This is a genomic window from Streptomyces sp. NPDC007901 (assembly GCF_042959465.1).
Lineage (GTDB): Bacteria > Actinomycetota > Actinomycetes > Streptomycetales > Streptomycetaceae > Streptomyces.
Genome location: NZ_JBIBKW010000002.1, coordinates 495,737 through 550,928, shown reverse-complemented (window position 1 = coordinate 550,928; position 55,192 = coordinate 495,737). Strand labels below are relative to the sequence as shown.

At 70.6% G+C, this 55,192-nt stretch carries 52 protein-coding genes, 1 pseudogene and 1 riboswitch (1 of these 54 only partly in view); of the genes and pseudogenes, 17 read left to right on the top strand and 36 right to left on the bottom strand.

From position 1 onward, the window contains the following. Together pknB and ACFZDK_RS08250 are read left to right on the top strand one after the other, a co-directional pair. On the top strand, positions 1-1,765 hold the 3' portion of the coding sequence (pknB, locus tag ACFZDK_RS08255; RefSeq protein ID WP_390970956.1) for a Stk1 family PASTA domain-containing Ser/Thr kinase. It extends 191 nt beyond the left edge of the window; the window shows 1,765 of its 1,956 coding nt (coding positions 192-1,956); its start codon lies beyond the left edge, outside the window; its stop codon occupies positions 1,763-1,765. 34 nt (positions 1,766-1,799) lie between these two features. Continuing rightward, positions 1,800-2,678 carry a deoxyribonuclease IV gene (locus ACFZDK_RS08250; RefSeq protein ID WP_390970954.1) on the top strand — a complete coding sequence of 293 codons (879 nt, stop codon included), beginning with the start codon at positions 1,800-1,802 and terminating at the stop codon, positions 2,676-2,678. Here ACFZDK_RS08250 and ACFZDK_RS08245 read toward each other — a convergent pair whose 3' ends face one another. From ACFZDK_RS08245 to ACFZDK_RS08225, 5 genes are all read right to left on the bottom strand, one after another. Further along, positions 2,679-3,170: a Pycsar system effector family protein gene (locus tag ACFZDK_RS08245; protein ID WP_390970952.1), complete on the bottom strand. Its 492-nt coding sequence runs from the start codon at positions 3,168-3,170 to the stop codon at positions 2,679-2,681. It lies immediately after the preceding gene. Beyond that, positions 3,167-4,246: a hypothetical protein gene (locus ACFZDK_RS08240; RefSeq protein WP_390970950.1), complete on the bottom strand. Its 1,080-nt coding sequence runs from the start codon at positions 4,244-4,246 to the stop codon at positions 3,167-3,169. Before ACFZDK_RS08240 ends, ACFZDK_RS08245 begins: the two co-directional genes overlap by 4 nt. Further along, the gene (locus ACFZDK_RS08235; RefSeq protein ID WP_390970949.1) at positions 4,243-6,450 is read right to left on the bottom strand and encodes a hypothetical protein; all 2,208 of its coding nucleotides are present in this window, start codon (positions 6,448-6,450) and stop codon (positions 4,243-4,245) included. Before ACFZDK_RS08235 ends, ACFZDK_RS08240 begins: the two co-directional genes overlap by 4 nt. Then, positions 6,447-7,223, bottom strand: a complete 777-nt coding sequence (locus ACFZDK_RS08230; RefSeq protein ID WP_390970947.1) for a hypothetical protein — start codon at positions 7,221-7,223, stop codon at positions 6,447-6,449. Before ACFZDK_RS08230 ends, ACFZDK_RS08235 begins: the two co-directional genes overlap by 4 nt. A 110-nt stretch (positions 7,224-7,333) precedes the next feature. Next, on the bottom strand, positions 7,334-7,996 hold the full coding sequence (locus tag ACFZDK_RS08225) for a cyclic nucleotide-binding domain-containing protein (protein ID WP_390970945.1): 663 nt from the start codon (positions 7,994-7,996) through the stop codon (positions 7,334-7,336). A gap of 264 nt (positions 7,997-8,260) precedes the next feature. On the opposite strand from ACFZDK_RS08225, the gene ACFZDK_RS08220 reads away from it, so the two are divergent. Continuing rightward, positions 8,261-8,815: a DUF4396 domain-containing protein gene (locus tag ACFZDK_RS08220; RefSeq protein ID WP_390970942.1), complete on the top strand. Its 555-nt coding sequence runs from the start codon at positions 8,261-8,263 to the stop codon at positions 8,813-8,815. 12 nt (positions 8,816-8,827) lie between these two features. Here the strand turns inward: ACFZDK_RS08220 and ACFZDK_RS08215 are convergent, their stop codons facing one another. Beyond that, complete coding sequence (locus ACFZDK_RS08215) at positions 8,828-9,460, bottom strand: sulfite oxidase-like oxidoreductase (protein WP_355707836.1); 633 nt, start codon at positions 9,458-9,460, stop codon at positions 8,828-8,830. Positions 9,461-9,642: 182 nt separating this feature from the next. Here ACFZDK_RS08215 and bfr point away from each other — a divergent pair, with 182 nt between their 5' ends. Continuing rightward, a complete protein-coding gene (gene bfr / locus ACFZDK_RS08210; protein ID WP_390970940.1) occupies positions 9,643-10,122 on the top strand; it encodes a bacterioferritin in 480 nt (159 codons plus the stop codon). A gap of 15 nt (positions 10,123-10,137) precedes the next feature. Here bfr and ACFZDK_RS08205 read toward each other — a convergent pair whose 3' ends face one another. Both ACFZDK_RS08205 and ACFZDK_RS08200 read right to left on the bottom strand, forming a co-directional pair. Further along, the gene (locus ACFZDK_RS08205; protein ID WP_359209546.1) at positions 10,138-10,383 is read right to left on the bottom strand and encodes a (2Fe-2S)-binding protein; all 246 of its coding nucleotides are present in this window, start codon (positions 10,381-10,383) and stop codon (positions 10,138-10,140) included. Between the two features lie 122 nt (positions 10,384-10,505). Continuing rightward, entirely contained in the window at positions 10,506-11,858 is a 1,353-nt protein-coding gene (locus tag ACFZDK_RS08200; protein WP_390970938.1) for a class II 3-deoxy-7-phosphoheptulonate synthase, read from the bottom strand. A gap of 114 nt (positions 11,859-11,972) precedes the next feature. On the opposite strand from ACFZDK_RS08200, the gene ACFZDK_RS08195 reads away from it, so the two are divergent. Then, positions 11,973-12,029 (top strand): trp operon leader peptide, encoded by a 57-nt coding sequence (locus ACFZDK_RS08195; RefSeq protein ID WP_071659820.1) that lies wholly within the window; start codon positions 11,973-11,975, stop codon positions 12,027-12,029. A 101-nt stretch (positions 12,030-12,130) separates the two neighbouring features. Next, positions 12,131-13,996 (top strand): chorismate-binding protein, encoded by a 1,866-nt coding sequence (locus ACFZDK_RS08190; RefSeq protein ID WP_390970936.1) that lies wholly within the window; start codon positions 12,131-12,133, stop codon positions 13,994-13,996. A gap of 100 nt (positions 13,997-14,096) precedes the next feature. On the opposite strand, the gene ACFZDK_RS08185 is transcribed toward ACFZDK_RS08190, so the two are convergent. The 4 genes from ACFZDK_RS08185 to ACFZDK_RS08170 all read right to left on the bottom strand — a co-directional run bounded on the left by ACFZDK_RS08185 (position 14,097) and on the right by ACFZDK_RS08170 (position 17,951). Continuing rightward, positions 14,097-15,125: an ATP-dependent 6-phosphofructokinase gene (locus tag ACFZDK_RS08185; protein ID WP_390970935.1), complete on the bottom strand. Its 1,029-nt coding sequence runs from the start codon at positions 15,123-15,125 to the stop codon at positions 14,097-14,099. Positions 15,126-15,273: 148 nt separating this feature from the next. Continuing rightward, positions 15,274-15,936, bottom strand: a complete 663-nt coding sequence (locus ACFZDK_RS08180; RefSeq protein ID WP_355723312.1) for a response regulator transcription factor — start codon at positions 15,934-15,936, stop codon at positions 15,274-15,276. Next, the gene (macS, locus tag ACFZDK_RS08175) at positions 15,933-17,147 is read right to left on the bottom strand and encodes a MacS family sensor histidine kinase (RefSeq protein WP_390970933.1); all 1,215 of its coding nucleotides are present in this window, start codon (positions 17,145-17,147) and stop codon (positions 15,933-15,935) included. Before macS ends, ACFZDK_RS08180 begins: the two co-directional genes overlap by 4 nt. 66 nt (positions 17,148-17,213) lie before the next feature. Continuing rightward, positions 17,214-17,951: a 1-acyl-sn-glycerol-3-phosphate acyltransferase gene (locus ACFZDK_RS08170; protein ID WP_390970932.1), complete on the bottom strand. Its 738-nt coding sequence runs from the start codon at positions 17,949-17,951 to the stop codon at positions 17,214-17,216. 163 nt (positions 17,952-18,114) lie between these two features. Between ACFZDK_RS08170 and ACFZDK_RS08165 the strand changes: the two genes are divergently transcribed. The 4 genes and pseudogenes from ACFZDK_RS08165 to ACFZDK_RS08150 all read left to right on the top strand — a co-directional run bounded on the left by ACFZDK_RS08165 (position 18,115) and on the right by ACFZDK_RS08150 (position 21,186). Beyond that, positions 18,115-18,894 (top strand): alpha/beta fold hydrolase, encoded by a 780-nt coding sequence (locus tag ACFZDK_RS08165; RefSeq protein ID WP_359209530.1) that lies wholly within the window; start codon positions 18,115-18,117, stop codon positions 18,892-18,894. Continuing rightward, positions 18,887-19,456 (top strand): hypothetical protein, encoded by a 570-nt coding sequence (locus tag ACFZDK_RS08160; protein ID WP_390970930.1) that lies wholly within the window; start codon positions 18,887-18,889, stop codon positions 19,454-19,456. Before ACFZDK_RS08165 ends, ACFZDK_RS08160 begins: the two co-directional genes overlap by 8 nt. Before the next feature lie 169 nt (positions 19,457-19,625). Then, a pseudogene (locus ACFZDK_RS08155) lies at positions 19,626-20,204 on the top strand (RNA polymerase sigma factor). Next, a complete protein-coding gene (locus ACFZDK_RS08150) occupies positions 20,197-21,186 on the top strand; it encodes a CU044_5270 family protein (protein WP_390970928.1) in 990 nt (329 codons plus the stop codon). The pseudogene ACFZDK_RS08155 and the gene ACFZDK_RS08150 overlap by 8 nt, the downstream one beginning before the upstream one ends. A 4-nt stretch (positions 21,187-21,190) precedes the next feature. On the opposite strand, the gene ACFZDK_RS08145 is transcribed toward ACFZDK_RS08150, so the two are convergent. The 6 genes from ACFZDK_RS08145 to ACFZDK_RS08120 all read right to left on the bottom strand — a co-directional run bounded on the left by ACFZDK_RS08145 (position 21,191) and on the right by ACFZDK_RS08120 (position 26,191). Then, a complete protein-coding gene (locus ACFZDK_RS08145) occupies positions 21,191-21,940 on the bottom strand; it encodes an endonuclease/exonuclease/phosphatase family protein (RefSeq protein WP_390970926.1) in 750 nt (249 codons plus the stop codon). Positions 21,941-22,070: 130 nt separating this feature from the next. Then, a complete protein-coding gene (locus tag ACFZDK_RS08140) occupies positions 22,071-23,024 on the bottom strand; it encodes an ROK family glucokinase (protein WP_132886312.1) in 954 nt (317 codons plus the stop codon). Between the two features lie 55 nt (positions 23,025-23,079). Continuing rightward, complete coding sequence (locus tag ACFZDK_RS08135; RefSeq protein WP_390970924.1) at positions 23,080-23,541, bottom strand: DUF5304 family protein; 462 nt, start codon at positions 23,539-23,541, stop codon at positions 23,080-23,082. Between the two features lie 63 nt (positions 23,542-23,604). After that, the gene (locus ACFZDK_RS08130; protein WP_390970922.1) at positions 23,605-24,768 is read right to left on the bottom strand and encodes an ArsA-related P-loop ATPase; all 1,164 of its coding nucleotides are present in this window, start codon (positions 24,766-24,768) and stop codon (positions 23,605-23,607) included. Between the two features lie 56 nt (positions 24,769-24,824). Then, a complete protein-coding gene (locus ACFZDK_RS08125; RefSeq protein WP_390970920.1) occupies positions 24,825-25,265 on the bottom strand; it encodes an SRPBCC family protein in 441 nt (146 codons plus the stop codon). Between the two features lie 128 nt (positions 25,266-25,393). Next, a complete protein-coding gene (locus ACFZDK_RS08120) occupies positions 25,394-26,191 on the bottom strand; it encodes a metallophosphoesterase (protein WP_390970918.1) in 798 nt (265 codons plus the stop codon). 316 nt (positions 26,192-26,507) lie between these two features. On the opposite strand from ACFZDK_RS08120, the gene ACFZDK_RS08115 reads away from it, so the two are divergent. Beyond that, positions 26,508-28,304 carry an AMP-binding protein gene (locus ACFZDK_RS08115; protein WP_390970916.1) on the top strand — a complete coding sequence of 599 codons (1,797 nt, stop codon included), beginning with the start codon at positions 26,508-26,510 and terminating at the stop codon, positions 28,302-28,304. 28 nt (positions 28,305-28,332) lie between these two features. On the opposite strand, the gene ACFZDK_RS08110 is transcribed toward ACFZDK_RS08115, so the two are convergent. Both ACFZDK_RS08110 and ACFZDK_RS08105 read right to left on the bottom strand, forming a co-directional pair. After that, positions 28,333-29,916, bottom strand: a complete 1,584-nt coding sequence (locus ACFZDK_RS08110; RefSeq protein ID WP_390971590.1) for a GMC oxidoreductase — start codon at positions 29,914-29,916, stop codon at positions 28,333-28,335. Between the two features lie 183 nt (positions 29,917-30,099). Beyond that, the gene (locus ACFZDK_RS08105) at positions 30,100-31,242 is read right to left on the bottom strand and encodes a glycosyltransferase (RefSeq protein ID WP_390970914.1); all 1,143 of its coding nucleotides are present in this window, start codon (positions 31,240-31,242) and stop codon (positions 30,100-30,102) included. Between the two features lie 110 nt (positions 31,243-31,352). On the opposite strand from ACFZDK_RS08105, the gene ACFZDK_RS08100 reads away from it, so the two are divergent. After that, complete coding sequence (locus ACFZDK_RS08100; RefSeq protein ID WP_390970912.1) at positions 31,353-32,588, top strand: glycosyltransferase 87 family protein; 1,236 nt, start codon at positions 31,353-31,355, stop codon at positions 32,586-32,588. A 21-nt stretch (positions 32,589-32,609) separates the two neighbouring features. Here ACFZDK_RS08100 and ACFZDK_RS08095 read toward each other — a convergent pair whose 3' ends face one another. The 5 genes from ACFZDK_RS08095 to ACFZDK_RS08075 form a co-directional block, all read right to left on the bottom strand. Next, complete coding sequence (locus tag ACFZDK_RS08095) at positions 32,610-33,806, bottom strand: hypothetical protein (RefSeq protein ID WP_390970910.1); 1,197 nt, start codon at positions 33,804-33,806, stop codon at positions 32,610-32,612. 30 nt (positions 33,807-33,836) lie between these two features. Further along, positions 33,837-34,853 carry an NlpC/P60 family protein gene (locus tag ACFZDK_RS08090; RefSeq protein ID WP_390970908.1) on the bottom strand — a complete coding sequence of 339 codons (1,017 nt, stop codon included), beginning with the start codon at positions 34,851-34,853 and terminating at the stop codon, positions 33,837-33,839. Positions 34,854-35,285: 432 nt separating this feature from the next. After that, positions 35,286-36,320: an NlpC/P60 family protein gene (locus ACFZDK_RS08085; RefSeq protein WP_390970906.1), complete on the bottom strand. Its 1,035-nt coding sequence runs from the start codon at positions 36,318-36,320 to the stop codon at positions 35,286-35,288. A gap of 211 nt (positions 36,321-36,531) precedes the next feature. Next, positions 36,532-37,875: an NYN domain-containing protein gene (locus tag ACFZDK_RS08080; protein WP_390970904.1), complete on the bottom strand. Its 1,344-nt coding sequence runs from the start codon at positions 37,873-37,875 to the stop codon at positions 36,532-36,534. A gap of 39 nt (positions 37,876-37,914) precedes the next feature. Then, the gene (locus tag ACFZDK_RS08075) at positions 37,915-38,154 is read right to left on the bottom strand and encodes a hypothetical protein (protein WP_207821641.1); all 240 of its coding nucleotides are present in this window, start codon (positions 38,152-38,154) and stop codon (positions 37,915-37,917) included. A gap of 153 nt (positions 38,155-38,307) precedes the next feature. On the opposite strand from ACFZDK_RS08075, the gene ACFZDK_RS08070 reads away from it, so the two are divergent. Beyond that, entirely contained in the window at positions 38,308-39,051 is a 744-nt protein-coding gene (locus ACFZDK_RS08070; protein ID WP_390970902.1) for a rhomboid family intramembrane serine protease, read from the top strand. Beyond that, positions 39,048-39,329, top strand: a complete 282-nt coding sequence (locus ACFZDK_RS08065) for an Lrp/AsnC ligand binding domain-containing protein (RefSeq protein WP_390970900.1) — start codon at positions 39,048-39,050, stop codon at positions 39,327-39,329. Before ACFZDK_RS08070 ends, ACFZDK_RS08065 begins: the two co-directional genes overlap by 4 nt. A gap of 164 nt (positions 39,330-39,493) precedes the next feature. Here ACFZDK_RS08065 and ACFZDK_RS08060 read toward each other — a convergent pair whose 3' ends face one another. The 6 genes from ACFZDK_RS08060 to ACFZDK_RS08035 form a co-directional block, all read right to left on the bottom strand. Further along, positions 39,494-40,870, bottom strand: coding sequence for an aminotransferase class V-fold PLP-dependent enzyme (locus ACFZDK_RS08060; protein WP_390970898.1), 1,377 nt, complete (start codon positions 40,868-40,870; stop codon positions 39,494-39,496). Positions 40,871-41,034: 164 nt separating this feature from the next. After that, a riboswitch (SAM riboswitch) is annotated at positions 41,035-41,151 on the bottom strand. Positions 41,152-41,256: 105 nt separating this feature from the next. Beyond that, positions 41,257-42,321, bottom strand: a complete 1,065-nt coding sequence (gene trpD, locus ACFZDK_RS08055) for an anthranilate phosphoribosyltransferase (RefSeq protein WP_390970896.1) — start codon at positions 42,319-42,321, stop codon at positions 41,257-41,259. 133 nt (positions 42,322-42,454) lie between these two features. Then, positions 42,455-44,092: a cytochrome b N-terminal domain-containing protein gene (locus ACFZDK_RS08050; protein ID WP_390970894.1), complete on the bottom strand. Its 1,638-nt coding sequence runs from the start codon at positions 44,090-44,092 to the stop codon at positions 42,455-42,457. Continuing rightward, positions 44,089-45,147: a Rieske 2Fe-2S domain-containing protein gene (locus ACFZDK_RS08045; RefSeq protein WP_355723377.1), complete on the bottom strand. Its 1,059-nt coding sequence runs from the start codon at positions 45,145-45,147 to the stop codon at positions 44,089-44,091. Before ACFZDK_RS08045 ends, ACFZDK_RS08050 begins: the two co-directional genes overlap by 4 nt. After that, positions 45,144-45,956, bottom strand: coding sequence for a c-type cytochrome (locus ACFZDK_RS08040; RefSeq protein WP_390970892.1), 813 nt, complete (start codon positions 45,954-45,956; stop codon positions 45,144-45,146). Before ACFZDK_RS08040 ends, ACFZDK_RS08045 begins: the two co-directional genes overlap by 4 nt. A 76-nt stretch (positions 45,957-46,032) precedes the next feature. Continuing rightward, entirely contained in the window at positions 46,033-46,653 is a 621-nt protein-coding gene (locus ACFZDK_RS08035) for a heme-copper oxidase subunit III (RefSeq protein WP_355723383.1), read from the bottom strand. A 178-nt stretch (positions 46,654-46,831) separates the two neighbouring features. On the opposite strand from ACFZDK_RS08035, the gene ACFZDK_RS08030 reads away from it, so the two are divergent. After that, on the top strand, positions 46,832-47,233 hold the full coding sequence (locus ACFZDK_RS08030; protein ID WP_390970888.1) for a hypothetical protein: 402 nt from the start codon (positions 46,832-46,834) through the stop codon (positions 47,231-47,233). A gap of 101 nt (positions 47,234-47,334) precedes the next feature. Here the strand turns inward: ACFZDK_RS08030 and ACFZDK_RS08025 are convergent, their stop codons facing one another. The 4 genes from ACFZDK_RS08025 to coxB all read right to left on the bottom strand — a co-directional run bounded on the left by ACFZDK_RS08025 (position 47,335) and on the right by coxB (position 51,839). Continuing rightward, entirely contained in the window at positions 47,335-48,597 is a 1,263-nt protein-coding gene (locus ACFZDK_RS08025) for an Ig-like domain-containing protein (RefSeq protein ID WP_390970887.1), read from the bottom strand. A gap of 154 nt (positions 48,598-48,751) precedes the next feature. Then, positions 48,752-49,150: a cytochrome c oxidase subunit 4 gene (locus tag ACFZDK_RS08020; RefSeq protein WP_355723390.1), complete on the bottom strand. Its 399-nt coding sequence runs from the start codon at positions 49,148-49,150 to the stop codon at positions 48,752-48,754. Then, on the bottom strand, positions 49,147-50,880 hold the full coding sequence (gene ctaD, locus ACFZDK_RS08015; protein ID WP_390970885.1) for a cytochrome c oxidase subunit I: 1,734 nt from the start codon (positions 50,878-50,880) through the stop codon (positions 49,147-49,149). Before ctaD ends, ACFZDK_RS08020 begins: the two co-directional genes overlap by 4 nt. Beyond that, positions 50,877-51,839: a cytochrome c oxidase subunit II gene (coxB, locus tag ACFZDK_RS08010; RefSeq protein WP_355723396.1), complete on the bottom strand. Its 963-nt coding sequence runs from the start codon at positions 51,837-51,839 to the stop codon at positions 50,877-50,879. Before coxB ends, ctaD begins: the two co-directional genes overlap by 4 nt. Positions 51,840-52,163: 324 nt before the next feature. Between coxB and ACFZDK_RS08005 the strand changes: the two genes are divergently transcribed. After that, a complete protein-coding gene (locus ACFZDK_RS08005) occupies positions 52,164-53,543 on the top strand; it encodes an aminotransferase class V-fold PLP-dependent enzyme (RefSeq protein ID WP_390970882.1) in 1,380 nt (459 codons plus the stop codon). Positions 53,544-53,649: 106 nt separating this feature from the next. Here the strand turns inward: ACFZDK_RS08005 and ACFZDK_RS08000 are convergent, their stop codons facing one another. After that, on the bottom strand, positions 53,650-54,624 hold the full coding sequence (locus tag ACFZDK_RS08000) for a PfkB family carbohydrate kinase (protein ID WP_390970880.1): 975 nt from the start codon (positions 54,622-54,624) through the stop codon (positions 53,650-53,652). A gap of 133 nt (positions 54,625-54,757) precedes the next feature. Between ACFZDK_RS08000 and ACFZDK_RS07995 the strand changes: the two genes are divergently transcribed. Next, entirely contained in the window at positions 54,758-54,967 is a 210-nt protein-coding gene (locus ACFZDK_RS07995) for a hypothetical protein (protein WP_093503947.1), read from the top strand. The last annotated feature ends 225 nt before the right edge of the window (positions 54,968-55,192 follow it).

Here is a 55,192-nt window from a genome sequence, read left to right as displayed (position 1 = left end):
CCGGGAGGCCAAGTCCGTCGCCCGGCTGGCCCACCCGAACGTCGTCCAGGTCTTCGACCAGGGGACCGACGGGACGTACGTGTATCTCGCGATGGAGTACATCGCCGGGTGCACCCTGCGTGACGTGGTGCGCGAGCGCGGGGCGCTGCAGCCGCGGGCCGCGCTGGACATCCTGGAGCCGGTGCTCGCCGCGCTGGGCGCCGCGCACCGCGCCGGCTTCGTGCACCGGGACATGAAGCCCGAGAACGTGCTGATAGGGGACGACGGGCGGGTCAAGGTCGCCGACTTCGGTCTGGTGCGGTCCGTGGACAGCGTCACCAGCACGACGGGGGCCGTCCTCGGGACCGTGTCCTATCTCGCGCCCGAGCAGGTCGAGAACGGGGCCGCCGATCCGCGCGTCGACGTGTACGCGTGCGGTGTCGTGCTCTACGAGATGCTCACCGGGCAGAAGCCGCACGACAGCGACTCGCCCGCGGTGATCCTCTACAAGCACCTCCACGAGGACGTGCCGCCGCCGTCCGCCGTCGTGCCGGGGCTGGCCTACGAGCTGGACGAGCTGGTCGCCCTCGGCACCGCCCGCAACCCCGAGGTCCGGCCCTACGACGCCGTCGCGCTGCTGGCCCGGGTGCGGGAGGCCCGGGCCGCGCTCCGCGACGAGCAGCTGGACGCCGTACCGCCGCAGGCGCTGGCGGCGGGGCACGACATGGCCGAGGACCGGACGAGCGTGATCCCGCGGTCCCTGACCTCCCCCATGCTCGGCCACGCTCGCGCGGGGGGGCGCCCATCCCGGCCGCTGCCCGTCAACGAGGCGGACGAGGGCGTCCTGCGGACCAGCCGGTTCGAGGCGCCCCCGGTCCCGGAGCGGCGGCGCCGGTCCGGCTCCCGGCGGGGGCTCATCACCCTGCTGGCGGCGCTGCTCGTGGTCCTCGGCGTCGGCACCGGGGTCTGGTACATCAACTCCGGGCAGTTCACCAAGGTCCCGCCGCTGCTGGCGAAGACCGAGGGCCAGGCCACCGCACGGCTGAAGGAGGCCGGGCTCGACGTCAAGACGGTCGAGCACGCCTACAGCGACACGGTGAAACGGGGCACGGTGATCAGCACCGACCCGGCGGCCGGACAGCGCATCCGCAGCAACGACTCGGTGACGCTCACGATCTCGGACGGCCCCGAGACCGTGAACGTGCCCGATGTGCAGGGGCGGACGCTGGCCAGGGCCAGGGCGCTGCTCAAGGCCGACGGGCTCGCGCCGGGCATGGTGACCCGGGAGTTCAGCGACAGCGTGCCCAAGGGGTCGGTCATCAGCACCGACCCGGGCACCGGGACGAAGCGGCACACGGGCAGCGCGATCGCGCTCGTCGTCAGCAAGGGCTCGCCGGTCGACGTCCCGGACGTCACCGGTGAGGACCTGGACGACGCCCGGCAGGAGCTCCAGGAGGCCGGGCTGAAGGTGACGGTCTCGGCCACCGAGGTCAACTCCGAGTACGACCAGGGGCAGGTCGCCCAGCAGACCCCGGCGGGCGACGCCCGGGCCGCCGAGGGCGACACGGTGACGCTGACGCTGTCCAAGGGACCCGAGATGGTCGAGGTGCCGGACGTGGTCGGGGCCACGGTCGACGACGCGACCAAGCTGCTGGAGCAGTCGGGCTTCCAGGTCAAGGAGGACCGCGGGCTGCTCGGGCTGTTCGGCAACACGGTGAAGCAGCAGTCGGTGGACGCCGGGGAGCAGGCGCCCAAGGGGTCGACGATCACGATCACCATCCGGTGACCGGGGCCCGGCCCCGGCGTGACACCCTTGACGGGTGAAGAGTCAGCACTCCGGCCCCCTCCGCAACCCCGTCGGCGGGCATGTCCCCGTGGCCGGCGGCCTGCACTCCGTGGGGCTCTCTTACGCGCGTGAGCTGAAGGCCGAGACCGTGCAGGTCTTCGTCGCCAACCCGCGCGGCTGGGCCACCCCGGCGGGCAGCCCCCAGCAGGACGAGGACTTCCGCGCGGCCTGCGCGGAGGGATCGATCCCGGCGTATGTGCACGCCCCCTACCTGATCAACTTCGGCTCGCACACCGAGGCGACCGTGGAGAAGTCGGTGGAGTCGCTGCGGCACTCGCTGCGGCGCGGGCGGGAGATCGGGGCGCTGGGTGTGGTCGTGCACACCGGGAGCGCGACCGGCGGCCGGGCCCGGGAGGTCGCCCTCAAGCAGGTGCGGGCGCACCTGCTGCCGCTGCTGGACGAGCTGACCCATGACGACGACCCGTTCCTGCTCCTCGAGTCCACCGCCGGTCAGGGTTTCTCGCTCTGCTCCCGGACCTGGGACTTCGGGCCGTACTTCGAGGCGCTGGACGCGCATCCGAAGCTGGGCGTCTGCCTGGACACCTGCCACATCTTCGCCGCCGGGCACGACCTGACCGGGCCGAGCGGGATGCACCAGACGCTGGACCTGCTGGTGGACACCGTCGGCGAGGGGCGGCTGAAGCTGATCCACGCCAACGACTCCAAGGACGTCGTCGGCGCGCACAAGGACCGGCACGAGAACATCGGCGCCGGGCACATCGGCGAGGATCCGTTCCGCGCGCTGATGACCCACCCGGCGACCGCGGGCGTACCGCTGATCATCGAGACGCCCGGCGGCAAGGAAGGGCACGCGGCCGACGTCGAGCGTCTCAAGCAGCTCCGGGAAAGCTGATCAGCCGGCCGCCAGCGGCACCGCCGCCAGCAGCAGCCCCGCCCCCAGCAGCGCCATCGACCGGCGCAGCCAGCGGTACTTGGCCGACAGGATCACGCTGACGTCCTGGAACTGGGTCAGCAGCCAGCCCACCGGATCCGCCCCGGCCTCCGCGGCGGCGCGGCGCAGCGTCTCCGGGTCGCCGGCGGTGAGGGCGTCGGCGTAGAAGGTCGGGCCGGGTGCCGAGCGGACCGTGCGGGTGCGGGGCACGATCACCGCGAGCAGCAGCAGCGTGCCGGCCGCCCACAGCACCCCGCCGACCACGAGGAAGGCCAGGGCGACGCCGGAGGCGCCGGACGGCGCCCCTCTGCCGAGCGCCAGCGCCGGCACCGCGACCGCCCCCGAGAGCAGGACGGACGCCTTGACGTCCGCCCTGCCCAGGTCCTCCCGCACGGTCAGCAGCAGCCGTTCGGCCACGTAGTGCGCGGCGGCGTCCGGGTCGCCTGCGGTCATCGGCGTGCCTCGGGGCTGGAGTCGTCCTCCACCCCCGTCCCCTCTCCGGGGATGGCGTCCGTCGGCGGGGCCGGCGGAACCGGCGGGGGCGCGTCGGCCGGGAGCAGCGGGGGCGCGGGCGGCATCGGCGGTATCGGCAGCGAGGTCGGGGCCTGCGGCAGGCCGTTGGGAAAGACCCCGGTGGAGACCGTACGGCTGAAGTCGATGAGGGCCTGGACCTGGTCGTCGATCTGGTGGCGCTGCACCACGCCCTGGTTGATCAGGTTGGTCAGGTAGTCCAGGGCGCCCTGGCGCTGTTCGCGGGCCTGCTGCTGGAGCACACCGAGGATCTCGTGGGCGCGGCTCGGGTCGGCGGCCAGCATGTGGGCGTACTGGGCGGTCTCGCCCGCGCCGATCAGCTTCTGCGCGTCGTCGATGTTGGCGGCGATCCGCGCCTTGTTGGCGGTGTCGATGGCCTCCTGGACCATGCTGCCCTTCTCCACCGCGACCATCTGGGCCTGGTGGTCGGCGGCCGCCTGGCCGAGGTCGATACGGACGAACACCTGGGTGGCGAGGCCCAGTTCGGCGCCGAAGTCGCCCCACCGGCCGCTGGCCAGCTCGTCCTGGATGGCCTCGTCGACCTGCTGGGCCGAGTCCAGGCTGTAGCGGCGGCTGAGCCCGCGCAGCCGGGCCTCCAGCGAGGGCCGGAGCATCCGCTCCACGTCGACCACGCGCTTCTCGGCGGCCTGGTAGAAGTCCTGCACCTCCCAGTTGACGTCGGCACCGGCCCGGAACTGGGCCCGGTCGCCATGGGTGGGCAGCTCCAGCTGGAAGGAGACCTGGTGCTGGCCGCGGGCGATCCAGCACACCGAGGTGGGCTTGCCCATCAGCGGCTTGTTGACGTGCTCGGCACCGCGCACGGTGATGATGCTGTGCCCGCCGTTCTTGTAGTAGAGCACCGAGGCCACCTGGCTGTTGCGGTGCCGGTACGCCGCCTGCGGGGCGAACTCGCGGACGAAGGGGCCTCTGAGGTCGTGCGGAAGGACGAACTCCTGGTCCTGGGGCGGCCACGGCTGCCCCCACTGGTTGTTGCTCATGGTGTACTCGCTCCCTGGACCGCGCCCCACAGGCGGCGGACCTGCTGTTCGTTCAGTGGTTGGTCGGGGTCTTCGGTCAGTTCCTTGATCAGGCCCAGCAGTCGGTTGCGGTCGTCGTGGCTGTGGACGAGGAACGGCAGGAACCGCTCCAGCGCGCCGGCCCAGGGCTGGTCGGCCGAGCCGCGCAGCCAGTCGGTCAGGGTCTCGATCGCCGCCTCGTACGATCGCGGGGTCTGCAGCGCCGTCCACAGGAGACCGGCCAGTTCCGGGGCGAGGGCCGGCCGGACGGCGGCCAGGGCCAGCATCAGCGGCCAGTCGCCGTAGCCCTCCAGGTCCTCGTGCTGGTTCCAGAGGTCGGTGACGGGGACGGCGGCGAGATAGACGGTGCTCTGCAGGCCGAGGTCCTGCTGGGGCCGGCGTTCGTCGGAGAGCCAGGCACGGATCCGGCGCAGGGTCTGGGCCTCGGGGTGGGCGCCGGCGAAGTGGGCGACCTGGACGGACGCGTCGGCCCGCAGCCTGCCCTCGTCCCAGACGCCGATCCCGCCGAGCAGGTCGAGGGACTCGCGGACGGTGTCGGTGGCCCGGCCCCGGCCGAGCACCGCGCCCGCGGTCCAGCGTCGCTGCTCGTCGCCGTGCCGGGCCCAGGAGGTGACCAGGGCGCGGACGGCGGTGCCGACCTCCGGGGAGCGCAGGGCCACGTCGAGGACGGTCGCGGCGAACAGCCGGCGGCGCGCCTGTTCGGCCTGGGCCATGGGCTGGACCAGTTCGTGCACGGTGTGGGAGAGGTCGAGCCGGCACAGCTGTCCGGCGGCGACGGCGGCCCGGACCCAGACCTGGGGCCGGGTGTCCTCGCTCAGTCCGGCGAGCCAGCGCAGCACGGGCCCGCGCGCGTTGTGCCGGTGCTGCCAGAGGTGGCCGAGGACGGCCGGGGCGAGGGCCTCGCCGCCGAACCGCACGGTGCGCACCGGCACCTCCTCGCTGCCGACGACCTCCTCGGTGCCGAGTTCGGCGACCGCGCGGGCGGAGACCAGCCGGGCGTCGACACCGTCGCTGAAGAGCGGGCGGCCGGGTGTGGCCTCCGGGTCGACGGTGACGGCCAGTTCCCAGGCGAGCACCTCGGCGGCCTCGGCGACGGAGCTCAGCGAGGCCCCTTCCAGGACGGCTACGGCGATCCGGTAGGCGGCGTCCCGCAGCCGCTCCGGGGTCTCGGAGCGGACCCCGCCGGCGAACCACTCGGCGGCCTGGTTCTCCGCGAACTCGCGGCATTTGCCGAGGAGTTCGTCGTGGGTGAGCTCGTCCTTGGTGTGCCGGGCGAGCAGCCGCGCGAACAGGGCCGCCTCGGCCGGCCGCAGTTCGTCCAGGCCCCGCGCCTCCAGGACGTCGGGGTCCAGGGCGGTGGCCCGGGCCCGCTCGTACAGCTCGGGGGCCTGGTCCTCCAGTTCGAGGGCGAGATGGCCTTCGAGCACGGAGGTCTGGGCGGCCGGGGTGTGGGCGCGGTAGTAGCGGCCGCCGCGGGAGAGCACGTCACCGGGTTCCGGGGTGGCGAGCAGGACCGCGAACGCCTCCTTGGTGCGGAGCAGTTCGCAGAGCCGGTCGAGGCCGGTCTCGTCCGGTAACCCGGTGGCGCTGGGTTCCAGGGCGTAGCCGTGGCCGTCGTCGATCTGCTGGTCGTCCAGGCTGTCCAGGTCGGTGCGCGGGTCGAGGCGGGAGACCTGGCCGCGGGTCAGGTCGTCGAGCAGGGACAGGGCGGTGTAGGCGCGGCCGGTGCCGGGCTGGCCGTACAGGACCAGGAGGCGTCCGCCGCTCAGTTGCTCGCGGTACTCGCCGTAGTCCTCGGGTTCCTGGAAGACCCGGCGCAGCCTGCGCAGTTCGTCGGCCGGGAGCGGGCCGGCGAGCAGGCGTTCGGTCGTCTGCCGGCCGAAGAAGTTCATCGTGCCGACGGATCCGGAGCTGATCAGGGTGCCGGTGCCGTGCTGGCTGACGGCGGAGCGGTAGATCCGGGAGGCGGCGGCCGCCGCTCCGGGGAGTGCCTCCTCGCCGAGCGGGTCGGCGGCGGAACCGCCGATGAGGTCCGACTTCTCCGGTTCGGGCGCGCCGCCGGACTCGGCGCCCTGCGGTTTGTCCGGCTCGGCCTTCTGCTGGGGCTGGGGTTGCTGCTGGGGTTTCGGGTTGCCCTGGGGCGGCGGGGGGTTCTGCGCGTTCACCGGTCACCGCCACGGGGATTGATGTTGATGGTGTCGATGTGCTGCGCGGCGTTGAATTCGCCGCTGCCGTTCTGGGTGTTGTACATGACGTAGGTATCCCGGGAACCCTGGGGAACAGGCGGCCGGGGCGGGGTGCCGCCGCCGGGTCCGTCCGGGCCGTCCTCTCCGTCCGGGCCCGACTCCCCGGGCAGTTCGGGGGGCTGGGGCAGGCCCGGGACCATGAACCAGGCGGTCTTGCGGCCTTCCTTGAGCTCCACGTCGTGCCGGCGGTAGTGGCGGGGTTCCACCCAGCGGCCGCCGGGGCGGACGACGTCCTCGTAGAGCTGGTCGGAGGCGGCCACCACCAGGGGTGCGTCGGCCGCGGCCTTGAGGAGCGCCTTGGCGATGTCGCAGTCGCCCAGCCGGCAGGCCAGGTCGACGGCGCGTCCGGAACGGCCGTGCGCGTCCGCCGTGACCGGGCCGATGTGCAGTCCGGCGCGCAGGCGCAGCGGGGTGCGCAGGCTTCGGTTGGTCTCGCGGAGGTTCTGGTGAAGGTACTCCAGCCACTCCCCCATCACCCGCCGGGGCGGCACGTCCGGCGCCAGCACGCTGAGGATGCCGTCGCCCCGGTCCTCCTGGTAGAGCCGTGGCGGGCGGATGCCGGCCTGTTCGAAGGCGGTGCCCGTGACCTCGTAGAGTCTGCGCCGCATCTCGGGTTTCTCGGTGTCGGACAGCAGGCCCGAGCCCATCGCGTCCACGTTGACGATGAAGCCGTACGCGGCTTCCCCCTCCATCGCTTTCTCCTCCCTGCCGTCCCGCCGGGCCACCGGCGCCTCCGGTGCGATGCTCGCGGAGCCGGCCGGTCGCCGCTGTAGCCGTTTACACAGCACGGGACTCGGTGCTTCTAGGTCTCGTGCGGTTGTCCGGCGGCGAGCAGGCGGAGCGGGTCCAGATCGGCCACGGCCAAAGTGCCGGGGCCGGTGCGGACCAGGCCTTGTTCGCGTAACAGGCGCAGGGCCTTGGCGACGGCCTCCCGGGTGGAGCCCACGGACGCGGCCAGTTCGTGCTGCGCGAGGGGCAGCCGTATGGTCACGGCCTCGTTCTCCAGCCGGCCGGTGCGGTCGGCCAGTTCGACCAGGCGCTCGGCGAGCCTCTGCAGCACGGTCATGGAGGCCAGGGCCCGGCGCTCGTGGTCCGCGCTGCGCAGCCGCTCGGCGAGCTGGCTCATCATCAGCGCGTTGGCATGCGGCCGCGAGGCCAGGAACCGGCGGAACCGCTCCCCGGACACGACCAGGCCGGTCACCGGGCCCAGGGTGCTCACCGAGGCGCTGCGCGGGCGGCCGTCGAGCGCCGCCATGTCGCCGACGACCTCGCCGGCCCGGCGCAGGGCCAGGATCAGCCGGCCGCCGCGCTCGGTCGGGGTCCACACCGTGCACCAGCCGCTGAGCAGGACCACCGCGAACGTGGTGCGATCACCCTCCGCGACGACCGTGTCGTACGGCTGGTACTCGTGCCGGGTGCCGAGACCCGCCAGCGCTTCCCGGTCCCCTGGACCGAGGCCCCCCATGAAGGTATGCCGCTCTCCGAACAGCCCCACCGTCGTCCCCCGACCGCTCGCCCCCGAACCGGACCACAAGCGGAACCCCAAGGGCCCCTTGGATCCGTGTTTGCCCGGCACGTCTCCCGCCAGGCAAGGATCTCAGCGTAGCGCTCTGGGCACGGAAAGTGCCGCCCGTTACCGGAACGAGCCCCAACCCTTCACGGGAATACCCCATGGGGGTATACATGTTGGCGTCACAGAAGGATCCGCACCTGACACCGGGGGTCGGCCATGGACCACGAGCACGCCACGCACGAGCACACCGCCCATACGCACGAACAGCACGCGGCACACGAGCCGCACGGATCGCACGGATCCCATGCATCGCACGGGTCGCACGGCGGCACCGGCGCTTCCTGGACCATGGCCGCCCAGGCCACCCTGCACTGCCTCACCGGCTGCGCCATCGGCGAGGTGCTCGGCATGGTCGTCGGCACGGCCTTCGGCTGGGGGAACCTGCCGACCACCCTGCTGGCGATCGTGCTGGCGTTCTTCTTCGGCTACGCGCTCACCATGCGCGGGGTCCTGAAGGCGGGCGTCGACCTGCGCACCGCGCTGCGGGTGGCGCTGGCCGCGGACACCCTGTCGATCGCGGTGATGGAGCTGATCGACAACGGCACGATCCTGGTCTGGCCGGCCGCGATGGACGCCCAGCTGGGCGACGCGCTGTTCTGGATCTCGCTGGCGATCTCGCTGGTGCTCGCGTTCATCGTGACCACACCGGTCAACAAGTGGACGATCGGGCGGGGCAAGGGGCACGCGGTGGTGCACCAGTACCACCACTGAGTCCGCCCGGCCTCAGAGCTCCGGACCGTCCCCCGGCCCCTCCTGGTAGGAGTAGCGCTGCTCCTGCCAGGGGTCGCCGATGTTGTGGTAGCCGCGCTCCTCCCAGAAGCCCCGGCGGTCGGCGGTCATGTACTCGATGCCGCGGACCCACTTGGGGCCCTTCCAGGCGTAGAGATGGGGGACGACCAGGCGCACCGGGAAGCCGTGCTCGGCGGTGAGGAGCTCACCGTCCTTGTGGGTGGCGAAGATCGTGCGCTCGGCGGCGAAGTCCATGAGGCGCAGGTTGGAGCTGAAGCCGTACTCGGCCCAGACCATCACATGGGTGACATCGGGGGCGGGCGGCGCGAGCTCCAGGACGGTCCACGCCGGGATCCCGCCCCACTCCGCGCCGAGCATGCTGAACTTCGTCACGCAGTGCAGATCGGCGACCACGGTGGTGTACGGCAGGGCGGTGAACTGCTCGTGGTTCCAGGTGCGCACGCCCCCGTCGGCGGTGGCGCCGAAGACCCTGAACTCCCAGCGCTCGGGCCGGAACTTGGGCACCGGACCGTAGTGGGTGACCGGCCAGCCGCGCTGCAGTCGCTGCCCCGGCGGAAGCTCGGACCCCGCGGCTTCTCGAGACGCACGCTCCACCGGATGACCCATGCCTTCCATCCTGACAGACCGCGGGCAGTGCACCCGACCAGGCAGACCGCTCACCGATCATCAAATCGGTCAAATGACACCAAGCGTGGACTTACTTACTAAGTCCGCACTTACTGGACGATCTTCTACGCCGGTGGAATCATGCGCCGCACACACCCCCGTGCGTGGAAGGAGCCTCTGCGATGCAGGGCGACCCCGAGGTCATCGAATTCCTCAACGAGCAGCTCACCGGTGAGCTCACCGCGATCAACCAGTACTTCCTGCACGCGAAGATGCAGGAGAACTTCGGCTGGTTCAAGCTCGCGAAGTACACCCGGCACGAGTCGTTCGACGAGATGAAGCACGCCGAGGTGCTCACCGACCGGATCCTCTTCCTGGAGGGGCTGCCCAACTATCAGCGACTGTTCCACGTCCGCGTGGGGCAGACCGTGAAGGAGATGTTCGAGGCCGACCGGCAGATCGAGGTGGAGGCGATCGACCGGCTCAAGCGCGGGATCAGGGTGATGCGCGAGAAGGGCGACATCACGTCCGCGAACATCTTCGAGGACATCCTCAAGGACGAGGAGCACCACATCGACTACCTCGACACCCAGCTGGAGCTGGTGGAGAAGCTCGGTGAGGCGCTCTACATCGCGCAGCTGATCGAGCAGCCGGAGAGCTGACCCGGGCGGCTCGGCCTAGGCGGCTTCGCCCAGCCCGTCGAGCCCGCCGTCGATCTCGGAGAGCACCGGGCGGCCCTGGTCGGCCAGCTCACGGCGGGGGCAGGCGCCCCGGCCGAGGATCGCCTGGATGCGGCGGACGCACGAACCGCAGTCCGTGCCCGCCTTGCAGGCGGACGCTATCTGGCGAGGGGTACAGGCGCCGTCCTCCGCGTGCTGCTTGACCTGCGCTTCGGTCACCCCGAAACAACTGCAGACGTACACGCGGATTCACCTCCCGCCGGGATCGATAAGGTCAACCTAACCTTACCCGGCGTCCCCGGCCCGCAAAAGTGCGGTGGGGCGCGGATCGTATGTGATCCGCGCCCCACCCCATGGTCGACCGGTTACTGGTCCCGGTACATCTCCGCCACGAGGAACGCCAGGTCCAGGGACTGGCTGCGGTTCAGCCGGGGGTCGCAGGCCGTCTCGTAGCGCTGGTGCAGGTCGTCGACGAAGATCTCGTCGCCGCCGCCCACGCACTCGGTGACGTCGTCACCGGTGAGCTCGACATGGATGCCGCCCGGGTGGGTGCCGAGGGTCTTGTGGACCTCGAAGAAGCCCTTGACCTCGTCGAGCACGTCGTCGAAGCGGCGGGTCTTGTGGCCCGAGGCCGCCTCGAAGGTGTTGCCGTGCATCGGGTCGGTCACCCAGGCCACGGTGGCGCCGGACGCGGTGACCTTCTCGACCAGCTCGGGGAGCTTGTCACGGACCTTGTCCGCGCCCATCCGCACGACGAAGGTCAGCCGGCCCGGCTCACGGTCCGGGTCGAGGCGGTCGATGTAGCGCAGCGCCTCCTCGGCCGTCGTGGTCGGGCCGAGCTTGAGGCCGAGCGGGTTGCGGATCTTCGAGGCGAACTCGATGTGCGCCCCGTCCAGCTGCCGGGTGCGCTCACCGATCCACACCATGTGCGCCGAGACGTCGTACAGCTTGCCGGTGCGGGAGTCGACCCTGGTCAGGGCGGACTCGTAGTCCAGCAGCAGCGCCTCGTGCGAGGAGAAGAACTCGACCGTCTTGAACTCCTCGGGCTCCGCGCCGCAGGCCCGCATGAAGTTCAGCGCGTTGTCGATCTCGCGCGCGAGCTGCTCGTAGCGCTGACCCGACGGGGAGGACTTCACGAAGTCCTGGTTCCAGGCGTGCACCTGGCGCAGGTCCGCGTAACCGCCGGTGGTGAAGGCACGCACCAGGTTCAGCGTGGAGGCGGACGCGTTGTACATCCGCTTCAGCCGCTCGGGGTCCGGGATACGGGCCTTCTCGTCGAAGTCGAAGCCGTTGACCGAGTCGCCGCGGTACGTCGGCAGGGTCACGCCGTCGCGGGTCTCGGTCCCCTTGGAACGCGGCTTGCTGTACTGGCCGGCGATCCGGCCCACCTTCACGACGGGCACCGACGCCGCGTACGTCAGCACGGCACCCATCTGGAGGAGGGTCTTGAGCTTGTTGCGGATGTGGTCGGCCGACACGGCGTCGAAGGCCTCGGCGCAGTCGCCGCCCTGGAGGAGGAACGCCTCTCCCTTGGCGACGGCCGCCATCCGGGCGCGCAGCTGGTCGCACTCGCCCGCGAAGACGAGCGGCGGATACGACTCCAGCTCCGCAACGACTGCGCGCAGAGCCTCGGGGTCGGGGTACTCGGGCTGCTGCGCCGCGGGCAGGTCTCGCCAGGTGTTGCCGGCACTCGGGCCGGTCTTAGCGTTCACGGTCACCTCGTAAACATTACGGGGTCGTGTCCACGGTTTTTCTCCTGGCTCGACTGGTGAGACGGAGCGATTGTCCTGTGGACAGAGCGGACGGAGGGTGGGGTGCGGTAGGGTTTCCGCATGTTCGCGCATTCGACCCAGAACTGGTGGTGGACCGCTTCTCCGGCGGCCCACTGACTGCGCGTACGCAAGACTTCGCGAAGGCCGCCCGAGGGGCGGCCTTCGGTGTTTCCCGGGGTCGTTCCTCTCACCTACCAGCCCCACCAGGCAGAGGAACCATGGACCTGACCCAGTTGCTCCACGACGACCGCCCCTTCGCCCTGCTCCGCCGGCGCACGCCCGGCCACGACGAGAACACGGTGGAGGTCCTGGTCGGCCCGGTCACCGCCCATGACCGGCTCGCCGACCTGCCCGACGAGGGGCTCGCCCTCGTGCCGTACCGGCAGATCCGGGAGCGGGGATTCGATGTGCGGGACGACGGGACGCCGCTGCTGGTGCTCTCGCCGTCGGTGGTATGTCACATTCCACTCGACGAGGCCCTCGCGGCCCTCCCCTCCCACGACGTCCACGTCTCGGCCGGCGCCTTCGACGTCGGCGACGACGCGTACGCCGAGATCGTCGGCCGGGTGCTGCGCGAGGAGATCGGCCGGGGCGAGGGCGCGAACTTCGTGATCCGGCGGACGTACCAGGGCGAGATCCCCGGCTTCGGCCGCGCCGACGCGCTGGCGCTGTTCCGGCGGCTTCTGGAGGGCGAGCGGGGCGCGTACTGGACGTTCGTCGTCCACACCGGGGACCGGACGCTGGTCGGCGCCAGCCCGGAGGTGCACGTCCGGATGTCCGGCGGCACGGTCGTCATGAACCCGATCAGCGGCACGTACCGCTACCCCGCCGAGGGCCCCACCCCCGAGCACCTCCTCGGCTTCCTCGCCGACGGCAAGGAGATCGAGGAGCTGTCGATGGTCGTCGACGAGGAGCTCAAGATGATGTGCACCGTCGGTGACATGGGCGGGGTCGTCGTCGGGCCCCGGCTGAAGGAGATGGCGCACCTCGCGCACACCGAGTACGAGCTGCGCGGCAGGTCCTCGCTGGATGTGCGGGAGGTCCTGAAGGAGACCATGTTCGCGGCGACCGTCACCGGCTCGCCGGTGCAGAACGCCTGCCGGGTGATCGAGCGCCACGAGGTCGGGGGGCGGGGGTACTACGCGGGCGCGCTGGCCCTGCTCGGCCGGGACTCCGGCGGCGCCCAGACTCTCGACTCCCCCATTCTCATCCGCACCGCCGATATTGACGCGCAGGGGCGGCTGCGGGTGCCCGTCGGCGCCACGCTGGTGCGCGGCTCGGACCCGGTGAGCGAGGTCGCGGAGACCCACGCGAAGGCCGCGGGGGTGCTGGCGGCCCTGGGCGTACGACCGTCACGGCCGCGTGCGGAGGGTGCGCGCCCCCGGCTCGCCGACGACCCCCGGGTGCGGGCCGCGCTGGACGGGCGCCGGGCCGCGCTGGCGCCGTTCTGGCTGCGGATGCAGGAGCGGACGGAGGAGCTGGCCGGGCACGCGCTCGTGGTGGACGCCGAGGACACGTTCACGGCGATGCTCGCGCATGTGCTGCGGGCCGGGGGGCTGGACGTCACCGTCCGGCGGTACGACGAACCCGGGCTGCGGGACGCGGTGCGCGCGCACGAGGGCCCGGTGGTGCTGGGCCCGGGCCCCGGTGACCCGTCCGACCTGGACGATCCGAAGATGCGGTTCCTGCGGGAGCTGACGGCGACGGTGCTCCGCGAGCACCGGCACGGCGTGCTGGGCGTCTGTCTCGGGCACGAGCTGATCGCGGCCGAGCTGGGGCTGGAGATCGTCCGCAAGGAGGTGCCGTACCAGGGGGCGCAGACGACCGTGGACCTGTTCGGGCGGCCGGAGACCGTCGGCTTCTACAACAGCTTCGTGGCCCGCTGCGACGAGGAGGCGGCTCGGGAGCTGGCGGCGCACGGGGTGGAGGTGAGCCGGGCGGCGAACGGGGAGGTGCACGCGCTGCGCGGGCCGGGGTTCGCGGGAGTGCAGTTCCATCCGGAGTCGGTGCTCACACTGAACGGGGCCGCCGTGGTGCGGGAGCTGGTGGGGCAGTTGCGCGGTACCGGAACGGTGCAGGCCTGAGTTCCGGCCGCGGGTGCGAGGGGGCGCTCGCGCTCGCGCGGCGGAGCCTCATGTCGAATACAGCCCCGCGCCCCCGAAAGGGCGCGGGGTCCGGCCGGCCTCAGCCGAAGAACACCCCGACCTCCTCGTAGAGCTTGAGGTCGACGGTCTTCAGTTTGGCCGTGGCCTCGGCGATCGGTACCCGGACGATGTCGGTGCCGCGCAGGGCGACCATCTTGCCGAAGTCGCCGTCGCGGACGGCCTCGATGGCGTGCAGGCCGAAGCGGGTGGCCAGCCAGCGGTCGAAGGCGCTCGGGGTGCCGCCGCGCTGGATGTGCCCGAGGACCGTGGTGCGGGCCTCCTTGCCGGTGCGCTTCTCGATCTCCTTGGCGAGCCACTCGCCGACCCCGGAGAGGCGGACGTGCCCGAAGGAGTCGAGGGTGCCGTCCTTGAGGACGACGTCGCCGTCCTTGGGCATGGCGCCCTCGGCGACGACCACGATCGGGGCGTAGGACGCCTTGAAGCGGGAGGTCACCCAGGCGCAGACCTGGTCGACGTCGAAGCGCTGCTCGGGGATGAGGATGACGTTGGCGCCGCCGGCGAGGCCGGAGTGGATGGCGATCCAGCCGGCGTGCCGGCCCATCACCTCGCAGACCAGGACCCGCATATGGGACTCGGCGGTGGTGTGCAGCCGGTCGATGGCCTCGGTGGCGATGCCGACGGCGGTGTCGAAGCCGAAGGTGTAGTCGGTGGCGGACAGGTCGTTGTCGATGGTCTTCGGGACGCCGACGACGGGCACGCCGTACTCGTCGGTGAGGCGCGCGGCCACGCCCAGGGTGTCCTCGCCGCCGATCGCGATGAGCGCCTCGACCTCCAGCTTGGCGAGGTTGTCCTTGATCCGGCGGATGCCGTTCTCCTGCTTGAGGGGGTTGGTGCGCGAGGAGCCGAGGATGGTGCCGCCGCGGGGCAGGATGCCGCGCACGGCGGGGATGTCGAGGCGGACGGTGTCGCCTTCGAGGGGTCCGCGCCAGCCGTCCCGGAAACCGACGAAGTCGTAGCCGTACTCCTGCACGCCCTTGCGGACGACGCCCCGGATGACGGCGTTGAGCCCGGGGCAGTCGCCGCCTCCGGTCAGTACTCCGACCCGCATGGAAATGTCCCTTCGCCGCGGTTGCCTGGTGAGGGTCACGCTAGTGGTGATCCAGGTCACACAGGGATGGGCGGGAAGGGCAATTCCGGTGAATCAGTGGGCGGTTGGTTTACTTGCCGTCAAGCGCGAAGATCACATCACCTGTGGATCATTCGTCGTCGAGGCCGCGCTCTATCGCATAACGGACCAGCTCCACCCTGTTGTGCAGCTGGAGTTTGCCGAGGGTGTTCTGGACGTGGTTCTGCACCGTGCGGTGCGAGATGACCAGGCGCTCGGCGATCTGCTTGTAGCTCAGGCCCTTGGCGACCAGCCGCAGCACCTCGGTCTCGCGGTCGGTGAGCCGGGGCGCGTCGGGCCGCTCGGCGTCCGCGGCCGGGGCCGGTTCGGAGGCGAGCCGGCGGTACTCGCCGAGGACCAGCCCGGCGAGACCGGGCGTGAACACCGGGTCGCCGACGGCGGTACGGCGCACCGCGTCCAGCAGCTCCTCGGTCGAGGCCGACTTCAGCAGATACCCGGTCGCGCCGGACTTCACCGCCTCCAGGACGTCGGCGTGCTCCCCGCTCGCCGACAGGACCAGGACCCGCAACGCAGGGTTGTGGCCGACGAGTTCCTTGCAGACCTGGACGCCGGGCTTGGCGGGCAGGTTGAGGTCCAGGACGAGGACGTCGGGCGCGGCGGCCTTGGCCCGGCGCACCGCCTGGTCGCCGTCCCCGGCGGTGGCGACCACCTCGAACCCGGACTCGGCCAGGTCCCGGGCGACCGCGTCGCGCCACATCGGGTGGTCGTCGACCACCATCACCTTGATGCTCATCGCCGCTCCGCCTTCCCCGGGGAGACCTTCGGTACCTTCAGCTCCACTTCCGTACCCTGCCCGGGAGTCGAGAACAGTTCGGCGCTGCCGCCGAGGTCGCGCAGCCGCCCGCGGATCGACTGGGCCACCCCGAGCCGCCCCTCCCCCTCGGCCTGGGCGAGCCGGCCCTCCGGGATACCGGGGCCGTCGTCCCGTACGGTCACCACGATCCCGTCCGGCTCGTCCTCGACCAGGATCCAGGCGCGGGCCGCCTCCCCCGCGTGCCTGCGCACGTTGTCCAGGGCGGCACCGACGGCGTCGGCCAGTTCGCGGGCCGCGTGCGGCGCCAGCGTCACCGGCGCACCGGGCTCGGCGAGGTTCACCCGGGACCCGGCGTACGGCGCGAGCAGCGTCCGCAGATCGACGGGACCGGAGTCGTCCGGCTCCTCGACGAGGCGTACGACCGCCCCGTCGGCGGCGTCCTCGGAGGCCCGCGAGAGCGGCACCAGGCCGCCGGAGACGAGCGTGCGCAGGGCCACCTCCTGTTCCCCGGCCAGCCGCCCGAGTTCGGCCGCCTCGCCGCCGAGGACCGCGCCGCGCCGCTGCACCATGGCGAGCACCTGGAGCACGCTGTCGTGGATGTCCCGGGCCAGCCGCTCGCGTTCCCGGGTGGCGGCCTCGATCTCCAGGGCGCGGGCGAGGGTGCGCTCGGAGGCGCGGGCGACCTCGACGACGTACCCGATGGCGATGGACGCGACCCAGACCAGGACCACGCTGTGGACGGTGTCGCGGGCCGGATGGCCACGCTCGATCAGGTTGGCGGCGGCGACCGGGGTGGAGGCGAACGCGGCCCAGCGCCAGCCGCCCTTGATGGCGTAGGCGAGGACCGAGCCGGCCGTCCATATCGACGGCAGGGTCGGGCCGCCGCGGTCGATGTGGCCCTGGGTGACCACCCAGGGGGTCAGCACGATGCCGGTGATCGCGATGGCGAGGTCGACCGCGAGGAAGCGCTTGGTGCAGGCCGCCGCGTTCTGCACGCGGGGCAGGGTCGCCAGGGTCCAGACGGTCAGGACGGCGTAGTAGCCGATGGCGACGCCCGGCCGGTCGTAGTCCTCGTAGGCGGAGGCGAACAGGCCGATCGCGTACAGCAGGGTCAGCACGCGGTAGCCGGTGAGCGCACGCCACAGCGGCTGCTCGACCGACATCCGTACGACCCGTTCCCGCTTGGTCATGCCCCCCAGTCCCCCAGTCCCCGGTCCCTCGGTCCCCGGTCCCTCAGTCCCCCGTGCGCCGCCCCGTCAGGACTCGGCGGCCTTCTTCTCGGCCTTCGCCGCGTCCTTGTCGGCCTTGGCGGCCTCGGCGATCTGCCGCTTGGCGGCGGTCGCGTAGATGTCGACGTACTCCTGGCCGGAGAGCTTCATGATCTCGTACATGACCTCGTCGGTCACCGCGCGCAGCACGAACCGGTCGTGCTCCATGCCCTGGTAGCGGCTGAAGTCCAGCGGCTTGCCGATCCGGATGCCCGGGCGCATCAGCTTGGGCATCACCTGCCCCGGCGGCTGGATCTTCTCGGTGTCGATCATGGCGACCGGGATCACCGGGGCGCCGCTCGCGAGCGCCACGCGCGCGAGGCCGCCGGGCTTGCCGCGGTAGAGGCGGCCGTCCGGCGAGCGGGTGCCCTCCGGGTAGATGCCGAACAGCTCGCCGCGCTCCAGCACCTCGAGGCCGCTCTTGATCGCCGCCTCGCCGGCGCCGCGCGCGCCGGAACGGTCCACCGGGAGCTGGCCGACACCCTTGAAGAAGGCGGCCGTCAGGCGGCCCTTCACACCGGGTGTGGTGAAGTACTCGGCCTTCGCGATGAAGGTGACCTTGCGGTCCAGCACCGCGGGCAGGAAGAACGAGTCCGAGAAGGACAGGTGGTTACTGGCCAGGATGGCCGCGCCCTCGGCCGGGATGTTCTCCAGGCCCTCCACCCAGGGCCTGAAGGTGACCTTCAGCGGTCCCCCGATGGCGACCTTCATCGCGCCGTACAACAACCCAGTGCCTCCTGTTTCCGTCGATGAGACCTTAACCCGGAGCGCCGGGAATGGGCCCGACGACCCTGGTCGGTGTCAGTGCCGTCGCGTACGGTGAAGCACAACTGGAGTCGTCGTTCGTGCCTCTTTCAGTTCCCGCCCTCTCATGAATTGGAGACCGAAGGTGCCGGTTCTCCCCGGAGCCGAGCCGTACCGCCATGACGGCGGGGAGGTCGGTGTCCTCCTCTGTCACGGTTTCACCGGCTCGCCCCAGTCGCTGCGCCCCTGGGCGGAGCACCACGCGGCACACGGCCTGACCGTGTCCCTGCCCTTGCTGCCCGGGCACGGCACCCGCTGGGAGGACATGCAGGTCACCGGGTGGCAGGACTGGTACGCGGAGGTGGACCGCGAGCTGCGGCTGCTGCGCGAGCGCTGCTCCCAGGTGTTCGTGGCGGGCCTGTCGATGGGCGGCACGCTGGCGCTGCGGCTGGCCGCCAAGAACGGGACGGGTGTGGACGGCGTGGTGATCGTCAACCCGGCGAACAAGGTGCACGGCCTGTCGGCGTACGCCCTTCCGGTGGCCCGGCATCTCGTGCGGACGACGCCGGGCATCGCCAGCGACATCGCCAAGCCGGGCGCGGCGGAGGTGGGGTACGACCGGGTGCCGCTGCACAGCGCGCACTCGCTGCGGAACTTCTTCCGCCGGGTGGACGGTGAGCTTCCGCAGGTGACCCAGCCGCTGCTGCTTCTGCACAGCACCCAGGACCATGTCGTGCCGCCGGCCGATTCCGCCCGGATCCTGAGCCGGGTGTCCTCCACGGACGTAACGGAGGTCGTGCTGGAACAGAGTTACCACGTGGCGACGTTGGACCACGATGCGGACCGGATCTTCGAGGAGAGCCTCGCCTTCATCGGCCGGCTCGCACCCAGTGTCGGCAAGGAAGGGACGGCCGCAGTTGGCTGAGCACGACTCCGACCGCGAGGACCGCGAGCCGGACGAGAAAGGGGTGCCCTTCGACGAGGCGGCCGCCTGGGCGGCGATCGTCGCGGGGTACGGCGACGAACCACCGGACCCGCCGGGCGCGAAGCCCTTCAAGCCGGTGGAGGACCTCGCGCTGCCGGCGATGGAGGAGGACGAGACCGAACCGGACTCCGGGGCTGCCGAGGAGAAGGGGCCCGCGAAGCCGCTGGGCAGTTCCGTCTCCTTCGCGCCCGGGGTGGGCCCGCGTGACTACACGGCGCCGGAGGCGTCCGAGGACGACTTCGACGAGGACGACGAGGGCCACTTCGTGCCGCCCGAGCCGCCGCCGCTGCCGTCCGCCGACACGACGGCCAGGTTCGCCTGGCTGGGCGTGGTCGGCGGGCCGATCCTGCTGCTGCTCGCGGTGCTGCTGAGCTGGGACATGACCTGGTGGCTGGCGACCCTGGGCATCGGCGGCTTCCTCGGCGGCTTCGTCACCCTGGTGACCCGCATGAAGACGGACGACGACGAGGACGGCGACCCCGGGCGGGGTGCCGTCGTCTGACCGATCAGCTCCCGCCCGAGGGCCCGTCCGGAGTCGCTCCGGACGGGCCCTCGCGTTTCCGGGCACGGCCCCCGTCCCGAAAGGGAACTCGATTCCGCCGAGCGGCGAAGGAGAGGTGAACCAACAAGCCCAAGCCTTCGAGGCGTTCGGACGAACGAGAGGAGCCCCGATGACCGTCGAACCGGGCGTCGGTACCCGCGCGGAGGATCGCGGGGAGAGTGACGCCTGCGTGATCGAGCGGTCCCGGGATGAGCCCGAAGCATTCGCCGCGCTCTACGACCGCCATGCCGACGCCGTGCACCGTTACGCGGCGAGACGGCTCGGTCCGGAGGCGGCGGAGGATCTGATGGCGGAGACGCGGTACTTGTGCAGCACCGGGTGGGCAACTGATCCGGTGTGGTACCGACGACCACCGCAACCACCCATTGAGTAACCACGACGGCGAGCAACCACCTCCGCGAGAGCGGCGCCGGTTTAGGCGCAAAAGCGCGCCCGCGCGGTCGCCAGGGCCGGTGCCACGGGGGTGCGTCGGGACCTGGCGGCCGCGCTGGCCGGGCTGTCCGCCCGGCATCGCGATGTGGTGCTCCTGGTGGCCTGGGGCGACCTCGACTACGAGGAGGTGGCCCTGGCGCTGGGAGTGCCGGTCGGCACGGTCAGATCGCGGCTGCACCGGGCCCGCAGCAGATTGCGCGAAGCACTGGGCGGCACCGATCCGACGGCTTTCCGGGAGGCAGACGCCCATGCGTGACATCGATGAACTGCGCGAGCTGAGGGACTTCGACACGGGGGCTCCCCCGCTCGACGACGAGACCAGGCGCCGGGCGCGGGCCCGCCTGCTCACGGCGGTCAACGGCCCTGCCGTGCCCGTACGGCCCCGGCGCCCCGTCCTGCGCATCGCCCTGTCCGGCGCGCTCGCCGCCGCGGTCGCCGCCGGCGTACTGGTCGCCGTACGGGACGACGACGGCACCCGCACGCACCGCACGGCGAATCCGCCGGCCATGCGGAACATGAGCGCGCAGATGGTGCTCAAGGGGGCTGCCGCGTACGCGCGCGAGCACGAGCGGGCGGTCAGTCCGCGTGACGACCAGTTCATCTACACCAAGGAGATCATCAAGGAGACCGATCAGAAGACGGGTGTCACGAAGAGTCATGTCGACGAGAACTGGCGCTCGGTGGACGGCTCCAAGAGGTCCTGGACCATGGAGATCGGCCACGGCTGGTGGTCGCCGCCGCTGAAGGCGGACGAGACCGTGTGGCCGCCGCAGGACTGGGGCACGTTGCGGAAGCTGCCGACCGACCCGAAGAAGCTGATCCTCGCGCTCGCCAACCAGTACACCAACAGGACCAAGTCCCTCGACGACCTCACCGACATGGACTGGTCGTCGATCCACTTCGACCTCGCCGGGCTGCTGAAGCTGGTCCCGGTGATGCCGCAGGGGTTGCGACCGGCCGCCTACGAGGCGCTCGGCATGGTGCCGGGTGTGAAGCTCGTGCCGAACCAGAAGGACGCGAAGGGGCGTACCGGCGTGGCCATCACGTACGACGACCCGACGCTCCCGAAGGGCTCGGTGGGCTTCGGCGGCTACTTCATCTTCGACCCCGCGACGTACGGGTTCCTCGGCTTCCGCGACGTACGCACCTCGGGCGACGGCGCGGCCATGAAGACGTACACCCAGCTCTCGTATCTCGACAGCTGGGCCATCGTGGACAGGGTGAAGGAGCGGCCGTAGAGCGCTAGGAGGCGGCGGGGACCCTGAGGGCGGCCAGGACCGGGAGATGGTCGGTGGCCGCCCTCAGGTCTGCGTCGGTGATGCCGGGGAGGCCCGTCGGTACACCGCAGCCGAGCACCTCGATGCCCTTCGTCGCGAAGATCGCGTCGATGCGCTGGTGCGGGCCGGCGGACCCGGAGGTGAACTCGCCGCCCCAGGGTGCGGTGGTACGGCAGTCCTGGAGGGTGTCGGCCAGGCGGCGGAAGGTGCGGCCGTCGGGGCGGTCGTTGAGGTCGCCGCCCGCGATGGCGTGCTCCACACCCAGGCCGGCGAGCCGGTCGAGGAGCATGCCGCCCTGCTCATGGCGCTCGTCCTGCTGGAGGCTGAGGTGGAAGCTGGTGACGCCCAGGCGGACGGCACCGAAGCGGACGACGGCGGTCGCGAAGCCGCGGCGATGCAGGCCGGGGGTGAGCGGGAGCAGGACGTCCTCGGTGCGCTCGACGGTGGCGCGGAGGTCGCAGAGGATCGCCGGGCCCGCCGCGGTCGCCCCGCCGGTGAGGATCACCAGGTCGGCGGCGGAGGCCAGCCGGGCGAGCTTCTTGCGCCAGCGGAAGAAGCGGGGGGCTTCCTGGACGAGGACCAGGTCGGGGGCGCAGGCCTTGATGACGCGGGCGAGGGCGTTGGTGTCGTCCCGCAGGGAGCGGATGTTGTAGCTGAGGACGCGGATGACGGCGGAACCGTCGGGCTCTGTGTGGGAGTTGGGCAGCGGCGCCATGTGATCAATCTACGCCGGGTGCGGGAGCCGTGCGCCCAGTGGGGTGGGGCGCGAGGTGCGTGCGCGACTGCCGGATCGTGGTGGCTGGTCGCGCAGTTCCCCGCGCCCCTCACAAGCACGTGGGCCCCGTTTACATGATCGGGTCGGGTTCCCGTGCCAGGTCGGCCGCGCCGACCAGGCCCGCCTCGTTGCCCAGCTGGGCGGCGATGACCTCGGCGACCGGGCGCCAGTTGCCGCCTACCAGCCAGCGCTTGTAGGACTTGCGGATCGGGTCGAGGACCAGTTCACCCTCGTCGGAGAGGCCGCCGCCGACGATGAAGGCGGAGGGGTCGAAGAGGGAGGCGAGGTCGGCGAGGCCGGCGCCGGCCCAGCGGGCGAGCTCGCGGTAGGAGTCGACGGCGACCGGGTCGCCCTGGCGGGCGGCCATGGAGATGTGCTTGCCCTCGATGCCGTCGGGGCTGCCGTCACCGAGGCCCAGCAGGATCTCGGCGGCCTCGGGGGTGGCGTTGGCGCGCTGCTTGGCGTAGCGGACGAGGGCGCGGCCGGAGGCGTACTGCTCCCAGCAGCCCTGCGAGCCGCAGCCGCACAGCAGCCCGTCCGGAACCATCCGGATGTGCCCGAACTCCGCCGCCACACCGAAGTGCCCGCGGCGCAGCTTGTTGCCGATGATGATGCCGCCGCCGAGGCCGGTGCCGAGGGTGATGCAGATGACGTTGCGGTGGCCCTTGCCGGCGCCGAACTTGTACTCGCCCCAGGCTGCGGCGTTGGCGTCGTTCTCCACGACCACGGGAAGGCCGACGCGGGCCTCGACCTTCTCCTTCAGCGGCTCCTGGCGCCAGTCGATGTTGGGCGCGAAGTAGACCGTGGAGCGCTGCCGGTTCACGTAACCGGCCGCTCCGATGCCCACGCCGACGATCTCGTGCCCGGCACGGGCGCCCTCTACGGCGGAAGCAATGGCGTCCACGATGCCCTCGGGCGTGCCCGGGGTCGGCACCTTGTGGGTCGAGAGGATGTTGCCTTCCTCATCGACCACGCCGGCCGCGATCTTCGTGCCGCCGATGTCGACGCCGATGGTGAGTCCCATGAATCCCTCAGTTTCGGTCGAGCCCCGCTACGGCCAACCGTACCCGAGGGGGCTGTCAGTCGAGATCGATGCGTTCGCCCGGGCCGGGGTCCTCGCCCTTGTCGTGGCCGCCGGAGGTCCAGCGGGTCTCCTGGGCCTGGACCGCGGAGCGGTAGGCGGCGAGGAGCTCGCTGCCGGCGGCGGCGAGGTGGTCGAAGACGTCCGGGTTGCGCTCTATGACGGGCTCGACGGCGTTCTTCGCCTGCTGGACGACCTGCCGGACCACCTGCTGGGCGGCGGGTCCGGCGACCGCGCCGAGGAGCGGGGTCTGGAGGCCGGAGAGCTTGTCGGCGACGGTGTCGACGAGCTTGCGCAGTTCCTCGGCGGCCGAGCCCGGGGGCGGGCCGTACTGGGTGCGGCGGCGGGCCTTCTCCGCGGCGAGGTCCTCGGCACAGGCCGTGGCCCAGGCGTCGTCGTCCGTCGCCCGTACCTCGTCCGCGGCCTCGGAGGCGTCAGCTGTGGGGCGCTCTTCGCTCATGACGGACTCCTGACTACGGTTCGTCTCTACGACGTTACCCGAACGGGCGTACCGGTTTCACCGTCAGCGCGGCCACAGATCCGGGTCCGGCGCGAAGCGCAGCCTCAGCTCGCCGTCGCGCAGTGCCGCCCCGGCGACCGTGCAGCGGCGCAGGGCCGAGGGCAGCGAGACGATACGGCGGAAGCCGCCCACGGTGATCACCACCTCGTCGCCGCGCCGGACCAGGTCGAGGTCGTCCCGTATCGCGCCGGGCAGCGGGATGCGCCAGACCAGGACGCCGTCCCCCTCGACCAGGTCGGCGACGGGCCACTCGATGGGGTCGGGCGCGGTGTTGACACCGGGTGCCTCGGGCACGGCGAGCGCGGCGAGGTCGTCGGTGCCGCGCGGGTCGTGGCCGAGGTGGGCGACGGCCGTGACGTCCTGCTCCTCGCCCCAGTCGGCGAGGGTCTTGCGCTGCTGGGCGACGAGACCGTGCAGAGCGGTGGCCTCGGGCAGCACACGGTTGGCGACCAGGGTCTCGGTGCGCAGCCCGCGCAGGGCGAGGCCGAGGCGGGCGGTGCGGACGGCGTCGGCACCGCCCGGGCCGGGTTCGGCGACCAGGCGTACGACGGTACGGCGGTCGGCGAGGACGGCCTCGACGGCGGCGAGCTCCACGTCCCAGCGGGCGGCCGTCTCGTAGAGCCAGTCGGCGGGCATGGGCACGCCGGCGAGCCTGCCGAGGACGGGGCGCAGGGCCCGGGCCGCCTGCCGCTCGGGCGGGAGCAGCCTGCGCAGATAGCGGCGGAGCTCCTCGGGGAGGGCGAGCAGGGCGAGGGCCTGGGAGACCGGCGGAAGGTCCACCACGAGCAGCTCGTAGCGCTCGGAGAGGGCCGCGTCGCGCAGCGCGCGGAGGAGAGAGAGTTCCTCGGCGCCGGGGAGGGGGGTGAGCTCCTCGGCGTCCAGGCGGGAGGCGCCGAGGAGGTCGAGGACGTTCGCGGCGCGGGACTGGAAGGCGGTGAGGTCCTCGCGGAAGCGGGCGGCCGCGTCGGGGCGCCAGGCGGTGAGGGTCGCGGTCACGCGGGTCGGCACCGGTCCTGTCGCCGCGCCCAGGGCCGCGCCGAGGGTGTCCGTGCGGTCGGCGCTCAGCACGAGGGTCGGGATGCCCTCGCCCGCGGCGCGCAGGGCGGTCGCCGCGGCGACGGTCGTACGACCGCTGCCGCCGGGGCCGGTGATCAGGAGGGTGCGCATGAGGGTGAACCGTAACGGACGTCGAGGTGAGCCCCCACCCGCCCGCAGCCGAGCGACTACTCGGCCGACTCCACCCGCTTCTTCAGCCCCGCCAGCGCCCGGTCGATGATGACCTTCTCGGCCTTGCGCTTGATCATCCCGAGCATCGGGATCTTGACGTCCACCGTCAGCGAGTACGTCACCTCGGTCGCCCCCGCCCCCGCCGGCTTCAGCAGGTACGAGCCGTCCAGGGAGCGCAGCATCTGCGACTTGACCAGCGTCCAGGAGACCTCGTTGTCGCCGGTCCAGGTGTATCCCAGCGTCTGGTCGTCCTTGATCGCACCGGCGTCCATGACCAGCCGGACCTGCTCGGCGCGGCCCCGGGCGTCGGCCTTCAGGACCTCCGCCTCCTTCACCTCACCGGTCCAGTCCGGGTAGCGGGCGAAGTCGGCGATGACCGCCATGACGTCGGCCGGGGCCGCCTCGATCGTGATGCTCGAGCTGGTGTGTTCCGCCATCGCCGTGGCTCCTCCAGATGCGGGCCGGTGAGACCATTTGAAAGGGGTCGCCGCACGCGTGCGCACGCGTGTGCAGCGTGAAGGCTACCGCGCGTCCGACCAGCCGACTTCACCGCCGTCCGCGGTCTTCACCATTCCAGCGCCCAGGGCCGTCCCGTACCGGCGAAGTGCCCGACGTTCACGCACTCGGTGACGCCGATCCGCATCCGCTTCACCAGCGGCTGGTGGACATGTCCGAAGAGCGAATAGCGGGGGCGGGTGCGGCGGATGGCGTCCAGCAGCGCCCGGCTGCCGCGTTCGAAACGGCGCGCGACGGTGTCGTACACCAACTCCGGCACCTCCGGCGGGATGTGCGTGCAGAGCACGTCGACCTCGCCGACCGCCTCGATCTTCGCCGCGTACTCCTCGTCGGAGATCTCGTAGGGCGTCCGCATCGGCGTCCGCAGTCCCCCGCCGACGAAACCGAACACCCAGCCGCCGATCTCGACCCGCTGCCCGTCCAGGACGGTCGTGCCCGGTCCCGCGTACTCCGGCCACAGCGGCGGCATGTCGACATTGCCGTAGGTCGCGTACGTCGGTGCCGGGAAGGCCGCGAACATCTCGGCGTACTGCTTGCGCACCGCCTTCTCGATGGCGGTCGCGCGGTCCGTGCCGATGCCGCTCCAGAGCCGGGCGCCCAGTTCCCGCGCCTCCTCGAAGCGGCGGGCGGTGCGGAGTTCGACGAGGCGGTCGGCGTTCTCGACGCCGAACAGGTCGGGGAAGATGCCGCGGGAGTGGTCGGCGTAGTCGAGGAAGAGGACGAGGTCTCCGAGGCAGATCAGGGCGTCGGCGCCGTCGCCGGCTCTGGCCAGGTCACGGACGTTGCCGTGCACGTCGCTGACCACGTGGACGCGGGTCCTTCGGGGGCCGGTGGGTGTGGGGGCCATGGTGATCAAGGGTAGGCCTGTGCGGCATACGTGAACAGGCGGTGGGTGGAGCTGCGGTTACTGGTCAGTCACTAAAGGGGTGGACTACCGTACGCGAAGGAACACCAACCTGTGTGACGCAGCGAACATCTCGCCGGGACCCCCTGTCGAAGAAGCCATACCGGCGGGTAACGTCCGGGCAGTCCAGTCGTGCTCAGAATTTCAACCAACGGATCATGTGGCCCGTGGGTGAGCCCTGAGCACCTGCCCGAGCCTTGGACCGCACCGTCGCATCGCACAACGTCGTGGCGTCGGCGCCCTATGAGGAGCAGCAGTCTTGCGCGAGTTCAGCCTTCCGGCTTTGTACGAGGTCCCCGCGGACGGCAATCTGACCGACATCGTCCGCAGAAACGCCGCGCAGCATCCCGACGTAGCCGTCATGGCCCGCAAGGTCGGGGGTGTGTGGACGGACGTGACCGCCACCACCTTCCTGGCCGAGGTGCACGCGGCCGCCAAGGGCCTCATCGCCTCCGGCATCCAGCCGGGCGACCGGGTCGGCCTGATGTCCCGCACCCGCTACGAGTGGACGCTCCTCGACTTCGCGATCTGGAGCGCCGGCGCGGTCACCGTGCCGGTGTACGAGACCAGCTCGCCGGAGCAGGTGCAGTGGATCCTCAGCGACTCCGGCGCGACCGCCTGCATCGTGGAGCTCGACAACCACACGGCCGCCGTCGAGTCGGTGCGCGAGACGCTGCCCGCCCTCAAGCACGTCTGGCAGATCGAGGCCGGCGCGCTGGAGGAGCTGGGCCGGCTCGGCCAGGGCGTCACCGACGCCACGGTGGACGAGCGCAGCTCGCAGGCGAGAGCCGACGACCCGGCGACCATCGTCTACACCTCGGGTACGACGGGCCGCCCCAAGGGCTGTGTGCTCACCCACCGCAGCTTCTTCGCCGAGTGCGGCAACATCGTGGAGCGGCTGCGCCCGCTGTTCCGCACCGGCGAGTGCTCGGTCCTCCTCTTCCTCCCGCTCGCGCACGTCTTCGGCCGTCTGGTCCAGATCGCCCCGATGATGGCGCCGATCAAGCTGGGCTGCGTCCCGGACATCAAGAACCTCACCGACGAACTGGCCGCCTTCCGGCCGACGCTGGTCCTCGGCGTCCCGCGCGTCTTCGAGAAGGTCTACAACTCGGCGCGCGCCAAGGCGCAGGCGGACGGCAAGGGCAAGATCTTCGACAAGGCCGCGGACACCGCGATCGTGTACAGCAAGGCGCTGGACACCCCGTCCGGCCCGTCGCTCGGTCTGAAGATCAAGCACAAGACCTTCGACAAGCTCGTCTACAGCAAGCTGCGCGCGGTGCTCGGCGGCAAGGGCGAGTACGCCATCTCCGGCGGCGCCCCGCTCGGCGAGCGCCTGGGCCACTTCTTCCGCGGTATCGGCTTCACGGTCCTGGAGGGCTACGGTCTCACCGAGTCCTGCGCGGCGACCGCGTTCAACCCCTGGGACCGGCAGAAGATCGGCACGGTCGGCCAGCCGCTGCCCGGCTCAGTCATCCGCATCGCGGACGACGGCGAGGTGCTGCTGCACGGCGAGCACCTGTTCAAGGGCTACTGGAACAACGAGGCCGCGACGGCCGAGGCGCTTGCCGACGGCTGGTTCCACACGGGTGACATCGGCACCCTGGACGAGGACGGCTACCTCAGGATCACCGGCCGCAAGAAGGAGATCATCGTCACCGCGGGCGGCAAGAACGTCGCCCCGGCCGTGATCGAGGACCGGATCCGCGCGCACGCGCTGGTCGCGGAGTGCATGGTGGTGGGCGACGGGCGGCCGTTCGTGGGCGCGCTGGTCACCATCGACGAGGAGTTCCTGGGCCGCTGGGCGGCCGACCACGGCAAGCCGGCGGGTGCCACCGCGGCGTCGCTGCGTGACGACCCGGATCTGAACGCTGCGATCCAGGCCGCTGTCGACGACGGCAACGCCGCGGTGTCGAAGGCGGAATCGGTGCGGAAGTTCCGCATTCTGTCCTCCCAGTTCTCGGAGGAGTCGGGCCACCTGACGCCGTCCCTGAAGCTCAAGCGCAACGTGGTGGCGAAGGACTACGCGGACGAGATCGAGGCCATCTACCAGAAGTAGAACGGCACTCGGGGCATCCTCCCGGTGCTCAGAAGTCCTCGGCGAGAACCCGTTCCATCGTCCGCTCGGCGAGCGCGGTGATGGTGACGAACGGGTTCACGCCGATGTTTCCGGGCACCAGCGAGCCGTCCGTGACGTACAGCTTCGAATACCCCTTCACCCGGCCGTAGTTGTCGGTCGCCTGGCCCAGTACGCAGCCGCCCAGCGGGTGGTAGCAGAAGTCGTCCGCGAAGACCTTGCTGCTCGCCCCGAACAGGTCGGACCGGTAGACCGTCACGTTGGCCGCGTTGATCCGGTCGAACAGCTTCTTGGCCATGGCGACCGAGACCGCGCTCTGGGCCGCGGTCCAGCCCAGCTTCACCCCGCCGCTCGCGGAGTCGTAGGTGAAGGAGGCCCGTTGGGGGTTCTTGGTGATCGCCAGGTACAGGCTCACCCAGGTCTCGAAGCCGATGGGCAGCGGGGCGATCTCCGCGAAGACCGGGTTGTCGGTGTTGGCCCAGTCGTCGATGCCCATGACCGGCATGGTGGCCTGGTTGGCGCCGGTGGTGTCCCAGATGTGGTTGGCGCGCCCGACCATGGTGTTGCCGTTGGTGCTCCAGCCGCCCCCCACACTGGAGTTGAGCGCGGGCAGCGCACCGGTGTCCCGGGCCCGGACGAGCAGCTCGGTGGTGCCGAGGCTGCCGCCCCCGAGGAACAGATGGGTGCAGCTGTACTGCTTGCTCTCGACGACGTTCCCGCTGGTGTCGATCCGGTCGACGCTCAGCAGGTACGACCCGTCGCTCGCCCGCGTGACGGACTTGACCCGCTCCAGGGTGTGGATGGTGACGTTGCCGGTGCCGAGGGCGGCGGCCAGGTAGGTCTTGTCGAGGCTCTTCTTGCCGTAGTTGTTGCCGTAGATGACCTCCTGGGCGAGCGCGGACTTGGTGGCGGTGCCGGCGGCCTCCTGCTGCATGTACCCGAAGTCGTAGACGTTGGGCACGAAGGTGGTCTTGAGCCCGGTGTTGGCGGCGGCCTTCCGGGAGGTCCGGGTGAACTGGTACCACTCGGTCGACTCGAACCAGGTGGCGTCGACGGTGTTGACGCCGAGCATGGTGCGGGCGCGCGGGAAGTACGTGCTGTACATCGCGCTCGCGTCCACGGTCGGGAACTGCTCGGTGAAGTACGACTGGAGCGGGGTCACCGCCATCCCCCCGTTGACCAGGGACCCGCCTCCGACACCCCGCCCGACGTACACGGACATGTTGTCGTAGTGCACCCGGTCGAGCACGCCCGCGTAGGAGGGGATGTCCTTGTTGACGACGTCCAGCCAGAGGAAGGTGGCGAGCGGGGCCTCCGTGCGGGTCTTGAACCACATGGATCTCTTGTCCGGGGCGGCGGTGGAACAGAAGATCTTGCCGTCGGAGCCGGCCGTGTTCCACAGCTGGCCCATCTCGATCATGAGGGTCCGTACGCCCGCCTGGCCGAGCCGGAGCGCGGCCACGGCCCCGCCGTACCCGGAGCCGACCACGATGGCCGGGGCGTTGTCGACGGCGGCGGCCTCCTCGGCGGCCTGCGCCGACTGGAGGCCGATACGGGTGAGACCGGCCGCGGCGGCGGTCTGGAGGGCGATCATGCCCAGGATGTGACGTCTCGTCAGCTGACGCTGCATCAGTTTTGCTGTCATGCGCGCAGCATGTGCGGATTTTCCGGTTCCGCCTAGGCCTCCGGCAGAGTTAGTGACAACGCACCCCACAGGGGCGCGGGGAAGTGCGCGACCAGCCACAACGCACCCGCGGCCGACACCCGGCCCACGCCTCTAGAGCAACTCCTTCAGGCGCTCCGCAAGGAGATCCCACCGCCACCGCTCCTCGACCCACGACCGCCCCCGCTCCCCCATCCGCCGCCGCAGCTCCGCATCCCCCAGCAGCACGACGATCCGCTCGGCGGCCTCCTCCACGGAACCACCGCGCACCACCCACCCGGTCTCCCCGTCCAGCACCGCGTCCGGCGCCCCGCCCGAGTCCCCCGCCACCACCGGCAACCCAGTGGCCGACGCCTCCAGATAGACGATCCCGAGCCCCTCCACGTCCAGCCCGCCCCGCCGCGTCCGGCACGGCATGGCGAACACGTCCCCCGCGCCGAAGTGGGCCGGCAGCTCGGCCCACGGCACGGCCCCCGTGAACCGCACCGACGCCTCGACCCCGGTCTCCTTCGCGAGACGCCGCAGATCAGCCTCGTACGGCCCGCCCCCCACGATCAGCAGCACCGCGTCCGGCTGGGCGGCCAGGATCAGCGGCATCGCGAGGATCAGCGTGTCCTGCCCCTTGCGCGGCACCAGCCGCGACACGCACACCACCACCGGCCGGTCGGTGAGCCCCAGCCGCGCCCGCACCGCCGCGCCCCCCGAGCCGGGATGGAAGACCTTCTCGTCCACCCCCGGCGGCAACTGCACCATCCGCCCGGCCGCCGCCGGACCGAGCGCGCCCGCGATCCGGGACCGCGTGTACTCGCCGAGATACGTGATCGTGTCCGTCGCCTCGCCGATCCGCCCGAGCAGCTGCCGCGCGGCGGGCAGCTGCGCCCACCCCGCCTCGTGCCCGTGGGTGGTGGCGACCAGCCGCCGCGCCCCGGCCTTCCGCAGCGCCGGCGCCATCAGCCCGAGCGGGGCCGCCGCCCCGAACCACACGGACGTGCACCCGTGCTCCCGGAGCAGTCCGACCGCCGTCCGGGTGGCCCCGGGCGTGGGCAGCAGCATGGTCGTACGATCGCGGACGACGGTGAAGGGCTGCTCCGCGTCGAACGCGCGGGTGGCCTCGACGCCCTCCCGGCTCCGCTTCCACGTGGACGCGTAGACCACGAGTCGCCCGGGGTCCAGGCGCAGCGCCATGTTGTGCAGGAAGGCCTGGATGCCACCGGGCCGGGGCGGGAAGTCATTGGTCACGACGAGGGTCTTGTCCATCGGCGCCGACCCTACCCGCACAGGGTGTTCGGCCGTGCTTCATGGCCCCCGCACAGGCCGGCGGGAGATCATGTGGCGCACGCGCAGACAGGCGACGGACAGGGGATCGGGTGGACAGGACGGGCGTACGGCGTGCCCTCGCGTTGCTGCTGCTCACCTGGGGGGTCAGCCGTCTGGTGCTGCTGCTGTTCGTACTGAAGGTGTTCGTGTTCCCGGGCGCGGACGTGACGACCGACGTGTCGGTGATCTACCAGGGCTGGTACGAGGTCCTGCGGCACGGAACGTTTCCCCTGGACGACGTCACCTGGCAGTACCCGCCCGCGGCCGCCCTGGCGATCCTCGCCCCCGCGCTGCTGCCCTTCCTGGACTACCCGACCGCCTTCTTCGTGCTGGCCTTCCTGGCCGACCTGGTGGTCCTCTCCCTCCTCCTCTACGCCGGTCCGCGCCCCGGCCGCACCCTGCGCGGCGCCTGGGTCTGGGTGATCGGCGTTCCGCTCCTCGGCCCGACCGTCTACTCCCGCTACGACCTGCTGGTCACCGCCGTCGCCGTGGCCGCGCTGCTCGCCGGGGCCCGGCACCCCCGGCTCATGGGCGCGCTGGCGGGCTTCGGGGCGATGGTGAAGGTGTGGCCGGCGCTGTTGCTGCTGGGGGCCGTACGGCGGCGGGCCTGGGCCGCGGCGGCGCTCACGGCGGCCGCGGTCGGGGCGCTGTTCGCGGTGGCCATGCCCGGCGCGTTCGCCTTCCTGACCTTCCAGCGGGACCGTGGCACGGAGGTGGAGTCGCTGGGCGCGCTGGTCCTCCATGTCGCCCGGCACTACGGCTGGCACGGCGAGGTGCTGCTCAACTACGGCTCGATCGAGTTCCTGGGCCCGGATGTGAAGGCGGTGAGCACGGCGGCCCTGCTGCTGAGCGCGCTCGCGTTCGGCTGGCTGCTGCTGTGGCGGCTGTCGGCGGTCCGTTTCCGGTCCCACACGCCGGCGGACGCCGCCTTCACGGCCGTCCTGATGTTCACGGTCACCAGCCGGGTGATCAGCCCGCAGTACATGGTGTGGCTGGTGGGCCTGGCCGCGGTCTGCCTGTGCTTCCGGGCCGGCCGGATGACCGGGCCGGCGGTGCTGGTCCTGCTGGCGACCTTCGTGACGGTGCTGGAGTTCCCGGTCGGCTTCTCGCACGTCGTGGTGAGCGACTGGTACGGCATCACCCTGCTGGCGCTGCGCAACGGCCTCCTCGTCGCGGCGACGGTCATGGCGGCCCGGGTGCTGTGGCGCTCCACGGTGACCGAGGCCCCGGAGACCCGGCTGCCCGCCCAGGCCTCCCGCAGCAAGGAGACCCCGGTCTCCTCCTGAGTCCGGCACCGGGTGGCCGAGTCAGTCGCCGAGCTGCTCGCCCAGGTACTCCCGCCACCGCTCGGTGAAGGCCGGCAGGGTCGTGCCGAGTTCCTGCCGCAGTGCGTCCTCGACGGCCCCCTCGCGGCCCTGGTGCGCGCCCACGGCCCGGTAGAAGGCACCCAGGCGCTCCTCGCCCCAGTGGGCGGCGATCATCCGGCAGGCCAGCCAGCCGCCCTCGTAGGCCTCGGCCAGCTTCGTGGGGTCGTCGGTGAAGCCGAAGTCCTTGTCGGCGGGGAGGTCCTCGGGGACCTCGCCGGACCGGACGGCGCGGGTGAGTTCGGGGGCCGCCTCGGTCGGGGTGCGGCCGGTGTCGAGATAGCCGATCCAGTCGGCGTAACCCTCGGAGAGCCAGAGCGGGGTGGCGGCCGTGGTGTGGGCGCGGGTGGCGACGTGGGTGGTCTCGTGCGTCAGCACCACCTGTCTGCCGACCGAGCCGAGGACGGCGTACGCCTCCGGATTGAGGATGACCCGGTCCGCCGGGCTCCGGCCGGATCCGCCGGCCTCGCCCGTGGTGACGGCGGCGATGCCCCGGTAGTTGGCGGCGGGGGCGCCGAGCAGGCCCGCCATGCCGTTCAGCGACGCGGGTACGAGCAGGACCACCCGCCGCGTCCAGTCCGTGCCCCAGGCCTTGGAGACCTCGGGGACGGCGGTGTCGGCGAGGCGGGCGTAGCCGTGCAGCGCGTCCTCGGACTGGCCGACGCCGAGGACCAGGCTGTGGGCGCCCTTGACGGCGGTCACGGTGCCCTGGTCCCAGAGTTGCTGGCCGGCCTTCTTGGCGGGCTTGTCGTATGTGACATACCACCGGCCGTCGGCGGTGCGGTCGAGGGTGAGGGTGCGGTCGGTCGTGACCGGCGCCTTGTCGTAGCCCTGGATGCGGTAGCGGAGCTGGGCCTGGGCGGTGGCCTCGGCGCCGTCCCGGTGGACGGCGGTGACCCGGTAGTCCCACTCCGCGAGCGGTACGGCCCGCAGACTCGCGTAGGAGGCGCGGGTGCCGGTCTCGCCGTACGCCTGCTCGTCGTGGCCCAGGACGGCGGCCGCACGCCGGTCGAGGACCTGCTGCACCTCGGCCGTCGCCGTACCGGTCGCCGTCCGTCCGCCGCCGCATCCCGTCAGCGGCAGGAGCAGCAGGCAGAGCCCCACCGCTCCTGAGCGCCACGCCCGTCCGCCACCAGCCACTTTCCGATCGTACGGGGCGGGGCCCGGAAGTCAGGGCCGGGTGACGGAGGAGACCGGCATCATTCCGACCGGGTCGTAGCGGACCGGGGCGCCCGGGTAGGGGGCGTGGATGACCTGGCCGTGGCCGACGTACATGGCCACATGGCTGGCGTCGGAGTGGTAGACGACCAGGTCACCGGGTTGTGCCTGGGAGAGCGGGACCTGGCGGCCTGCGTGGCGCTGCTCCTGCGAGGTGCGCGGGAGGTGGATCCCGGCGTGCGCGTACGACCACTGCATCAGGCCCGAGCAGTCGAAGCCGGAGGGGCCGCTGGCGCCCCACACGTACGGCTTGCCGAGGGCGGCGCGGGCGGCGGCGATCGCGGCGGCGGCACGGCCGTTGGGGGCGCCGACGCCGGAGAGGTCGGGCAGGTCGGCGCGGCCGTCGCCGCGGGAGGCGTGTTCGAAGGCGGCGCGGTCGGCGGCGGGCATCGCGTCGAGGATCTGCCGGGCCCTGGCGAGCTTCTTCTCCACGGTCGCCTTGTGGGAGGCGACGGCCTTGCGGCTGCGTTCCAGCTCGGCGAGTTTCCCGGCGGCCTCGGTGCGCTCCTGGGCGAGCTCGCGCATCGCCCCCTGGAACTCCCTGAGCTGCCCGGCCCGGCGGACGTCGATGCGGTCGATGAGGGAGGCCCGGTCGAGGTAGTCCTGGGGGTCGTCGGAGAACAGCAGGGCCACGGTGGGGTCGATGCCGCCGGAGCGGTACTGGGCGCCGGCGAGTGAACCGAGCGCCTCCCGCATGGTGTTGATGCGCTGCTGCTGGCGGGCGATGCGGTCCTGGGCGTCGTTGACCTCGTGGCGCAGCGCGTCGGCCCGCTCGTCGGCCTTGTTGTAGGCCTCGGTCGCCTCCTCGGCCTGCTGGTACAGCCGGTCCACCTCGGCGCGGCCGTCCGGATGCGGGGCGGCGCTCGCCGGTACGGCGCCGACCGCGGCGGCCGCGGCCGACAGCACGCAGAGGGCGGCACCTGCGCCCCGGTTGAACCCGGACGGTGCGAGACGGCGATGAAACCCCACAGGAAACGGCACCCCTTCCGTTTGTCGGACGCCGACGGTCTCCCCGGGTACAGGGGGAAACGCGCCAGCCATTGACGCCCTCCCCCACCCGAAGGCGGGGAATTCCGGTCCGCACCGCACAGCGGTGCCACCACGGGTTCCTGTTTCACAGGCCGCCGCCAACCCGTGTGGGCTGGTCCTGCGCGACCTCCGCAGGCGTGACATTCCGCCCGTCCGGCGGTAGGTCCGACAACTCGGTCGCCGAACGCGGCGATGCTAGCCATACGACCGGCCAACGGCCAAAGACCTCCACGGCCACGCAAAGGTGACGCCCCGCCGCTGACGCAGGTCACCGGCGGGGCGTGGAGTCAGTATGGGTTGCCGCGATTCGCCCGTTCGGGCGCAACGTCGAGTTGATCTTCGGCCGTACGGGGTCCGCTTGACCGGATGGGGTCAGATCCGGACGCCGAACTCGAACGTCATGTTGCTGATCGACTCGTAGCGGACCACGGCGCCGGTGTGCGGGGCGTGCAGCACCTGGCCGTTGCCGGCGTAGAGGCCGACGTGGTGGTAGTCGCCGTAGAAGATGACCAGGTCGCCGACCTTGAGGTCGCTCTGGCTGTAGATGCGGGTGCCGGCGTTGGCCTGGGCCTCGGAGGTGCGCGGGATGGTGACGCCGGCCTGGGCGTAGGCCCAGGAGGTCAGGCCCGAGCAGTCGAAGGAGGAGGGTCCGGAGGCGCCGTAGACGTAGGGCGAGCCGATCACGGACTGGGCGGCGGCGAAGGCGGCGGCGGCCCGGCTGGAGGCGGAGCCGGTGTTGCCGAGGTCCACGCGGGAGGAGGCGCGGCTGGCGGCCTGGGCCTGCTCGGCGTCGAGCGCGGCCTTCTCCTTGGCCGTCAGGGTGTTGAGCAGTTTCTGCGCGTCGGCGAGTTTGGACTGGACGGCGCTCTTCTGCTTGGCCAGCTCGGTGCGGGTGGCGGAGAGGTCCTTGAGCTTGTCGGTGGCCTCTGCCCGCTCCTGGGCGAGTTCGCGCTGTTTGTCCTGAATCTTCTTGAGGGCCTCGACCTGCTGGCTGCTCAACTGGTCGAGCGTGGAGGCCTTGTCGAGGTAGTCGTCCGGGTCGGACGAGAGGAAGAGCTGGACGGACGGGTCTATGCCGCCCGAGCGGTACTGCGCGGTCGCCATCGAACCGAGGCTGTCCCGCAGCTTGTTGAGATCCGCCTGACCACGGGCCACGTTGTCCTGGATCGTGGAGATTTCCTTCTGCAGCTTCTGCTGCTTCTCCTTGGCGCCGTCCAGCTTCTCGGTGGCCTGCTCGGCCTCCTCGTAGAGCTTGTCGACCTTGGCCTTGACCTCGTCCTTGCTCAGCTTCTCGCTGGGCGCCGCGTTGGCGGCGTTGGCGCTGAGGACTACGGCGGCGGCCGCTGCGGTGGTGAGCACGGTCACGCGCGCACGGCTCTGCTGCTTGGGTCGACGATGGGACGCCACGGAGACGGGCTCCTTCGTTTGAGTGATCACCCGTGTGGAGGTTCGAGCCCAGACCCTAGTGACCCTCCTGTGATCAGTTCAAATCCCAACAGCCAAAAATCTGGTCACGCAACACACTCTTTGCACATAACTAACGTCCCGTGATGCTCGATTGACCCTACGTTGCGTGACGATCCGAATAATTCGGGCATTGCATATGCATGTTGAACGTTCAGGACAGTCGCTTCAGAAGCATCGCAGAAGCCACCGGACGGGCACCGGCCCGCGCGACCCCGTCGGCGACCTCGCGGTCGGTCGAGGCGACGATCACCGGGCGGCCCGGCGGCTCGGCGCGCACCAGCTGGCGGATCAGCTCGTCCGCCGTGACACCGGGCTTCGAGAAGAGCACCCTGACCCCGCGCGGCGGGGCGAGCAGCACCGGGGCGGCCAGTTCCGCGCCGTCGAAGACACAGGTGACCTCGGCGCCGGTCTGCGCGGCGAGCTGAGAGAGCTGGCCGAGCAGCCGCAGCCGCTGCTTCTCCAGCGGCATCTGCGGATAGCCGGTCTTGGTCACGTTGTAGCCGTCGACGACCAGGTGCGCCTGCGGCAGGGCGAGCAGCTGGTCGAGGACGGCCGGGTCGTGCTCGGACAGCGCCCGGGCGGCGATGTCCTTCGGCGTCATCCGTCCGGGCTCGACCGCGTCCACCGTGTCGGCGGGACGCAGCGACACCGGCGGCAGGGCCAGCTCGCGGCGCAGCCCCTGAGCCGCGTCCAGGACGGTGTCGAGCAGCAGCCGCAGCCGCATGTCCTCGACGCTGCGGCCCTCGCGGGCGGCCCGGCGGCTGGCCTCCAGGGCGGCCTCCACCTCGCCGAGCCGGGCCTTGAGCCGCCGGCTCTCGCTCTCGGCGGCGGACACCTGCGCCTGCCCCTCGGCCCGCCCGGCCTCCATCTCGGCCTGCAGCTTGCGCAGGGCGGCCTCGCCCCGCTTGACGTCACTGAGGGCGGCCCGCAGCTTGCGGTGAAGCGATTCCGCTTCCTTCTTCGCCGCCTCCAGCTCGGTGCGCAGCCGCTCCGTCTCGCCACGGGTCTGCTCCCGGGCCCGGTCCAGCTCCTCGCGCAGCCGCTCCAGCTCGGCGCGGCTCTCCTCGTCGGCCCGCTCGGCGTCGGCCCGCAGGGCCTCCTCGCCGGCCGCCGTCACGAGCTTCACCCAGCCCGTGGGACGCAGTACATAGGCCGCGGCCGCCACATCGAGCGGGTCCGCGGCCGGGGGCGGGGAGCCGGAGTCCAGGGCGCCGGCGAGTTCCGGCTGGGCCTCTCTCAGCTTCTCCCCGATCCGCTGCCGGAAGAGGGTGTCGGTCTCCAGCGCGGCCGCCATGGCGTTCCCGGCGAACTTGGCCCGCCGATTGGGGGCGAACCGGGCGTACTGCCTGAGCTGTGCGGGCAGTTCGGCGAGGGTCAGCCCGCCGAAGCCGTCCGACACGATCTGTACGACCCGCCGCCGCACGCCGTCGGGCAACGGACGGTCAAGCACCTCGGCGGTGCCGTCGCCCGGCCCCCCGCCTGTGGTCTCCACCATCCGTCACACCCCATCACCTGTTGGGGCCGCCTCCCGGTCTCAGGAGTCGGCACCCGGCCTGTCCACGAGTTCCACCTGGTCCACCGCGTTGCACCAGCGGCAGCGCACCGACTCGATGGTCTCACTGACCACCTCGCGCTCCTCGACCTTGGGCTCTCCGGCCAGGTCGAGGTGGAGGTACTCCACGACCTTCGACGAGCGGGTCACGTCGAAGCGCGTGAGGTTGCCGCAGAGGGTGCAGCGCCACCGCGTCGTGGCGGTCGGCAGGGGAACCGTCATCGTGGCTTGTTCGCTTCCTTCTAGTGTCCGTGACGCGCCGTCCTGACGCGTGTGGCTCGTTACCCTACGGCCTGGCGGGTACTCGACGCCGCCCCGTCCATGGCGGCGAGGCGATCTGCACCACTGCGTCCGGTTACGCCATGCTCTATGTCCATGATCGGCAACCGGAACACGACGGCCGCCCGGACCCTGCGGAGCCTGAGGGGCACGTCGGCGCCCATGACGTACACGCTGATCGCGGTGTGCTGCCTGATCTTCCTGCTCGGCCCCGCCTCCGGCTTCACCCCGTCCTACGGCACCGGGGACGCCCTGGCGGCGGCGCAGCGGGCGTACTTCCGGCGCTGGGGCGTGGTCCCCGCCGACCTGTTCGACGGCCCGGCGCGGGAGGCGCTCACCCCGGCCACGGCGCTGTTCATCCACGGCAGCTGGGTGCACCTGCTCGGCAACATGCTCTTCCTCTTCGTCTTCGGGGCGATGACCGAGGAGCGGATGGGCCGCGTGGAGTTCACCCTCTTCTACCTCGGCTGCGGCTATCTCGCGCTGCTCGGCTACGCGGCCGCCAACGCCTCGTCCCAGCAGTCGCTGGTGGGGGCGTCCGGGGCGATCTCGGCGGTCCTCGGAGCGTTCCTGTACCTGTTCCCCAGCGCCCGCGTGACCAGTCTTCTCCCTTTCCTCTTCTTCCTGCCCCTGCGCTTCCCGGCCTGGGTGGTACTCCCCTTCTGGGCGGCCCTGCAGTGGCTCGCCCTGGGCCAGGCCCCCGCCGGCCCCGGCGTGGCCTACCTCGCCCACGTGGTCGGCTTCGGACTCGGCTTCGGCTACGCGTGGGTCCGGTACGGCCGTACGACTAAAGTGAGGACCGCCCCAGCCCCGGCACCCGAGGGAGAGAACCAGCCGTGATCACCGCGATCGTCCTCATCAAGACCAGCGTGGACCGGATCCCCGAGATCGCGGAACAGATCGCCTCGCTGGAGAGCGTCAGCGAGGTCTTCTCCGTCACCGGCACGTACGACCTGATCGCCATGGTCCGGGTGCAGCAGCACGAGGACCTGGCCGAGGTCATCCCCGGCCGCATCAGCAAGATCCCCGGCGTGGAGGGCACCGACACGCACGTCGCGTTCCGCACGTACTCCCAGCACGACCTGGAGGCGGCGTTCGCGATCGGCCTGGACAGCTAGAAAACACCGCCGTCTGCAGCGCGCCCCGAAGGGGCGTTGGGGGTACCCCCAGCCTTCGGCTGGGGGAGGAACTGCGCGCTCAGCCCCCACCGGCCCGCAGGATCGTGGTCGACCGCGGGTGCGTCGTGGCTGGTCGCGCAGTTCCCCGCGCCCCTTGAGGTAAGTCAGCTCACCGCCGGGACACAGCGGCCGTCCTCGGTCCGGTACGACCACTTGGCGCCGTCGGTCACCAGCTCGCGTACCGCCGTCACGAAGCGCTCCACGTGCTCGTCCGGCGTTCCGGCGCCGAAGCTCACCCGGATGGCGTTGAGGGACTTCTCGCCCGGTGCCGCCTCCGGCGCCCCGCACTCGCCCTGGGTCTGGGGGTCGGAGCCCAGGAGGGTCCTGACCAGCGGGTGGGCGCAGAAGAGGCCGTCGCGGACGCCGATGCCGTACTCGGCGGAGAGGGCGGCGGCGAAGTGGCTGCTGTTCCAGCCGTCCACCACGAAGCTGATCACGCCGACGCGCGGGGCGTCGTCGCCGAAGAGGGAGAGGACCCGGACCTGCGGGACCTCGGCCAGTCCCGCCCGCACCGTCTCGATCAGGTGCCGCTCGCGGGCGACCAGCGTGTCGAAGCCGGCCTCGGTGAGCGCCTTGCAGGCGGAGGCGATGGAGTAGGCGCCGATGACGTTGGGCGAGCCGGCCTCGTGCCGCGCCGCGCTCTCGTGCCACTCCACGGCCACTCCCCCGTCCTCGCGCCGGGTGACCTTGCGGCTGGCGCCGCCGCCGGCGAGGTAGGGCTCGGCGGCCTGGAGCCAGTCGGCGCGGCCGGCGAGGACGCCGGAGCCGAAGGGGGCGTACAGCTTGTGGCCGGAGAAGGCGACCCAGTCGACGTCCAGGTCGCGGACGGACACGGGGTGGTGCGGGGCCAGCTGGGCCGCGTCCAGGACGATCCGGGCGCCGTGCGCGTGCGCGGCCGCCGCGAGCTCCCGTACGGGCCACAGCTCGCCGGTGACGTTGGACGCGCCGGTGACACAGACCAGGGCCGGGCCGTAGGGGTCGCGGTCGGCGAGGGCGCGCTCCAGGGTCTCGACGGCCTGGCGCGGGGTGCGGGGCGCGTTCAGGTAGGTGACCCGGGCGTCCTGCCACGGCAGCAGGGAGGCGTGGTGCTCGGTCTCGAAGACGAAGACCTGGCAGTCGGCGGGGAGGGCGCGGGCCAGGAGGTTCAGGGAGTCCGTGGTGGAGCGGGTGAAGACCAGCTGGTCTTCGGGGCGGCAGTCGAGGAACTCGGCGACGGTCCTGCGGGCGTTCTCGAAGAGGTCCGTGGAGAGCTGGGAGAGGTAGCCGGCGCCGCGGTGGACGCTGCCGTAGTAGGGCGCGTACGCCGCCACGTCGTCCCAGACCCGCTGGAGGGCGGGGGCGCTGGCCGCGTAGTCGAGGGCGGCGTAGGTGACCTCGCCGCCGGTGACCAGCGGGACGGTGACATCCCGGCCCAGAACGGGCAGCGGCCCCGAAATGTCACTGCAAACGGACTGGGCGGAGGCAGCGGTGGAGACAGACATGGCGGAACTCCTGTGAGGGTAAGCGGAACCACCGCGCCGGACGGTGTGTCGACGGCACGGGGAAAGCTGAAAAGGGGTACGCGGAGGCGGGGCTCTACGCCCTATCGCATTCGCTTGCTCACAGAAGGCTCCCTCGTACGACCAGGACCCCTGGTGTGTCGAGGGGTCCGCGCTTGCCGTAGACCTCGCTGCCTACGACCTGGTCTTCACCCGGGGCACCCCGCCACGGACGGAGGGTTGCCGGACAGTCGGCCGGGGCCTCATGACTGTCACTCATGACCTGGGAAGAAAAGTAGGGGAAGTGATCGCCGCCGCGCAACTTCTGTCCGGATGACGGAACGGGACCCGGCGGTGCCGGGCCCCGTCCTGGTCCCCTGCTGGTCGGCCTACTTGTTCGTCGCCGCCGCCCAGCGTTCCAGTGCGCGCTTGGCCGCGCCGGAGTCGATGGAGTCGGCGGCCTTGTCCATGCCCGCGCGGAGCTGCTCGGCCAGTGTGCCCGGGCCCGGGTCGAGGGCGACCAGGGCCGCCGCCGAGTTGAGGAGCACCGCGTCCCGTACCGGGCCCTGGTCGCCGTCCAGGAGCCTGCGGGCGACCTCCGCGTTGTACGACGGGTCGCCGCCTCGCAGGGCCTCCACCGGGACCAGGTCGATGCCGACGTCACGGGGGTCGAAGGTCTGCTCGGTGACCTTGCCGTCGCGGACGATCCAGACGTGGGACGTGGCGGTCGTGGTGAGTTCGTCGAGGCCGTCGTCGCCGCGGAAGACCAGGGAGGAGTTGCCGCGTTCCGCGAAGACGCCCGCGACGACGGGGGCCATGCGCGGGTCTGCGACGCCGACCGCCTGGGCCCGCACCTGCGCGGGGTTGGTCAGCGGGCCGAGGATGTTGAAGACCGTGCGGATGCCCAACTGGCCGCGCGCGGCGCCCGCGTGACGCAGCGCCGGGTGGAACTTGACGGCGAAGCAGAAGGTGATGCCCGCCTCCTCGGCGACCTCGGCGACCCGCTGCGGGGTCAGGTCGAGGTTGACGCCGAGCTTCTCCAGGACGTCCGAGGCCCCGGACGCGGAGGAGGCGGCGCGGTTGCCGTGCTTGACGACCTTCGCGCCGGTGCCGGCCACCACCAGCGCCGACATCGTGGAGATGTTCACCGTCTTCGCGCCGTCACCGCCGGTCCCGACGATGTCGACCGTGCGGCCCGGCACCTCGATGAGGTTGGCGTGCTCGTACATCGTGCGGACCAGGCCGTTGATCTCCTCGACCGTCTCGCCCTTGGCCCGCAGCGCGACCACGAAGCCGGCGATCTGGGCGTCGGTCGCCTGACCGCGCATGATCTGGTCCATCGCCCAGGCCGTCGCGTCGGCGCTCTGGTCCTGGCCGTACAGCAGCGCGTTCAGTACCTCGGGCCAGGAACGGGCCGCCGCGGTGTCGCCTCCAGCGGGGGTCACAGCGCTCATAAGGCCGCTCCTGATCGTCGTACCGGGAAATGGTGCCTGTGAGGCCTACCCTATCCAGCCCCGGCCACCGCGAAGGGCCCCCGTCCGGTGTACGGACGGGGGCCCTTCGGCTGTGGCGTGGCGACGCCGTCGATCAGTGGTGGCCGTGGCCGCTGGTGATCTCCTTGTACTCCTCGACGGACGGCTTCGGGATCTGGTTGTCCTCGCCGTAGTAGGCGTTGCTCAGCTTGGCGCGGAGCTTCTCGGACCCCTTGATCTTGCGCTCGACACCGTTCTCGTCGACCGCCGGGCCGATCTGGGCCGGCTCGTACTGGTGGTGCGCCGTGAGGGTGTGCAGCTGCTCCTGCGAGAGCGGCTCGTGGATCTCGACGAACTCACCGTGCGGCAGCCGCTTGATGATGCCGGTCTCGCGGCCGTGCAGCACCTTCTCCTTGTCGCGGCGCTGCAGACCGAGGCAGATCCGCTTGGTGACGATGAACGCGATCACCGGTCCGGCGAAGAAGAAGATCCGGACGAACCAGGTCACGTCGTTGATCGACAGGTGGAAGTGGGTGGCGATGAGGTCGTTGCCACCACCGACCAGGCCCACCATGTACACGGTGATCCAGGCGACACCGAAACCGGTGCGGGTCGGGGCGTTGCGCGGGCGGTCCAGGATGTGGTGCTCGCTCTTGTCGCCGGTGACCCAGGACTCGATGAACGGGTAGAGCGCGATCGCACCCAGGACCAGACCGAACAGGACCAGTGGGATGAACACGCCCAGGACCAGGGTGTGGCCCCAGAAGTTGATCTCCCAGCCCGGCATGTAGCGGATCAGACCCTCGGCGAAGCCCATGTACCAGTCGGGCTGGGCGCCGGTGGACACCTGGTCCGGACGGTAGGGGCCCATGGCCCAGATCGGGTTGATCTGGGTGGTCGCCGCGATGGCCGCGATGACACCGAAGACCAGGAAGAAGAAGCCTCCGGCCTTGGCCATGTAGACCGGCAGCAGCGGCATGCCGACGACGTTCTTCTCGGTCTTTCCGGGGCCCGCGAACTGCGTGTGCTTGTGGTAGAAGACCAGGATCAGGTGGCCCACCATCAGGCCGAGCATGATGCCCGGCAGCAGCAGGATGTGGATCGAGTAGAACCGCGCCACGAAGTCGTGGCCGGGGAACTCGCCGCCGAAGAGGAAGTACGAGATGTACGTGCCGACGATCGGCATCGACAGGATGGCGCCCTCGGTGAAGCGGACACCGGTGCCGGAGAGCAGGTCGTCCGGGAGCGAGTAACCGGTGAAGCCGGTGAACATGCCCAGGACGAACAGCAGGAAGCCGAACAGCCAGTTGATCTCACGCGGCTTGCGGAACGCGCCCGTGAAGAACACGCGCATCATGTGCACGAACATGCCGGCGAGGAAGATCAGCGCGGCCCAGTGGTGGATCTGCCGGATGAGCAGACCACCGCGCACGTCGAAGGAGATGTGCAGGGTCGAGTTGAACGCCTCGGACATCAGCTGTCCCTGGAGCGGGACGTAGCTGCCGTGGTACACCACCTCGTTCATCGACGGGTGGAAGAACAGCGTCAGGTACACACCCGTCAGGATGATGATGATGAAGCTGTACATGCACACTTCGCCCAACATGAACGACCAGTGGTCGGGGAAGATCTTGCGCATGTTGGACTTGGCCAGGGAGTAGATCCCGAGCCGTCCGTCGGCCCAGTCGGCGACACGCTCGCCGGCCGGTGCCTTCCCGCGTTCGCGGGACTCGGTGTTCTCTGTAGTGCTCATCCGCGCTCCCAGAAGGCAGGACCGACGGGCTCGTCGAAGTCGCCGAGCGCCTGGAGGTAGCCCTCCTCGCTCACGCCGATGCGCAGCTGCGGCAGGGCGTGGCCGGCCGGGCCGAAGATCACTCGGGCTCCGTCGGAGAGGTCGAAGGTGGACTGGTGGCACGGGCAGAGCACGTGGTGGGTCTGCTGCTCGTACAGCGAGATCGGGCAGCCCACGTGGGTGCAGATCTTCGAGTAGGCGACGATGCCCTCGTGCGACCACTCGAGCTCGCGCTTGTCCTTGATGTTGTCCGGCTGCAGCCGGATGATCATCAGGGCCGCCTTCGCCATGACGTTCTGGAAGTCCTCCTGGTCTTCCTCGACGCCCTCGGGCTTGGCGAACGTCAGGGAGCCGACGGCGACGTCGGAGGGACGCAGCGGCTCGTTGGTGTTCATGTTGACGAGCAGCTTGCCCTTCGACCACGCCGTGTGGCGCAGCGAGGTGCCGGGCAGCGGGCCGAGGTCACGCAGCAGCACGACACCGGAGAGCGGGACCAGGGTCAGCGCGCCGAACATCGTGGTGCGGATCAGCTTGCGCCGGCCGATCGCCGACTCCTTGGCACCCTGCTTGAAGTCGGCCAGGACCTTGGCCTTGACCTCCGGCTCGGCCGAGATGGCGTGCCGCTCGTCTGCGACCTCCACGTCGGACATCAGGGTGCGGGCCCAGTGGACCGCGCCCGCGCCGATGCAGAACAGCGCCGCCCCGAGGGTCAGGCCCAGGGCGAAGTTCAGCGCGCTGATGTGACCGAGGGGGAAGACGAAGATCGCCTTGTCCTTCGGGATCGTCACATAGGACGCGATGAAGCCGACGGTGGCCAGCATCGACACCGTGAACAGCAGGGCGACGACGCGCTCGGACCGCTTGGCGGCCCGCTCGTCGATGTCCTGGATCCGGTGCTCGTGGGGCGGCAGACCCGGGTCCGCGAACGGGTTCTTCTCGTCCGCGACGCTCACGGCGCCGTGCGCGTGGTCCTGCTCAGCGGGCAGGTTCTCTTCTGGAATGTCTTGGCTACTCATGACTTCTTGGCCTTTGCGGTCCGAGCGGCGACCCAGACGGCGACCGCGATCAGCAGACCGAGACCGAAGATCCACGCGAACAGACCCTCACTGACCGGCCCGAGGCCGCCCAGGTTGAGACCGCCGGGGTTCACCGTCTTGCTGCTGTTGACCGAGTCGAGGTACGCGATGATGTCCTTCTTGTTCTTCTCGGACAGCGTCGTGTCGGGGAAGGACGGCATGTTCTGCGGGCCCGTCTGCATGGCCTCGTAGATGTGCTTCGGGTCGACGCCCTGCAGGTCCGGGGCGAACTTGCCCTTGGTCAGCGCGCCACCCGAGCCGACGAAGTTGTGGCACTGCGCGCAGTTGGTGCGGAAGAGCTCGCCACCCGCGGCGATGTCGGCACCGTCCGGACCGAACTGGTCCTTGGTCGGCACCGAGGGACCGGCGCCCAGCGAGGCGATGTACGCCGCGAGCTGGTCGATCTGGGCCTGGGTGTAGATGTTCTTCTTCTTGACGACCTGCGGGCCCTGCGAGGTGGCGGCCGGCATACGGCCGGTGCCGACCTGGAAGTCGACGGCCGCGGCGCCCACGCCCACCAGGCTGGGGCCGTCGGACGAACCCTGACCGCCGGTGCCGTGGCAGCTGGCGCAGCCGACCGAGTAGAGCTTCTTGCCCTCCTCGATGGTCAGGGACTGGGACGTTTCATCGGCCTGCGCCTTGCCCGCGGGTGCGAGCACGGCGTACAGCCCCCCAGTGGCCGCCAGCGCGAGGAGTAGGACGACGACCGCCGCCAGCGGATGGCGTCGTCGTGCGGAGAGCTTTTTCACGGATTACCCCGGTGTCAGGATCTTCTGCGTCGATGCTTCTGGAAAGTGCGCTTCTACGGCGCGCGTGCCGGCCCGGCTACTTGATCAGGTAGATCGTGGCGAAGAGGCCGATCCAGACGACATCGACGAAGTGCCAGTAGTAGGACACGACGATGGCCGCGGTCGCCTGCTCGTGCGTGAACCTCTTCGCCGCGTAGGTGCGCCCCAGGACGAACAGGAAGGCGATGAGGCCGCCCGTCACGTGCATGCCGTGGAAGCCGGTGGTCAGGTAGAACACCGAGCCGTACGGGTCGGAGGAGAGCGAGAGCCCGTCCTTCTTGACCAGTTCGGTGTACTCGTAGATCTGACCGCCGATGAAGATCGCACCCATGATGAAGGTGACGATGAACCATCCCCGGAGCTTCTTCACGTCCCCGCGCTCGGCGGCGAACACGCCGAGCTGGCAGGTGAGGGAGGAGAGCACCAGGATCGTGGTGTTGGTCGCGGAGAACGGAAGGTTGAGATGGCTCGCCATCTCCTTCCAGTGCGCCGGACCGGTCACCGATCGCAGGGTGAAGTACATCGCGAAGAGGGCCGCGAAGAACATCAGCTCGGAACTCAGCCAAATGATGGTTCCGACGCTGGTGAGGTTCGGCCGGTTGACCGACGGGTGCGCGTGCCCGGTTTCTACTGTCGTTGCTGTCGCCACGACCGACATTATGTCGGTCGCTTATCTCGCGCTCACTCCGGGGGGTGCCGTTCGGAGTGTTCGCAGCGTGTGGACTGCCCGGATGGCCCATGGAAGCGGTGTTCCAACAGGTGTTGACGAGGTGTTCGGGGGAGTAGCATCCGGGCCATCGGTCCTGTCCGTACGACGCCGACGTCTCGGAGGAACAATGCAGCCGACCGCCACGGTGCTGGTCTACAGCGACGACTCCAACACCCGCGAGCAGGTACGGCTCGCCGCCGGCCGGCGGCCGGCTCCCGATGTGCCGTTCGTCGAGTTCCTGGAGTGCGCGACACCCGCGGCGGTCGTCGCCGAGCTGGACAAGGGCGGGATCGACGTGTGCGTGCTGGACGGCGAGGCCGTGCCGATGGGCGGCATGGGGATGTGCCGGCAGATCAAGGACGAGATCTTCAACTGCCCGCCGGTGCTGCTGCTGATCGGGCGGCCGCAGGACGCGTGGCTGGCCACGTGGAGCCGTGCGGACGCGGCTGTGACGCTGCCGGTGGAGCCGGTGGAGTTCGCGGGCGCGCTGGCCTCTCTGTTGCGGCAGAAGAGGCTGCAGAGCGCCTAGGAGAGGGCGGCGGGGCGCGGTGCGTGCGCGACTGCGGGCCGGTGGGGGCCGTTCGCGCAGTTCCCCGCGCCCCTGGCGGGGCGCTTGCCCTTGAGGGCGATTCACAGTGCGACCGGCTGCACCCTCACCGCGTCCTGCGGCTTCGGGCCGTCCGGGGTGCCGTTGATGAGGGCGCTGCCGTTGCGCCAGTCCTTCCAGGCGAGGTTCCAGTCGCCGAAGCCGTTGCCGAAGTTCTCCATCTCCTTGCCGTTGGAGTTGACGACCTTCACCAGGTCACCCGGGTGGAAGGTGTCGAAGAACCACTCGGCGTTGGAGGTGTTCATGCCGGTGCAGCCGTGGCTGACGTTCGCGTACCCCTGGGAGCCGACCGACCAGGGCGCGGCGTGGACGTACTCGCCCGACCAGGTGACCCGGGTGGCGTAGTAGACCGGCAGGTCGTACGAGTCCGAGGTGCCCTCGGCGATGCCGACCGTGCTGCCGCGCATGCGTACGAAGTACTGCTTCTCCAGGACGACCTTGACGCCGTTGCGGGTCTCGTAGCCGGGTTTGCCCGTGGTGATCGGAATGGTGTTGATCACCTTGTCGTTCTTGTAGACCGTCATCTGGTGGGCGCCGGCGTCCGTGACGGCGAGGAGCTTGTCGCCGGTGGTGATCTTCAGGGGTTTGGCCGCGCCGCCCCAGAGGCGGTCGCTGATCTTGACGCCGTCCAGGTTGCTGTGCACCTGGATGGTGGCGTGCGTGGGCCAGTACTCCTTGGGCCGGTAGTGGAGTTCCTTGTCGCTCACCCAGTACCAGGCACCGTCCACGGCGGGGATGGAGTCGACCCGGAGGCCGCGCTCGACAATGGCGCGCTGGGCCTTGTCCTTGACCTCGTGGTCGAGTTGGGCGGTGATGGGCTGGCCGACGCCGTACTGGCCCGACTGGGGGCCGAAGGTGACCTTCAGCCGCTGTTTGGTGGTGGGCACGCTGGTGTCGAAGGTGAGGACCTTGCGGCCGGGGACACCGTCCTCGTCCTCGGTACTGACCTGGACCGTGTAGTGGGCGTTGGCGGCCAGCGGGGAGGTGCTGTGCCACCGGCTGCCGTCGGCGTCGAGTTCGCCCGCCACATAGCGACCGGTGGCGTCCTGGGCCGTGACGTCCGTGATCCGGTCGTCGTCGCTCTTGGCGACGACCTCCAGGGGCTTGTCCGGATCGACTCGCTTCCCCTTGCCGGTGGGGGTGTTGAAGGAGAGCTGGTCCGCCGCGTCGTACGGCTTGCCCGCCAGCGGGTTGCCGTCCGAACCGCAGGCGGTGACGCCCGCGCCGAGGGCGATCACCAGCAGGGTGCAGCTGACGACGGTACGGGCGCACGGAGAATGACTCATATGATCACGCTATGAGATGTTTTACATACCGGCACGACAGGTAGTCCGGACGGGGGACGGACACCGCTCCGGAGACGGGAACCGGCCGGGACGACGGGAGCCCGGACCCTCCTGACGGAGGGTCCGGGCTCCCGGTGCGCTGGGCGCCGCTTGCCTACTGGGTGCGGTTCTCACCGTGGTAGTACTCGAACACCCAGCCGAAGAGGCCGATCAGGATGATGGGCACCGAGAAGTACAGCAGCCACCAGCCGACGGCGACACCGAGGAAGGCCAGCGCGCCGCCGACGCCGAGGGCGAGCGGCTGCCAGCTGTGCGGGCTGAAGAAGCCCAGCTCACCGGCGTCGTCCGCGACGTCGGCCTCCTTGTTGTCCTGGGCACCGGCGTCCACCCGCGAGGCCGTGAAGCCCAGGTAGAAGCCGATCATGATGCACAGGCCGAAGGCCAGGAAGAGCGCCGTGGTACCGGCCGGCTCCTTCGACCACACGCCATAGACGATCGCAATGGCGAGGACGAAGACGCTCAGCCACACGAACATGCGGCCCTGGATCTTCACTTGCCGGCCTCCTTGCTGCCCGTGACAGCGGCGGCGGCGTGACCGTGCTCCAGCTGCTCCAGGGCGGCGATCTCAGGGTGGTGCAGGTCGAACGCCGGCGATTCGCTGCGGATCCGCGGCAGGGTGAGGAAGTTGTGCCGCGGCGGCGGGCAGGAGGTCGCCCACTCGAGCGAACGGCCGTAGCCCCACGGGTCGTCGACCTCGACCGGCTTGCCGTACTTGGCCGTCTTCCACACGTTGTAGAGGAACGGCAGGATCGACAGGCCGAGCAGGAAGGAGCTGATCGTCGAGATCGTGTTCAGCGTGGTGAAGCCGTCGGCCGCCAGGTAGTCGGCGTAGCGGCGCGGCATACCCTCGGCGCCCAGCCAGTGCTGGACCAGGAAGGTGCCGTGGAAGCCGATGAACAGCGTCCAGAAGGTGATCTTCCCGAGCCGCTCGTCGAGCATCTTGCCCGTCATCTTCGGCCACCAGAAGTGGAAGCCGGAGAACATCGCGAAGACGACCGTACCGAACACCACGTAGTGGAAGTGGGCCACCACGAAGTACGAGTCGGAGACGTGGAAGTCCATCGGCGGCGAGGCCAGGATGACACCGGTCAGACCACCGAAGGTGAAGGTGATCAGGAAGCCGGTGGCCCAGAGCATCGGTGTCTCGAAGGACAGCGAGCCCTTCCACATGGTGCCGATCCAGTTGAAGAACTTCACACCGGTCGGGACCGCGATCAGGAAGGTCATGAAGGAGAAGAACGGCAGCAGCACACCGCCGGTGACGTACATGTGGTGCGCCCACACCGTCACGGACAGACCCGCGATCGAGATCGTGGCGGCGATCAGGCCCATGTAGCCGAACATCGGCTTACGGGAGAAGACCGGGATGACCTCGGAGATGATGCCGAAGAACGGCAGCGCGATGATGTACACCTCTGGGTGGCCGAAGAACCAGAAGAGGTGTTGCCAGAGCAGTGCTCCGCCGTTCGCCGCGTCGAAGACATGTGCCCCGAATTTCCGATCCGCCTCCAGCGCGAACAGCGCGGCGGCGAGGACGGGGAAGGCGAGCAGGACCAGTACGGCGGTCAGCAGCACGTTCCACACGAAGATCGGCATGCGGAACATGGTCATGCCCGGCGCGCGCATGCAGATGATCGTGGTGATGAAGTTGACCGCGCCCAGGATGGTGCCGAAGCCGGAGAAGGCCAGACCCATGATCCACATGTCGGCGCCGATGCCCGGCGAGCGGACCGCGTCCGACAGCGGGGAGTAGGCGAACCAGCCGAAGTCGGCCGCGCCCTGCGGGGTGAGGAAGCCGCCGACCGCGATCGTCGAGCCGAACAGGTAGAGCCAGTAGGCGAACATGTTCAGTCGCGGGAAGGCGACGTCCGGCGCGCCGATCTGGAGCGGCATGATCCAGTTCGTGAAGCCGGCGAACAGCGGCGTCGCGAACATCAGCAGCATGATCGTGCCGTGCATCGTGAACGCCTGGTTGAACTGCTCGTTCGACATGATCTGCAGACCGGGGCGAGCGAGTTCGGCGCGCATGAGCAGCGCCATCACTCCACCGATCAGGAAGAACGCGAACGACGTGACCAGATACAGCGTTCCGATGGTCTTGTGGTCGGTGGTGGTGAGCCACTTGACGACCACGTTGCCGGGCTGCTTGCGCCTGACCGGCAGCTCATCTGCGTAAGAGCCTTCAGCTGCCGCGGCACCCTGGGGTTCGTTGAGGATGCTCACAGGTTGTTCGTCTCCCGGTTCTTCTCGTGGCTCGTCTGCGCGATGCCGGCGGGAATGTAACCGGTCTGCCCCTTCTTGGCGAGGTCCTTGAGGTGCTGCTGGTAACGCTCGGGGGAGACGACCTTCACGTTGAACAGCATCCGGGAGTGGTCGACGCCGCAGAGCTCGGCACACTTGCCGAGGAAGGTGCCCTCCTGGTTGGGAGTCACCTGGAACGCGTTGGTGTGACCCGGGATGACGTCCATCTTCATCAGGAACGGCACCACCCAGAAGGAGTGGATGACGTCACGCGAGGTGAGGACGAAGCGGACGGTCTCGCCCTTGGGGAGCCAGAGCGTCGGACCGGGGTTGCCGGTCTGCGGGTTCTTCGTGCCCGGCGTACCGACGTCGTAGACACCACCGGCGGCGGCCGGGAATTCCTTCTTGAACCGGTCCGGGATGGCGGCCAGGTTCTCGTCGGTCTTCGCGTCGCCGGTGACACCGTCGACGGGCGTGATGTAGTTGAAGCCCCAGCTCCACTGGAAGCCGACCACGTTGACCGTGACGTCCGGCTTCTTGTCGGTGAGGCTGAGGAGCTTCGTCTCGTCCCGCGCGGTGAAGTAGAACAACACCGAGACGATGATGAGCGGGACCACCGTGTACAGCGCCTCGATCGGCATGTTGTACCGGGTCTGTGCCGGGACCTCGATCTTCGTGCGGCTGCGCCGGTGGAAGATGGCGCTCCAGATGATCAGACCCCACACCAGCACGCCGACGGCGAGCGCGGCGGCCCAGGAGCCCTGCCACAGGGAGAGGATCCGCGGAGCCTCTTCCGTGGTCGGGGTGGGCATACCAAGGCGGGGGAAGTCCTTGTATGTGCAACCGGTAGCGGTCGCAAGGACCAGGCCCGCGGTCATTGCCTGCAGCAGCTTCCGCCGCATCGGGCGCCGCGGCGAGCGGTCGGAGCCGTTGGGACTCACGTAGCGCCTTCCCGAGAGTCTCGCCCGGCGGTTCGGCTGCGGCCTTCTCGCTGGTCGGTCGCCGCCCTGCGTCGGGCAGGGGTTTGGATGTTTATGCGGACCAAACCCTAGCCGACGCGTTCTGGGGCTTCGCGGGGAGGGGGGCATACGCGCCGCGGGTCACTCCTTAAGGGTGGGATTGGGCGCCCAATAGCTCGGGTTGATGCGGTTTCGTGGGCGGGTGCAGGCGCGTGGGGGCTGGTCGCGCCCACGCGGCGGAGCCGCATATCGGCACAGCCCGCGCCCCTGGGGAATCGGACTCGACGGACGTTTTAACGTTGCCGTGTGTCCTACTTCGACGCAGCATCGGCTGCTCCTCTTCATCCCGTCGCCCGGCAGGCGTTGTTGGCCGCCTTGGACGACGGGTGGGCCGACCCCTCTCGTCTCTACCGGGAGGGGCGGAAGGCGCGGATGCTGCTGGACGCCGCGCGGGAGGCGGCTGCCGAGGCGGTCGGATGCCGGGCCGACGAACTGTCCTTCACCCCATCGGGGACGCGGGCGGTCCACACGGGCATCGCGGGGGCGCTGGCAGGGCGGCGTCGGACGGGACGTCACCTGATCGTGTCAGCCGTCGAACACTCCTCGGTACTCCATTCGGCCGAGGCATGGGAGGCCGACGGCGGTCAGGTGACCCAGGTTCCGGTGCGGCGGACGGGTGCGGCGGACGCCGAGTCGTACGAGACTGCCCTGCGGCCGGACACCGCGCTCGCCTGTCTCCAGTCGGCCAACCACGAGGTGGGCACGGAGCAGCCGGTGGCGGCCGTCGCCGAGGTGTGCCGGGCGGCCGGGGTGCCGTTGCTGGTGGATGCGGCGCAGTCGCTGGGGTGGGGGCGGGTCGAGGGCGGCTGGTCGCTGCTGACGGCGAGTGCGCACAAATGGGGCGGGCCGAGCGGGGTCGGGCTGCTGGTGGTGCGCAAGGGGGTGCGGTTCGCCGCCCAAGGGGCCTCGGACGAGCGGGAGTCGGGGCGGGCACCCGGCTTCGAGAACCTGCCGGCGATCGTCGCGGCGGCCGCCTCGCTGCGGGCCGTGCGGGCGGAGGCCGAGCGGGAGGCCGTACGACTGCGGGCGCTGACGGCGCGGATCCGGGCGCGGGTACCGGAGTTGGTGCCGGACGTGGAGGTGGTGGGGGACCCGGAGCGCCGGCTGCCCGGGATCGTCACCTTCTCCTGTCTCTATGTCGACGGAGAGACACTGCTCCACGAGTTGGACCGGGAGGGCTTCTCGGTCTCGTCCGGATCGTCCTGCACGAGCAGCACGCTGACGCCGAGCCATGTGCTCAAGGCGATGGGTGTGCTGAGCGAGGGGAACGTCCGGGTGTCGCTGCCGACGGGCGCGGCCGAGGCGGATGTGGAGCGGTTCCTGGAGGTGCTGCCGGGGGTGGTGGCGGGGGTACGGGAGAAGCTGGGCGCCCCGACGCCGACGGCTGCCGTACGCCAGGCGGAGGAAGTCGTCGTCGACTCACTCGGCAAGCGCTGCCCGATCCCCGTCATCGAGCTCGCGAAGGTCATCGGCACCGTGCCGGTGGGCGGCAGGGTCCGGGTCCTGTCCGACGACGAGGCGGCCCGGCTGGACATCCCGGCGTGGTGCGAGATGCGGGACCAGGAGTACGTAGGCGAGGAGCCGGCAGAGAAAGGAACGGCCTACTTGGTACGCCGGCTCACCTGAGCGGCCCTTTCAGGGGCGCGGGGCGGTAGCCGATATGCGGCTACCGCCGCGTGGGCGCGACCAGCCCCCACGCACCCGCACCCGCACCCGCACCCGCACCCGAAACTCAGGCCAGATAACCCCGAACCTCCTCGGCGGCCTCGTCCCCGTACGCCTTCGTGAACCGCTCCATGAAGTGCCCGCGCCGCAGCTGGTACTCCTGCGTCCCCACCGTCTCGATGACGAGAGTCGCCAGCATGCAGCCCACCTGAGCCGCCCGCTCCAGCGAGACCCCCCACGCGAGCCCGGACAGGAACCCGGCGCGGAACGCGTCGCCGACGCCCGTCGGGTCGGCCTTGCGCTCCTCGTCGGGACAGCCGACCTCGATCGGGTCCTCCCCCGCCCGCTCGATGCGCACGCCCCGCGCGCCCAGCGTCGTGACCCGGTGGCCGACCTTGGCGAGGATCTCCTCGTCGGTCCAGCCGGTCTTCGTCTCGATCAGACCCTTCTCGTACTCGTTGGAGAAGAGGTACGTCGCGCCCTCCAGCAGTATCCGGATCTCGTCGCCGTTCATCCGGGCGATCTGCTGGGAGAAGTCGGCGGCGAAGGGGATCGCCCGGGCCCGGCACTCCTCCGTGTGGCGGAGCATGCCCTCGGGGTCGTCCGCGCCGATCAGGACCAGGTCGAGTCCGCCGACCCGGTCGGCCACCGTCTTGAGCTCGATGAGGCGGGCCTCGCTCATCGCGCCCGTGTAGAAGGAGCCGATCTGGTTGTGGTCGGCGTCGGTCGTGCACACGAATCGCGCGGTGTGCAGGGTCTCGGAGATACGGACGGAGTCCGTGTCGACGCCGTGCCGGTCGAGCCAGGCACGGTAGTCGTCGAAGTCGAAGCCAGCCGCGCCGACCAGGATCGGCCGGGTGCCGAGCTGTCCCATGCCGAACGCGATGTTCGCGCCGACACCGCCCCGGCGCACGTCCAGGTTGTCGACCAGGAAGGACAGCGAGACCGTGTGCAGCTGGTCCGCGACGAGCTGGTCGGCGAAGCGGCCGGGGAAGGTCATGAGGTGGTCGGTGGCGATGGAGCCGGTGACTGCGATGCGCACGGCTGGGACTCTCCTGAGGGGGAGGCGTAATTGACAGTTAACGCTACCGGGTCGGCGTGGGCACCCTGAAGGTGCCAAAACTACCCGATAGTAGATCTTTCTTCGCGGCCCTCGACGTGCTTACGGTTCCGTCATGACGAACCTCAAGGTCCACGCCCCCGCTCCGGCCGACCTCGACGGCGACCTGGCGTCGCTGCGCGGTGACTGCGCGCGGATGGCCCCGCACTGGGCGGTTCCTGATCACAGCGATGCCCGTCCGGTGCCGCCGTCACTCATCCACGGGGTGACCGTGCCGAAGAAGTCCGCCAGACTCCTGGACGCGATGTCCGACTACGGCGACTGAGTCCCGCCCGGCGCGTTCCCCAGGGAACCGCGCGCTCCCCTCCCGCGTCCCATCGCCGTCCCCCGTGAAGGGGAGGCGGGATACGACACGGCAAGGAGCGATGCGGTGAAGAGCGAGCGACCCGACAACGACGAGGACGCGGCCGCCGGCACCACCGGGGAGCCCCCCGAGGCCCGGCGGGCCACGGAGTCGCCTGAGGCTGCCGAGGCCGACGCGCAGTCCGCC

Excerpts from the sequence above, each read along its gene's own strand:
- ACFZDK_RS08245 (WP_390970952.1), bottom strand. The coding sequence starts at position 3,170 with ATGACCGCAGGCGACCCGGACGCCGCCGCGCACTACGTGGCCGAACGG.
- ACFZDK_RS08045 (WP_355723377.1), bottom strand. The coding sequence starts at position 45,147 with ATGAGTAGCCAAGACATTCCAGAAGAGAACCTGCCCGCTGAGCAGGAC.
- ACFZDK_RS08145 (WP_390970926.1), bottom strand. The coding sequence starts at position 21,940 with ATGGCGCCGCTGCCCAACTCCCACACAGAGCCCGACGGTTCCGCCGTC.
- ACFZDK_RS08030 (WP_390970888.1), top strand. The coding sequence starts at position 46,832 with ATGCAGCCGACCGCCACGGTGCTGGTCTACAGCGACGACTCCAACACC.
- ACFZDK_RS08150 (WP_390970928.1), top strand. The coding sequence starts at position 20,197 with ATGCGTGACATCGATGAACTGCGCGAGCTGAGGGACTTCGACACGGGG.
- ACFZDK_RS08105 (WP_390970914.1), bottom strand. The coding sequence starts at position 31,242 with ATGGACAAGACCCTCGTCGTGACCAATGACTTCCCGCCCCGGCCCGGT.
- ACFZDK_RS08180 (WP_355723312.1), bottom strand. The coding sequence starts at position 15,936 with ATGAGCATCAAGGTGATGGTGGTCGACGACCACCCGATGTGGCGCGAC.
- ACFZDK_RS08140 (WP_132886312.1), bottom strand. The coding sequence starts at position 23,024 with ATGGGACTCACCATCGGCGTCGACATCGGCGGCACGAAGATCGCGGCC.
- bfr (WP_390970940.1), top strand. The coding sequence starts at position 9,643 with ATGCAGGGCGACCCCGAGGTCATCGAATTCCTCAACGAGCAGCTCACC.
- trpD (WP_390970896.1), bottom strand. The coding sequence starts at position 42,321 with ATGAGCGCTGTGACCCCCGCTGGAGGCGACACCGCGGCGGCCCGTTCC.
- ACFZDK_RS08185 (WP_390970935.1), bottom strand. The coding sequence starts at position 15,125 with ATGCGGGTCGGAGTACTGACCGGAGGCGGCGACTGCCCCGGGCTCAAC.
- ACFZDK_RS08035 (WP_355723383.1), bottom strand. The coding sequence starts at position 46,653 with ATGTCGGTCGTGGCGACAGCAACGACAGTAGAAACCGGGCACGCGCAC.
- macS (WP_390970933.1), bottom strand. The coding sequence starts at position 17,147 with ATGACCAAGCGGGAACGGGTCGTACGGATGTCGGTCGAGCAGCCGCTG.
- ACFZDK_RS08220 (WP_390970942.1), top strand. The coding sequence starts at position 8,261 with ATGGACCACGAGCACGCCACGCACGAGCACACCGCCCATACGCACGAA.
- ACFZDK_RS08060 (WP_390970898.1), bottom strand. The coding sequence starts at position 40,870 with ATGTCTGTCTCCACCGCTGCCTCCGCCCAGTCCGTTTGCAGTGACATT.
- ACFZDK_RS08025 (WP_390970887.1), bottom strand. The coding sequence starts at position 48,597 with ATGAGTCATTCTCCGTGCGCCCGTACCGTCGTCAGCTGCACCCTGCTG.
- ACFZDK_RS08120 (WP_390970918.1), bottom strand. The coding sequence starts at position 26,191 with ATGGCCCCCACACCCACCGGCCCCCGAAGGACCCGCGTCCACGTGGTC.
- ACFZDK_RS08125 (WP_390970920.1), bottom strand. The coding sequence starts at position 25,265 with ATGGCGGAACACACCAGCTCGAGCATCACGATCGAGGCGGCCCCGGCC.
- ACFZDK_RS08070 (WP_390970902.1), top strand. The coding sequence starts at position 38,308 with ATGATCGGCAACCGGAACACGACGGCCGCCCGGACCCTGCGGAGCCTG.
- ACFZDK_RS08215 (WP_355707836.1), bottom strand. The coding sequence starts at position 9,460 with ATGGGTCATCCGGTGGAGCGTGCGTCTCGAGAAGCCGCGGGGTCCGAG.
- ACFZDK_RS07995 (WP_093503947.1), top strand. The coding sequence starts at position 54,758 with ATGACGAACCTCAAGGTCCACGCCCCCGCTCCGGCCGACCTCGACGGC.
- ACFZDK_RS08190 (WP_390970936.1), top strand. The coding sequence starts at position 12,131 with ATGGACCTGACCCAGTTGCTCCACGACGACCGCCCCTTCGCCCTGCTC.
- ACFZDK_RS08225 (WP_390970945.1), bottom strand. The coding sequence starts at position 7,996 with ATGGGGGGCCTCGGTCCAGGGGACCGGGAAGCGCTGGCGGGTCTCGGC.
- ACFZDK_RS08075 (WP_207821641.1), bottom strand. The coding sequence starts at position 38,154 with ATGACGGTTCCCCTGCCGACCGCCACGACGCGGTGGCGCTGCACCCTC.
- ACFZDK_RS08050 (WP_390970894.1), bottom strand. The coding sequence starts at position 44,092 with ATGAGCACTACAGAGAACACCGAGTCCCGCGAACGCGGGAAGGCACCG.
- ACFZDK_RS08130 (WP_390970922.1), bottom strand. The coding sequence starts at position 24,768 with ATGCGCACCCTCCTGATCACCGGCCCCGGCGGCAGCGGTCGTACGACC.
- ACFZDK_RS08080 (WP_390970904.1), bottom strand. The coding sequence starts at position 37,875 with ATGGTGGAGACCACAGGCGGGGGGCCGGGCGACGGCACCGCCGAGGTG.
- ACFZDK_RS08135 (WP_390970924.1), bottom strand. The coding sequence starts at position 23,541 with ATGAGCGAAGAGCGCCCCACAGCTGACGCCTCCGAGGCCGCGGACGAG.
- ACFZDK_RS08110 (WP_390971590.1), bottom strand. The coding sequence starts at position 29,916 with ATGATCGCCCTCCAGACCGCCGCCGCGGCCGGTCTCACCCGTATCGGC.
- ACFZDK_RS08240 (WP_390970950.1), bottom strand. The coding sequence starts at position 4,246 with ATGAGCAACAACCAGTGGGGGCAGCCGTGGCCGCCCCAGGACCAGGAG.
- ACFZDK_RS08230 (WP_390970947.1), bottom strand. The coding sequence starts at position 7,223 with ATGGAGGGGGAAGCCGCGTACGGCTTCATCGTCAACGTGGACGCGATG.